Here is a 51,771-nt window from a genome sequence, read left to right as displayed (position 1 = left end):
GGGGCCGAGGCGGTGGCCGTCAGTCGACCGGGTTCCAGATGATCGCGAAGGTGTCGGGATCGTCCTGCCCGGCGGCGCGGCCGAGGTTGGCGTAGAGCTTGCGCGGCCCGAACTCCGGGGCGGCCAGGCTCAGCGAGACGTAGCTGTTGCCCGAGTTCTGGCCCACCCGCTTCCAGGCGGCGCCGAGTTCCACCCGCTCGCGGTCGTCGGTGAAGACCCGATAGTCCGGCTGGTTGTCGGCGTCCTTGTCGCGGTTCGGCAGGAGCACGACGCTGCGCCGGATGCTGAGGGTGTTGATGAAGCCCTTGTAGGAGCCGTCCGACTGGCGGTTGACGTATCCGATGGCTGCCATTGTTCGATCCTCCGTTTGATCGTGCAGGGCGCCCATCGCCCTGCTTACGGCGGACCGTCCATGGCGGGCGCCGAACCGGTGCACCCGGAGGGCCGGAGCGTCAGCGGAGGACCGGTGGAGGCGGCTATTTTGGAGCGCAGCGGGCGCGAGGAAGCCGCGCGCAGCGCAGCGAGCACGGCGGGGAAAATAGTCGCCGGAGCCGGTTTCGCCGGAACGGGGACCGCCATAGGTCCACAAGCCGGAGCAGGCGCGTGGGCGCTTGCAACGACGGCGGATCGGACTGGAGGCGGCGCGGTCTACGTCCGCGGACGACAGCCCTACAGGCTGCTGGAATCAGACACCGGAACCGGCTGCGGCGTAGCCCCCTGCTGACCGAACGAATGACGCCGAGACCGCATCCGGCCTCGCCACTCGATGTCCGTTGCGAGCGAGCTCAGGGTCGGCCCCCAGACGGCGGCAAGACGCGGCGCCGCGTGCTCGCTGGCCGATTGCCTTGGCGCTGGACCGCACGGCTCGCAGTTTGGCCTCGGCGGGCGGATGCGGACAATAGGCGGATCATCCAAACGCGCGAGCACGGCACCGGCCGACGACGCTTGCGCCGCCGCCCACCCCGTCTGACAGGCGCGGGACCGCTCTCTCGGACCATCATCCGGCAGCCGCATCCGATGAGCCTTGTCTCTGCGCATGGCCACGCGGCAAATTGGGACCATGGCCGACGAACCTTCACCAAATCAGCCCGTGCCGCCCTGGGCCGATGCCGATCTCTCGCGATGCCTGCCGACGCTCGCCGCCGGCGGTGAGCGTCAGGATATGGAGTTCAAGGAACGCTTTCCCGGCCAGGCACGCGATCTCGCCAAGGAGATTGCGGCCTTCGCCACCTCCAATTTCGGCACGATCCTGCTCGGCGTCTCCAAGGCGGGCGGGGTGATCGGCCTCGCGGATTGCGAAAGCGCGTCCGAGCGGGAACGCCTGCTCGACCGCGTCGCGGGCATCTGTGCGAACAGCATCAAACCGTCGGTGACGCCGGCGCTCGCGTTCGCCGTGGTCGAAGACCGCACCGTGCTCGCCATCGCCGTGCCGAAGGGCGATGCGCCGCTCTACTACGTCGCCGGAGTGCCGTACCTCCGCCAGATGGCTACCTCGCGGCCGGCTGAGCCGCACGAGGTGATCGACCGGGTTCTCGATTGGGACCGGGCGAGAAACGGCAGCGGCCGGCCGAGCCCGGAATCCGAGTTCTTGAGCCAGACCGCGTCGCTCGTCGTCGATGTCGTCGTATACGCCGACGAACTCGAAGAACGTCGCGTCAAGCCGTGGCTCAACGAGACACGCCACGGACTCGCATGGGCGGCCGAAACGGCGCGCGACCTCGCGGCCCGGACGCCGGGAGACTTCGCGGAGATGGTCGAGCCGTTGGAGGAGATGGCGAGCAATCTCGACCGTGCTGCACACGAACGTCTCTCCATGGGCGGCGGCTGGGACGAGATGGACGCGGCGGCGCGGGCGGCAAGGGAGACGGCACGGAGCATCTGGACACGCTGGATCGAGCCGCACGGCTTCCATGCTGACTCGGTCGCCGGCGTGCGGGAGACGGTCTCGGAAAACGCGCGAAAGCTCGCGAGCCTCGCGGCGCGGCTCCAGGAAATGGACGATCAGGGACGGCTCGACGGCATCCAGTCGTCGGCCGGAGAGATCGGACTGGTGCTGCTCAAGGCCGCAACCTTCGGCGTCGGGCTCGGGGACGATCAGCGGATCGAGGAGTTGACAGCGATCGGCCGCGCCTTGCGCGACGTGGAGACCCGGACGATCTACGCCGACGGCGGCCAGTCAGCCCGGAGAATACTCGACGACGTCCGTGACGCGAGCGCGAGGCTGAACGCTTGGCTCGCCGGCCTTCCGTCTGAAGCGGAAGCGGGAGCATGAACGAGAGCGGGCGGCGGCCCCGCCCGCGACGGATCACGCGGCATCGAACAGGTTGCGGACGCGCGCCCATTCGTCGGCCGTCTTGAGACTGCCGTTCTCAGTGTACGCCCGCACGGGGAACGCTAGCCAGCCGGGCAGCCAGCCCTCGACCTTGGCGCGGCCGTTCGCGCCGTCGAGGCAGTCGCGGATGATCTTCTTCTGCGTCTTCGCTTTCTCCGCGACGTTGGCGTCGGCACACCGCTTGCCCGCGACCTCGGCCAGCATGGCGTTGAGCACGGCCTTGTCGCGGATCATGTCGAAGAACGCGTCATCGGGCTGCCAGTGCTGCCCCGCGTCCACGCCCAAGTGGTTGCCGACCGCCTCGACCACAGCGCTCCCCGCCGCCATCGTTTCGGCCATGACGCAGGCGGCAATACGCAACACGTCGTCATCGAACAGCGCCAGCAGCTTGGCGAATACGACCGCCGTGGGATAAGCGTCGTAGCCCGGCTGGGTCACGCTGTGGTGATAGTCGGGCCGGTCGAGCAAGGCCAGCACTGCCTGCCGCTCGGCGTCGAATGCCTGCTGCGCCGGGCTGTTCGCGACGCTCTCGGCGATGGCGTCACTGCCGGCCTGCTGCGGCTCGGGCTCCCCCTGCCAGTGACCGGAGGACGCGACGGCATGCGCCACCATGAGCCGCAACGCCACGCCCGGGTGGGCTACGAGCGCGAGGCGGACCACGGCGTGACGGTGCAGGTCGAGGTAGTTCTGCATCGCCTTGGTGGCCTCGGGGCGCGCGACGGTGGCAGCCTCGGTCGCGTCGCCGTCCGCGTCCGCCGAGGCGGCTTTCTTGGCCGCACGGCGGACCTCCTTGCGGCTGAGCCAGCCCTCGTGGACCTCGACCTCGCCCCGGTGCGAGACGGCGATGAACACCTTGCCGCCCTTCGTCTTCGGGGTCTTCTCGTGCTCCCAGCTATGGAAGTATTGGCCGGGCTCCAGCACGACGACCTCCGCCCATCCGGCTTCCAGAAGCGCGTCCCGCTTCGCCGCGATGGCCTCGTTCTGCTTCTGCCAGAACAGGTCGGCATCGGCGAAGTAGGCGTCCTCGCCGAACAGGTCGGCGACGATCTGGCCGGGATAGTCCTCCACCGGGAACAACGCGGCGCTGGTAGGGATCGACTGGCCGCCGAACAGCCACTGCTTCAACTGGAAGCCGCGCGGCGCGTATTGCTCTGGGTCGGCGAACAGGGCGAGCCAGTCCTTCTGCTGCGCCTTCGAGGCCAGGGTGAGATGGCGCACGGTCTCGGCGTCGATCTCGCCCTTGCGATAGGCCGTCCTGATCCTCGGCATCAGGTTCCCGAGGGCGAGGCGGCGCTTCACCATGACCTCGGTGATGCCGAAGGTCTCGGCGATCTCGGCCACCGACTTCCCTTCCCTCGTGAGCCGCGCGAAGGTCTCGTACTGGCTCATCTCGTCGGGGTCGAGACGCGCGGCGTTCTCGATCAGCGAGGCTTCGAGCGCGTCCGCGTCGTCGCCCGGCTCCATCACGGCGCAGGGCACGGGCTCGACCTCGCCGCCTTCCTCGGCGACCGCCTTGGCGGCGAAGAAGCGCCGCCGCCCGGCGACGATCTCGAAGCGCTCCGGCTCGCCGTTGGGCCGCACCAGCAACGGCTGCAGGATGCCGCGCGCGCGGACGCTCGGCAGGATGTCAGCGACGTCCGGCTCGCGCTTGGCGTTCCGCATATTGCACGCCGAGACGTCCAGCTTGTCGAGGGGGATGTGTTGCAACTGCATAGTCACTCTCCATGGTCTGAGGTTGGCGGCCCCCTCCCCTCGCAGCGCGCAGGCGGGGGCCGTGCGCCGCCTATCGGCGCGTCGGTCCCGCCCCGTCGGGCGGAAGCTCGGGATTGCGGATGCGGAGCGCGGCGGCGGCCTGCGACAGCATGCGCTCGGACTCGGTGATGCGGCCCGCGATGCGCGCCGCCTCGGCATAGACCGAGAGCGGAAAGCGGGCGGCGAAGTGGAGGTCGCGCTCGATGCCGAGCCTGAGCGGTCCCTTGACGCTCTCAAGCTCGGCGAGGCTGACATAGCCAAGCTCGGGACAGCCGAAGCCGAGGTCGCAGAGCCCGAACAGACTGTCGCCGTCCGGCATCATCTCGGTGATCAGCCACGTGGCCGCGCCGGTCGGGTCGAACAGCTTCACGACGGGGACGTGGTCGGTCTCGCGCTCGGCGGCGCCGTTGGCGAGCAGGCGCTGGCGGATGTCGTCAGGGATCAGGATCATGGCGGGCCTCCGGGTCAGAACAGGTCGAGCTGGTTGCGCGCGTCCTCGTCGAACAGGCCGACGTTCAACGGCTTCTGCGGGACGCGCGGGGTGAGCGGCGCGGCCATGCGCGCCTCGATGCGTTCGCGCTGGCTGACCGGGCGGACGCCGGGAACGAGGGTCTGCTCGCCCTCTTGTGTCGGCTCGCTGGCGAGTGGCACGGGAGCGGGCGCGCTCATGCCGCCGCTCCCGCCGCGCCCGCCGTCTCACGGAAAGCCAACAGATAATCGGCGGCCTTGGAGGCGTGGCTCGCGGCGCGGAAGATGGCGCGGTTGTCCTCGCGCAAGACCTCGAGCCATGAGCCGATGTAGTCGGCATGGCGCACGGTGGGCGCGATGGCGAGGCTGGCGCAGACGAACGCGCTCGCCATCTCGGCGACCAGTTCCTCGCGGGCGTAGGCCTTGCAGCCGAACGAGCCCGACAGGTCGCGGGCGAGCCGGGAGGCGTGCCCGGTCCAGTGGCCGAGCTCGTGAAAGCACGTCCGGTAGTAGTTGATCTGTTCGAAAAAGGCGGGCTGCGGCGGTACCTGTATGAAGTCCGCGCTCGGCACGTAGAAGGCGCGCTCGCCGCCGATGCGGAAATCGGCACCGGTCGCGGCAATCAGCGCCTCGGCGTGCGGGACGGTCTCGCGCTCGGGCAGCGGTGCCGCCCCGCCATGGACACGCTCGGGCAGGTCCTCGCACTGCGCGACGTTGAACACGGTGAAGCGTTTGAGGAAGGGCACCGCCTGCGGCTCGTCGCCCGTCTCCGCCGCGCGCTTCCGCTCGTCCTTGGGGATGAAACGGTCGGCGTAGACGACGGTGGTGCCGCGCTCGCCCTTGCGCACGTGCCCGCCCAAGGCAAGGGCTTGGCGGAAGGTCAGCCAGTGCTGCGCGGCGTATCCCTTCTCGATGACCGCGCCCCACAGGATCAGGATGTTGATCCCGGAATAGCTGCGCTCCGTCGCCGCGTTCCGGGGTAGGCCGACCCCGGCCTTGGCCTTGCCCCAGGGCTGGACCCATGGCACCCGCCCGGCCTCAAGCTCGGCAATGATCCGGTCGGTGACCTCCTGATAGACCGTCTCCCGCTTGCGCTCCGGCATGGCAAACCTCCGCTCGCAAAACCTCGCGCGCCTTTCCCCGGAAGCGGGGTGGGCGGCGAGATGCGACCGGACAGGCCCGCCGAAGAGGCGGACCGCACCCGGAGGGCCGGAACGGAGTGGAGGACCCGGAGCGCAGCGGAGGGTTGCGGGACGCCGCGGCGGGCCTAGAAGGGAGCGCCGCCCACTCCGCGCCACCGGGAAAGGCAACAGAAACAAGTTCGCCGCCCGCAAGGGCGGCGGCCGTCGGGCAGCCCGCAGGGCTGCCTATCGCGCCAGGGATCGAAGCCCGAAGGGCCGAGACGCCGTCAGGCGGCTCGGTTCACGAGAGCCCGGCGAGCGGCCGCGAGGCCGGGCGGGCGCCCTAATCGGAGAACCAAGAGCCGAAATCGATGAACTCGGGGAGCGAGGAACAGCGCCTCAGAGTTGAGGCTCTTTCGCGGATGTGGCGGGCCGGCGCAGGAGATCCGCTGCCTCCACGCCAAGACCCTGGGCGAGCCTGTCCACCACCTCGATGCTGGCGGCGTAAACGCTGCGCTCCAAGGCGCTGATATAGGTGCGGTCGATGTCCGCGCGGTCGGCGAGTTCTTCCTGCGACAGGCCCTGGGCCTGCCGGTATTTTCGCAGATTGAGCGCCAGCACCTCTCGTATTTCCATGGACGAGAGAGCACCGGCTTGTTGAGTATTTCACCACGGAGTATTTTCAACAATCGGCGAGATGTCGGCGTTGCAAGCCTGTTGCGGGCTTTACAGCCGAGACGCGAGCGGCGACGCGGGCAGCAACAATGGCAGAGGAATTCCGCACGATGCCGACGGATAATCAGGCGCCGAAAGCCGCCGACCAAGTCCCTTGGGCGGAGCGGATCACGCCCTACGACGAATCCCATTTCGTGACCTACCTGCGGCTGTTGGATGCCGAGGCGGACGGGGCCGACTGGCGGGAGGTCTCGCGCTTGGTGCTCGGACGGGACCCGGATACCGACGCCGCCGCCCGCCGCTGTTGGGAAGACCACCTCGCGCGGGCGCACTGGATGACGCGATCCGGCTACAGGCAACTACTCGAAGACGCCTGAGCGGCGCCTCAGCGGAGGAGCTTGCGGTATCCGCCGCGCATGAGCTCCCGTCCGCGGCGGACGGCGCGACGCACCTGGTCGCGCAAGTGGTCGCGCGGATCGCGCCAGTCGGCCTCGACGCGCGCCTCGCCGAAGAGCGCCACGGCGATCTCGCGATAGGGTGCGCCGGCGAGCCAGCCGTCCAGCGCCTGCAGCACCACGCGGAGCCGCCGCCCGCGCGGCTCGATCATTCGATAGTCTGGAAATCGGCCGCGCCCAACGATATTGGCGAGGCCTTCGAGCGTAGCGAGACGGGCGCGGAGATGCACGGCCGGGAGAACGGCATCGGTCAGCAGGCGCACCGGCTCGGACAGGCTTGTACCCCGGATGTCGAGTTGAAGCGCGCAGCCGGATTCCGAAAAGAGAAGGTGCTGCCGCCCGTCGGGCATCCGGAGGAGCGCCGCCCGGCACGGGACCTCCGACAAGCTGAAGCGGCCGCTATCGCCCTGCACGGCGGCGGGAAGCGCGCGGATCGGCAGCACGTGCGGACACGCGCGCGAATCCCAGAAGACGACGGCCTCGGTCGCCGTCCGCTCGGGCGCATCGGCGAAAAAACAGGCACCAGTTGGCCAGCTCGGGCAGCTCCGTCCGCGCCGTCATGATTGTCAGGTTCGGCGCGGGCCGTTCGATCGCGACGGCCGCCGAGGCCTCGGACCAGGCGCGCCGGTAGGCCGCGTCGCGGCGCAGGAACTCCCACGCCCACCCCCGCCGCGGCAAGGCGGCGGTGTAGTCGTAGGCCGCGCATCGGCGCCAATCCGCACCGGGGCTGCTGTTCGGCGGCTTGACCATACCGGCAGGCTCCGCGTCGAGCGCGGGAGAAGACCGTCGCCTGCCCCCGATATCCCCCGTTTTCTGCGATCTCCTCCCCAGTGCCTGATTCCGAGCGCCGGGCCGAGCTCACGCGGCGGCGGACGCGACCGGCGCCCAGAGCACCGGGCCCGTAAGGTCGCCGCGCACGTTGGCGAGGCCGGCCGGGGAGACCTCGAGATAGCCGGCGACCGATCGCGTGCCGGCGAACGACCGTGGCGCCGCGATGCGCCGCAGGGGCCAGCCCGCGCGCCGCAGGATCCGTTCCATGGCGACGTCGGTGACGGTGACGATGTCGGAGAGGCCGCGGGACAGCCCGAACTCGATCATGCCCGCGAAGAGCTCGAAGGTCGCCCGGGCGACGCCATGCGCGCCTTCAGGGCCGTCGCGTTCGACGTCGAGCGCGAAGCGGCTGCTCTCCCACACGGCCGGGTCCGACGGCGCCGGCGCCCCGGCCAGCAGCGCGGCGAAGGTCTCCGTCAGCATGGTCGGGCCAATCGTCGGCAACAGCCGCACGCAGCCCTGGACGCGGCCGCCGGCGCCACGCTGCAGGAGATAGACGGGGTGGAGCGCGTCGAAGGTGTCGATCTCCATGTCGCCGCTGACCTCGACGTCCCAGTCGAGCCGCTGCTTGAAGACGCGGTAACGTAGGCGGTACATCTCGGCGAGATCATCGGCGAACGCGCCGTACCGGTCGGACGTGATGAGTTGCATCATGATCGCCTCCTGCGAAGGGGAACTTTCGCGCATTGGAGGCGAACAGCTGGCGCGAGACACCCTGTGCACTTGCACGGGGTGACGAGGTGCCCCCGCTCAGTGCAACGTCGGCTTGGATGCGGACAGGCGTGCCACGGCCTGGCAGACCGTGCGGACGTTGAGCTTCATTTTCGCGTTGTCGAGGTGGAACGCCACCGTGCGGCGGGAGATCCCGAGGATGCGGCCGATTTCCCAGGCGGACTTGCCCTGGGCCGCCCACTCCAGGCACTCGAACTCGCGCGGCGACAGCGCGGCGCCGTCGACGACGCGGTCGGCGGCAAGCTTGCGGCGGGCATGGGCGTGGAAATACAGCGCCATGAGCTGCAGGGCCGTGGCGTGCGCCTCGACGCTGCGGCGGAACGCCGGATGACGCTCGTCGGCGGCGAAGGTCACGGCGGCGACCGGCCCACGCCCGTCGTGGATCGGAATGGTGAAGCCGCAGCGGATGCCGAAGGCGGCCGCCTCGTCGAAGAACTGCTGTTGCCGCTTGGTGAGCTCAGACTGCCCGGCGCCGGGCCCCCATTCGAAGGGATCGGCACCGCGCGTCGCCTGGAGGATGACCGGGTCGACGCGCTCGTAGTGGCTTTCGACGTAGTGGCCGATCCAGGCGGCCGGATAGGTGGAGACCACCAGCGCCTCCGCCCCACGCCGGTGGGGCATGGACAGATAGGCGAAGCAGGTGAGGTCGAGCGCGGCCGCTGCGTCGGCCATGGCCTTGTGCAGGTCGTCGAGGTCGACGCTTTCCGCGAGGCGGTCGATGAAGGTCTGAAAGATGCGATGCATCCGTCTTCCTTCCGATCGACGCGAATGGGGCCTTCCATTTCGGATCGTCTTGCCGTCGCCTGCCCAGGGCCCATACGCGAAATCCGTTGCAGGAATTCTATCGCTGGTGCGCTCGACGAAACAAGCAACGAACCAAAACTTGTGAGGACTGTTATTGGCCATACGCCTCGGAAACAACGGCCGATCTTCGGTTTCCTGCCCTCCTCCGGACGATGTCGGCATCGTCGGCCACCGTCGCCGGCGGTCACCGTGATCGTCGCTTCACGTCACGACGCCAGGGGATCCCCCTTCCGACCATTGCCGGTCAAACGGCTGCCCTTGGCGGAGCGCTTCCGTGAGCGGCGTGAGGAATTCCCTGATGGAGCCGACCACATCGGGGAGCGCCGGTGGCGGAAGAGCCGGGCGTCCCCGGCGTTGGAATGCCTGCCACTGCTGCTGCTTGCCCCGGTCGCCCGCGAACTCGTCGCTCAGCCCCACCGGGGTGACCTCGGGCAGCGCGGTGCCGCGCCGGTCGAAGGTGACGCGGACCGCCGGGGCGAGCGTCTGTCCATCGAACGGGAAGGACGACGCCAGCACCCAGAGATCGTAGAAGTCCTTCATCCGGCTGTTCAGCATGCCGAGCGAGACGATCGCCTCGTACTTTTCGGCGACTACCGTCTCCCGTGGATAGGCGCGGATGCGCGGGGCGGGAAGCGCGAGAAGCGACGGGGACTCGATCTCCTCGGCCTTCGGCGTCACGGCGTCGCCGAAACCGATGTCGACCTGAACCGATAGGCGGGCACTGGCGAGCTGTGCCTCGAGGCGCACGCGGGCGCCGGGGTGCCCTTCCTCGTCCCGCATCGGCTCGACCTGGACGGACTCGGTGATGAACTCAAGGCCGTCGTCTTCCTCCACGGGCGTATCGCAGAGCGCCCGGAAGGTCGTGGTCAGCGCCTCGATGTCCCGTTCGCCGAAGCCGAGAAGGTCGAGGTCGCGCGTGGCGCGATACGGTTCACCGGTCCAGAGGATGAAGAGCAGGGCGCCTTTCAGGATGAAGCGGTCCCAATGACCAGACGTCCCGAGGCGATAGAGAAGCCGTTCCAGGGCGTAGCGGATGAAGACGAGATCGACGTCCTCGCCGCGCTCGCGGGCGCGGTTGGTGAGGCGCTGGCGAACGGACGCCGAGAGGTGGCTCGGCTTGTCTGAACAGTTTCGGGGCTGTCGCTAAGTGGATGTCCGCCTAGGTTAGGCTGCGGCCGGGATTGGCTGCTGCGTCGTGAGATATGCCTGATCGGGGGCCTGCCCGCCAAGCGATGATTGGGGTCTCCGGCCGTTGTAGAACGCCAGGTACCGGCTGATCGAGGCGCGGGCCTCCGGTACGTTGGCATAGGCGCGCAGTTGGCGTCGAACGCCGCCTTGCCTGCTCTTGCGAGGGGCAGAGCCTCGGAACGGTGACGTCAGTCGTCGTGTCGCGCGACAATGGTGCGATGGCTTTCCATCCGACAAAGACAGCACCGGCAGCGACCACGGTGATGACAAAAATGGCGGCCGGACTTGAACGGCGCTGCAGGTCCGTGGCTGAGCGCTTATACTTCTTTTGGTTCATGTCTAATCTCTTCCGATGCGTTGGCATCCAGTCGAGAGTCGTGCGGGCGCCGTCGACAACCGGTCATTCCGACTGGTCTATGGAGCCGATAATGAATTCGGCTCATTGTCGGTCCCCCTCAACGGCCGGGCTGGTGAAAATGTCTTTGAGGCGGGGCATGAACCGGGGCACTCTCTCGGCGTAGCGTCGGTACACGTCACCCAATTCGGCTTCGACTTCCCGCTCTTCGCGCAGGGAAAGACGCCAGTACATGACAAGCAGAACGGGAAACATCGCCAGTGTGAGAATGGTCGGCCACTGGAACAGGAACCCAACCAGAATCAGGACGAAGCCGACATATTGAGGATGGCGAATGCGGGCGTAAGGCCCCGTGGTCGCGAGCGTTCCCGTCCGTTGTGCTTGGTAAAGGACGCGCCAAGCGGCGGAGAGCAGGATGAACCCGCCGCCGATAAAGCCGAAACTCAGAATGTGGAAGGGCCCGAGGTGCGGGTTTGCCTTCCAGCCAAACAGCATTTCCAGGAGATGGCCGGAATCATGGGCAAGCCAGTCGACGCTTGGGTAGTTGGTCTGCAACCAGCCCGATAGGAAATATATGGTGAGCGGGAAGCCGTACATCTCAGTGAAAAGCGCGACCAGAAAGGCGCTGAAAGCACCGAATGAGCGCCAGTCCCGGCCAGTCTTCGGCTTAAAGAAGCTAAAGGCGAACAGGATGAAGATCGCCGAGTTGACCACCACCAAGAACCAGAGGCCGTAGGCTGGAACTTCGTTGCTCATCTGTCGTCCTCCCGCGGTTCGTCGCGGTGCGATCCGTGATCGCCCCCGTGGCTGCCATGCATGAAGAAATGCATGCCCACGCAGAGTCCGAGAATGAGGAGGAGCGGCAGATAGCCCAGAATATGCGCGGCATGCTCTTCCCACAGGAAGTAACCCGCCACTGCCAGGAATCCGAGCAACACCATGCCCGAACGGGAGAAAATGAAGCTCCGAAAGCCGCTGGTTTCATGCTGCGCCATGTCGCGTCCCCTCTTCCGACCCTCGTCGTTTCCGAAATACGGTCGAGGTCATCCGCCCGCGCCCTGAACCATCTGATGGCCTTTGCCGCCGATCTGGATCTCTCCGCGAATCCTGAGATCCCGCTGATCGATCACCCAAATTTTCGGCTCGTCGGCGCTGGAGACGTAGAGCTTGCCCGTCCCGCGAATGACGGCGAGGTGGTACGGGGCGGGAGCCGAGGAAACACTGCGCTGGGCGCCGGTAGCGAGATCGATGGCAACCACCTTGTCGCCACCAAGGACCGCGATGAAGAGCGCGCCGCCGTCATCGGACAGGTCGATCCCGTGGAGGGCCGTTTCGAGGCGAATCGTCTTCACAACCGTCTGGTCGCCGACCTCAACGACGGAGACCGTGCCGTCGTCGACGTTGTTGACGTAGAGAGTGACGCCATCTCTGGACAGAACGATGTGTTCGGGGCTGCCGCCGACAACGGTATTCGACCGGACGATCCACCGTGCCGTGTCGATCTCGCTGACCGTGTCGTTGCCGGCGTTGCTGACGTAAAGACGGTCACCGCCAGGAGCGAAGGCCGCGTAATTGGGCAGGGGCCCGGTGGCGACCGTCGCGACCACCTCATAGGAGCCGAGGTCGATGGCACTGATTGATCCGGCGTTGGGATGGGTGACGACGGCGAACCGGCCATCGTCACTGACCGCGACGTGATGGACGGCGCCGGGTACGTCGATGCGCCGGACCACGGACCCGTCGACCGTTCGAACAACCGAGACCGTGCTGACTTCCGCGACGGCGTTCCTGGCATCGGGGGAGGCGGCACCATGGTGCGCGGCATGCTCGTCTTCGGAAACGCCCGCCGGCTTCGCGACAGCTTCGCCGTCTGATGCGCGCGTCTCGAAGCTTCCGGCAATCAAGAACTGTCCGTCGGGCGTTCCGGCGAGCCCATGAACCGCCGCCGGACCAGTCAACGTATCGACGATTTCGTCCGTCGCGGCATCGACAGCGACGATCTTGTTCTCCCCGCCGAGAGGCACATACACGAGCGGTTCAGCAAGAGCCGTCTGCGCTCCCAACGCCAAGGCCATCAGTCCTGTCCAGGCGGCGGCCCGGGAAAACGATATGACGTTCATAGCTTGTGGTTCCTTTCCGTAAAGCGCATTGCCGCGCCGGGATGAGCCCTTCTAGATCTTCACCGAGCGCAGCCGGAGAGCGTTGCCGACTACCGATACGGACGACAGGCTCATCGCCGCGGCTGCGAATATCGGCGAGATCAAAATCCCGAAGAACGGGAACAGAACCCCTGCCGCCACCGGCACGCCTGCGGCGTTGTAGAACAGGGCGAAGAACAGGTTCTGCTTGATGTTGCGCATCGTCGCGCGCGAGAGCTTCCTGGCCCGGACGATGCCGTTGAGATCACCCTTGACCAAGGTGAAACCCGCGCTCTCGATCGCCACGTCGGCGCCGGTGCCCATGGCGATGCCGACATCGGCCTGGGCCAGTGCAGGCGCGTCGTTGACGCCATCGCCTGCCATCACGACCTTTCGGCCTTCGTCTTGCAGATCCTTGATGATGCGCGCCTTGTCTTCGGGCAACACGTCGGCACGGATCTCGTCGATCCCGAGTTTTCCAGCCACCGCCTTCGCGGTACGCTCGTTGTCGCCAGTCGCCATGACGATGCGGAAGCCTTGTTCGTGCAGCGCCTTCAGCGCGTCCGGCGTCGTCTCCTTGACCGGATCGGCAACCGACACGAGACCGGCGATTTCGGACCCGACGATGACGAACATCACCGTTTCGCCTTCGTCACGTCGAGCATTGGCGGTCTCGGAGAGCTTGCCGCCGTCGAGCCCCAGATCGGCGAGCAGCTTTGCGTTGCCGAGCGCCACTGATTTGCCGTCGACGACGCCTTTTACCCCTTTGCCGGTGACGGCTTCGAATTCATCCGCGTTAGCCAGCGCAACATCGCGTTCTTCGGCCCCGGTGACGATGGCTTCGGCGAGTGGGTGCTCCGAGCCCCGCTCCAGGCTTGCGGCCAAGCGCAGCACCTCGTCCTCCTCATGCCCGGGTTGCGGCAAGACCGCGACGAGCTTCGGCTTGCCGACGGTCAGCGTCCCCGTCTTGTCGACGATCAGCGTGTCGACCTTGGCGAAGCGTTCCAGCGCCTCGGCGTTCTTGATGAGCACGCCGGCTTGCGCGCCTCGGCCCGTCGCCGTCATGATCGACATCGGCGTTGCCAGGCCCAGCGCGCACGGACAGGCGATGATCAAAACGGCGACTGCCGAGACCAGTCCGTATGAGAGGGCCGGGGCAGGCCCCCAAAGAGACCATGCGATGAACGAGAGAATTGCAATGACGATCACGGCCGGTACGAACTTGCCCGCCACAGAGTCGGCAAGTTTCTGGATCGGGGCACGGCTGCGCTGCGCGTTCGCGACCATCTCGACGATCTGGCTCAGCATGGTGTCGGAGCCGACGCGTTCGGCTTCGATCACGAGACTGCCCGTGCCGTTGATTGTGGCGCCGGTGACCTTGTCGCCCTCGACTTTCTCGACCGGAACCGGTTCGCCAGAGATCATCGATTCATCGATCGACGAACGTCCCTCGACCACCACGCCGTCGACGGGGACCTTATCGCCCGGGCGGACGCGCAGCCGATCGCCGACCTTGACGTCCTCGAGCGGGATTTCTTCCTCGCTCCCGTCCTTGCGGATCACCCGGGCGGTCTTGGCGGCCATATCCAAAAGGGCGCGAATCGCCGAGCCCGTTCGCTCGCGCGCGCCAAGCTCCATCACCTGGCCGAGCAGCACCAGCACGACGATCACGGCGCCGGCTTCGAAATAAACCCCGACATGGCCCTCCGCATCGCGAAATCCGTCCGGGAAAATCTCCGGCACGAGCACGGCGACGACACTGAAGAGATAGGCCGCGCCGACGCCCATCCCGATGAGCGTGAACATGTTGAGACTGCGGTTGATCACCGACTTGACGCCACGCACGAAGAATGGCCAACCGGCCCAGAGAATGACCGGTGTCCCCAAAGCGAGTTCGATCCACAGCGTCGCACGCTCGCCGAAGATGTCGCGGACGAAACCGAGCCCAACAAAGGGGCCCATCGTCAGCACAAGAAGCGGAACCGTCAGCACGGCGCCGATCCAAAACCGGCGCTTGAAATCAACAAGCTCGGGATTCGGTCCGTCATCGGGGGCTGGAACCCCCATAGGCTCCAGCGCCATGCCGCAGATCGGACATTCTCCCGGTTCGTCCCGCACGATCTCGGGATGCATCGGGCAGGTATATTTCGTGCCCTTAGGCGCTGTTTCGGCCTTGTGCTCGCCGGCGAGATAATGCTCCGGGTCGGCCGCGAACTTGTCGTGGCACTTTTGAGAACAAAAGTGATAGGTCTCACCCTCGTACTCTTGGCTCGGCTTGTCCTGATCCAACTGCACCGTCATTCCGCAAACCGGATCTCTGGCCGTCATAGCCTTGACGGAACCTGTTGTACCGTCAGAGCGATGGCTGTGATCGTGATCATCGTGCTTATTCATTGGCTTGTTCCGGCTTTCCGGTTCGATTGACGATGGATGTGCGGTCTTCCGCGGCTCTGGCTTTTGTTGGAAGACGGTTTCAGTCGGAGAGCAGACGCTTTCGTTCTTCGAACTCTTCCTTGTCGATCTCGCCGCGGGCAAAGCGTTCGTGAAGGATGTCGAGGGGCCCGTTCGTTCGTGATTGCGATCGGGTTACCCGTCCTGAATCGCCACCCAGCCAGCGGACCGCGAGCACGATCGCGAGGATGATCCCGCCCCAGAAGACAATCATCATGACGGAGCCAAAAATCATGTGTCCCCAGCCCCAGCCATAGTGCCAATAGTCGGATCGATCGGCCGAGGTTTGCGCAAGTGCCGGCATCGAGACCACCGCGGTGGGCAGCGCCAGGGCCAAATTCGTCAATCGTCTTCTCATTTGACGCTCCTTTCGTGGTACATGGCCTGTCCAATCATCTCTTCGATGTGAAATGCGACTTCGGCGTACAAACCGTCACCGCTGTCGGTATTCGCGGAAACGTTCGCAGGATCTCTGTTCTCACATCTATAAGGACGACGAGAGACGCTCAGCGTTACAGTGACGGGGATTCACAGGCAGTGGCCGCCGGGCGGGCGGACTGAGGCGGCAGAGATCGTCTGAAGCCCTTTGGGAGCCTCGCCTGCCGTGCCTGAACAGGCGTAGAGCGAAGGCGGAACAGCGGCACTCGGCCCGAAATCGGCTGCCGATCTTCCATAGATCGGTCGTTCGAAACCCTACAAAATTGCGTCCCGGATACTCGTAAAGGTCCTCTGCAAGGGACGCATCGCTCACGCTTTTACGACGATCCGTTCTTCGTCTGACGTCACAGGTCTGCGGCTACGTATCCTTACCGGCCGATGGCTGCGAGAAATAGGCCAGTGAGGAGGAGTATCGTTCCGGCGCTGTAAGAAAGAGCTTGTGACAGCCCTCCGAGCAGAAAAAATACGCCCAGCCCTCACGCTCCTCGTGAGCGACGGCCTTTTCGGGCGTCAGGCGCATGCCGCATACCGGGTCGGTGACCACTACGTCTTTTTCGGGTTCGAAGCCGGCCATCAGTGAAACACCATCCCTTCGATGTGAAAGCCCGCGTCGACGTAGAGCGTTTCCCCGGTGATGGCGCTCGTATAATCGCTCGCCAGCATAAGCGCCGTACGTCCCACCTCGCAGGCGTCCACCGTGCGCCGCAGCGGTGCCTTGCGGACGGTCTCATTCAATAGTTCGTCGAAATGCTCGATGCCCGAGGCGGCGCGTGTCGCGACCGCCCCGGCCGAAATCGCGTTCACCCGGATCGCCTTGCCACCGTGTTCATGGGCCAGGTAGCGTACAGACGCTTCAAGGGCGGCTTTGACTGGCCCCATGACATTGTAATGATCGACCACTTTTTCTGCGCCGTAGTAGCTGAGCGTCGTCAAGCTGCCACCTTTGTCCATGAGCGGCTCGGCGAGCTTCGCCATACGGATGAAGGAGTGGCACGAGATAAGCATCGATTCAGCGAAGCCTTCTCCCGAACAATCGGTCAACCGGCCATGGAGATCTTCCTTACGGGCCCACCCGATCGCATGAAACAGAAAATCCAATCGGCCCCATTTCTGCTCGATCTCCCCGAAGACGGCCTCCAATTGTCCCGGCTCGGCGACATTGCAGGGCAGGAAAAGTTGCGCGTCCACCTGTTGCGAAAGCGGCTCAACAAAGGGCTTGGCCTTGTCGTTCAGATAGGTGATGGCAAGATCGGCGCCGGCGTTCCGAAAATGCTGGGCCGCCGACCAGGCCAAACTGTGTTCGTTGGCAATTCCCACCACCAACCCCTTCCGGCCTTTCATATCGATGAGTTCCATTTTTTGCGCTTGCTCCTTTCTCCGGCCAGGCGGGCCAGGCGCGATCCGTCTCGCCGCGCACGATATTATTCGGGACCAGACATAGCTGCGGACGACAGGGTCACAGCCTGGGTCAGGGCATCAGCACATAGGTGCCGGGCGCTTCGCCCAGCCGCCGATAGCCCTTGCGCGCCGCCCCCAGGCCAGGGGGCTTAACGGGTTCACCCGAATGGTTGCTAAGCCACCCTAGCCAACAGGGCCACCATGAACCCTCATGGTGGGTGGCCCGCGCCTGCCAGGTGTCAGGGTCCAGGTAGGCCGCGAGATCATCGTGGGTGGCGATCTGGTGACGACGCCGGGTGTTGCCAGGTGGGCTCACAATGCCGGCATTGTGGCCGCCATTGGATAGTACGAAGGTAACATCAGCATTGGTTTGGCTGTGGATCTTGTAAACCGACCGCCACGGCGCGACATGGTCCGAGAGCGTGCTGACCGCAAAAATCGGAATGCGGATGTCATGCAACGACACCGGGCGACCGTCGACGCAATAGCGTTCGTCCGCCAGATCATTATCGAGGAACAGCTGCCGGAGATATTCGGAGTGCATCCTGGCAGGCATGCGCGTGGCGTCAGCATTCCACGCCATCAGGTCGAACATCGGTCGGCGCTGTCCCATGAGATAATTCTGAACCATGGCCGACCAGATGAGGTCGTTGGAGCGAAGCAGCTGGAACGTGCCGGCCATCTGCTTGGTATCGAGACAGCCCTGCTCGGCCATGATGTCCTCAAGAAAGCTGACCTGGGCCGCGTCAATGAACAGCATCAATTCGCCGGCTTCCGTGAAGTCCGTCTGCGCGGCGAAGAGGGTCATGGTTGCCAGCCGGTCGTCGCCATCGCGGACCATGGCCGCCGCAGCAATCGATAAGAGCGTTCCACCGAGGCAGTAGCCGACGCCGTGGACGCGGCTTTCCGGCGCGATAGCTGACACCGCGTCGAGCGCGGCCATGACGCCCAGCCGGCGATAGTCCTCCATACCAAGGTCGCGATCTTCGACCGTCGGATTTTTCCAGGAGATCATGAAGACCGTGTGACCCTTCTCGACCAAGTATTTCACCAGCGAGTTCTCGGGGCTAAGGTCGAGGATATAGTATTTCATGATCCAGGCAGGCACGATCAGGATAGGCTCGGGATGAACCTTATCCGTCGCCGGCATGTATTGGATCAGTTCGATCAATTCGTTACGGAAAATCACTTGGCCCGGTGTAACCGCCAGGTTGTCGCCGACCGCAAACCGTTCCGTGCCGGCAGGTGGCCCCCCACGGACCGCGCGTTGCCAGTCCTCGAAGAAGTTCACCGCGCCGCGTACCAGATTTTGGCCCCCGGTATCGAGGGTCTCCTTCAGGACCTCGGGGTTGCTCGACGGAAAATTCGCAGGCGACATCATATCGAGCAACTGCCGGGCAACGAAGGAAACGACCTCTTCATGGTGCCTGGAGACGCCGGAGATGCCGGTTGTGGCGTTGTGCCACCATTGCTGGGTCAGGAGAAAACCCTGATAGATCGCGTTATATGGCCATGCCTGCCACGGATCACCGGCAAAGCGTTTGTCCTGCGGCAGGGGCTCGATGCAGGCCTCGCAATGAGGATCCGAGCAAGCCCGTGAACAGTATTCCAGATAGCGCGCCCATTTGCGGGCGGCCTTCCGAACTAGTTCTATTTGCTTGTCGGGCGACATGACGAGATGCTGCGCCCAGTCCGTATACGCTTGAGCAAGCGCCACGGGCGACACACCGGCGGTGATCTGCCCGAGTGTCGCGTGGAGAGGTTGATCCAGGGATAAACCCCTTCCCATCGGTTCGTTGCGAGGCGTTGCCAGCGCGGTTTGCTCCGTTCGTATTTTCGTTGGATGGTGCCCCATGGTTCACGCTCCCATCGGACAGCACGCGGCTTCAGGTTGAGCCGCGCAATGAATGGCCGATTCCGATTCTCCTTGTTGCAACTGCTGCGACCGAGGCAGCGCAGGTTGATGCATCAGGACGGCGAGCGCCAGCGCCGCCAACCGGGCGGCCGGCGGATCGGCGCGGGAGCTGAGCACCACCGGCGCGGCGAGGCCCATGACGACGCCCGCCGCCGTGGCGCCGGCCAGATATTCGAGATTCTTGGCCAAGATGTTGCCGGAAACGAGATCGGGGACCAGCAGGATATCGACATCTCCGGCGACCTCCGAGACGATGCCTTTCTCGCGGGCTGCGTCGGCTGAGATGGCGTTGTCAAAAGCCATCGGGCCATCGACGATCGCACCTGCAATCTGGCCCCGTTTGGCCATCAAAGCGAGACAGGCCGCGTCGAGGGTCGATGCAATGGCCGGATTGACCGTCTCGACCGCCGACAACACAGCTGCCTTCGGTGCTTCTATGCCAAGGAGCGTGAAAAGTGCGATGGCGTTCTCAAGAATCTGCGCTTTCGCGTTGAGGTCCGGCATGATGTTGATGGCCGCGTCCGTGATCGCGAGGAGCTTCGGATAGGCTGGAATGTCGACCATGAAGACGTGGCTGACGCGGCGACCTGGGAGTCTGAGGCCCTGGTCCGTGTCTAGCAGGGCCCGCATGAAGGCATCGGTGTGAATGTGACCTTTCATGACCGCGTCGGCATCGCCGTTTCGGACGAGATCGACACCGGCGCGGGCTGTCTCGGCGTCGCTCTTTGCGGATACGATCGCAGCCCGGTCGATCTCCACATTGGAGGAGGCTGCGCAGGCCAGAATCGCGTCGGGATCGCCGACGAGCCGGGGCTCGATCAGGCCAAGCGCCACGGCTTCCTGAACCGTTTCGAGGACAAGGCCTTGATCGGCGGCGACCACGGCGACGCGGATCGGCGTGCGCTCCTTCGCGCGTGCGACGAGATCTTCGAGAGTGGCGGGATGATCAACCATGGGCTCGCACATTCTCCTTTCCGGATGCCCTCAGAATGTTTTGAGTATGGCGCGCGATGGCCAACTCCTCGTCAGTCTTGAAGGCTTCGATGAGCACACCGCTGTCGTCGGTCGAGACAACGCGTTGTTGACCGGCGTTCCGCTCCGCATCAAGCGTGAGACCGAGATAATCGAGCCCCTCGCAGATGCTGGCGCGGATTTCGGGCGAGTTAGCGCCAATACCGCCGGTGAAAATCAACCGATCGAGACCGCCGAGCGCGGCCGTCAGGCCAGCCAGGTGCCGGCGTGCATGGTGGCTGAAGAAGTCGATCGCCTCCGCCGCCTCTGGAACGTCCCGCCGGGCCAGGAGATCGGCCATGTTGCGGCTCAAGCCGGACAGACCGAGCAGGCCCGATTCGGTGTAGAGCACCTGTTGAAGGGCGTCGGGAGTCATTTGCTTTTCGATCAGGAGATGCAGGAGAACGCCGGGATCGAGATCGCCGGGACGCGTCCCCATGGGAAGGCCGGCAAGTGTACTGAAGCCCATGGTGGTCTCGACGCTGTGTCCGTTCCTGATCGCCGCCATCGACGCGCCGTTGCCGAGATGGGCAACAATGATTCGTTCCTCCGCAGCTGCGTCGCCGTCACGCCGGCGTACCTCGCCGATGACATACTCATAAGACAGGCCGTGAAAACCGTAGCGCCGGATACCCTCTTGCTCGAAACGGCGCGGCAAGCCGGTCAAGCGCGCCACACGTGACAAGCCATGGTGAAACGCGGTGTCGAAGCAGGCGACCTGCGGGAGATCGGGCCGTTGTCGTCGGACCGCCGTGATGCCGGCCAGGTTATGGGGCAGATGGAGGGGCGCGAGCGGGACCAGTTGCTTCAGCCGGACCTCAAGCGCGGGCGTGACCACAAGCGAACAATCACAGCCCTCTCCGCCATGTACCAACCGGTGGCCAACGGCAACGGGTGTCGCTTGCGTGTCGCGATCCTCGGCCCAGTTCAGAAGCAGGTCGAGGGCCGCGTCATGGTCGGGAATTGCCCGCATTTCATCGACCAGTGCCGTCCCGTCCGCTGCCCTCACAAGGAAACGTCCTTCGTCGAAGCCAATGCGTTCCAGAGAACCCGACCAGGTTCGCTGGGGCTCGGCGGGAGCCGCGTCGAACAGCGCGAACTTGACGCTGGAGGATCCACTATTGATGACCAGGATCGCGCCATCAACGGCCATCGTTCTTCGCCTCGCCTTCATTCCCTACTGTTCCCGCCGCGGATGTCTCCTGGCCGTAAAGCTGCCCGAACGCCTGTTCGTAGCCGGCGTCGCGCCACTCGCGGACCTGCTCGATCGCCCCGGAAAATTCGGCGAAAAGCTCCCGTTCCCTTTCCAGCAAAGGATGATCCTCGGGCAGCGGTTTCCGCGTCTTGGCAATACCATCTGCCAGAGCCGCGACACCGCGCATCCATGGGTTGAACGACTCGGAAAACAAGTAACGGCTCGTTCGCATCGGATGCAGCCACTTCAACGACTCCGCGGTCCATGGATTGCTCGCCATCTGAACCCACGGACTGACGAAGCTCCGGTAGAACGCCTCGCCCGCCTCGGAAACAGCCCGCACTTGTTCGAATGCCTGGCTTTGCTCCGGAAACTTCAGATCCTCGACCCGCCGCTCGTCAAACCGCACGGTGAATTGCGGCTTGTGGCAGTCGGGGTCGCCGCTCGGGTTGTCGATCTTCATCTCGTAGAGGCCCGGAGCGAGGGCTTCGATCTCATCGAGGTTTTCGAGAATGGCGCGATGTTCAAGGCGGGCGACCTTGGCCGACACGAAGATGCCGAGATGGCCCACATGCGGATTGGTCAGATAGACGATCCGTTGACCCGCCTTCTTCAGATCGGCCGTATCCTCATATACGGTCGGAATCCAGCCCAGAGCCTGATGCGGCGGCGTGATGTTGTCTCCGTAGGAGGCAAAGATGACCAACGGATTGCGGATGCGGCGCAAATCGGCGATGCAGCCGTCGCAGATGCGCATGATGCCCTGTTCCAGCTTGTTGCCGATGAACAGGTTTTCGACGATCGCCAGTATTTCTTCGCGGCTGAGGAAATAGAACCCGTTCCACCAGCGCTCGAACTCGAGGAAGCGCTCGCTCTCGGTATCGACCTTGTGGAACAGACCGGCGTATTTCTCCCAAATAGCCTTTTCCGGCTTCAGGTTCTCGAAATTCAGGGCCAGCCACGCGCCATCGAAGCGGCCGTTGCCGAGATCGGCCGTCAAATGCGTGAGCCAGGCGCCGCCGAGCAGTCCTCCGGTCACCCGCATCGGATTGACGCCGGCCTCGCCTGACCAATAGGACAGCGGCGAGCCGTTCAGCACAGCAGGGCCGACCAGACCCTCACAGTCGGCCGAGAGCAGAGTCATCGCCCAACCGGCCTGACAGTTGCCGTAAAGGACAGGCGGCGTGCCGGAATGGCGTCCGGCGACCTCCTCCACGAAGCGCCTGAGTGCATGTAACACGTCGGCCAGTGTCTGGCCGGGCGATGGCTCCGGGAAAAAGATCACGAAATATGTTGGATGCCCCTCGTGGAGCGCCATGCCGACTTCGGAATCGTGCTTGAACCCGCCGATCCCCGGCCCGTGCCCGGCGCGCGGATCGACCACGATGACCGGCGGCTTGTCGGGATCGACGCAGTCGTCCCAGCAGTCATCGCCGACTTCCGTAATCCGCAGGAGCGCATAGTTCGCGGGAGGCTCGAAGCGCCGTGCGTCGAGGATCGTCTCGTATTTGAAGTCGAGCAACGGCGGCAAACCGGCGCGTTCATGCTCGAGCATATTGTCGGCGCGTTGTCTGAGCGTGTCCCAGAAAAGGATCGTCCGCTGCCAGAGGTCGACCTGGTAGTCGACGAGATCCTGGCCCGGCAGTCGAGCGTCCGAAGCATCCTCCACACGCTTCTGACGCCGGGCATCCGCCTGGCTTACCAGTTTAAGTGCGGGTGCCCGTTTGTCGCCGGCATCGGTCGTGGCTTTTTGCCTCTTTGCCGTCGTCATGGCCGGCCTCCCCGGCCACTGTGCGCGGCAAAGAAATTGTAAAGCGGCGCGAAGACCAGTGCCACATACCAGCCATAGGCGAAGCTCTCGGCCAGGCCGAGGAAAAAGCTCTGCCAGCTCAGCCAAGTGAAGCCAGGAAGGAGCCGGAACCAGCTTTGATACATCGCCTGGCCGGGAAACAAAAGGTCGAAGCCGACGCAAAGAGCGAAGGTGACGGCCAGGAAGAGGCCTAGGCTCAAGCCGAGCGCCATCACGGGTATTCTTGAAGCAGACTGAACCGGCAGGGGCGTCCCCGCGCGCGGCGGCGTCCTCGAAGAGATATTGAGATCAGACATGGCGGTCCTCCAACTGGGGCGTCGGCGTCTCGGTCTTGGCACCGGGTCCGACATATTGCTCGGGCGCAGCCTCAAAGCGCTCCCGGCATTCCCGCGAGCAAAAATAATAAACACTGCCGTCATGGACGCTCGGCTTGGCCTTGTCGGTACTGACGGTCTTGCCACAGACGGGATCGACGTCCTTGGTTGGGGGAATCCACCGCAACTCCTCGGCATTCTTTTGCCGGCTGTGGTTCGCATCGCCGTGCTTGGCCTTGCCGTGCCCATGTCCCATGACATGGGCGCCGCAGCCGAAGCGCATCATCACGAAGATGATCACCGCCCAGATCAGGAAGTAGGAAAGCGCGTTCATGAACCCTGCCCGCGACTACTTTTTCGCTGCGCTTGTCTTCGAGGCTGCGGTGCCGTCGTTCTCCGACCGCTTCACGGCAGCGCTCTCGTCGTCCTGGCCCGCCGCCGCTCGGCTCGCCTCGTGCACCAGCCCGGCGCAGCATTTGGACGTGATCTCGGCAAGCTCCCCAACATGGCTGGCGAGCGCCCCGAAGAGATCGCGATAGGCCTCGGCTTGCCGTTCGAAAAGAGCCTTTGGATCCGAAGCGTTTTCGCCAGGCTCGAACGCCGCGCTCATCTGGCCGACGCGGGTTTCAAGGAATTCGGCCTGGCGCCTAGTGACCGCTTCCGTCGTGTCGAACATGAGATTCGTCATGCTCCGGAGCGCTTCAACATTACGCATTTGCAGGGCCGTGATGGCTTCGAGGTCGAGCCCCCGATACTGCAGAACTGCGGGATTGGTGGGTTTGGATGTGTTTGGCATGGTCGGCTCCTTCGGATGGTCCATCAGATTGAGAACGGGTGACCTGAAGCTGGTGCGCGACGGCGCGCCAATGTATTCGGGCCGTCGTTCAGATAGACGGTCCGGGGAGCAATTCGTTACAGTTCGGAGGGTCCTTCCCCGATCTCCGCACGAACATGGCCGGCGTAGTCGCACTCGCAATCGAGATAGCCATGAATTGGGCAGGTCCGACAGGTCTCTTCCAGCTGCTGCCGCAAGGCCTGGCGGGCCCGGTGCAGACGCACGCGAAAATTGCTCTCCGTGATGCCGAGCGTGCCAGCGATACTTTGGCGGGACTCGCCGATCAAGTCGGCGCGCCACAAGATTTCCGCATACTCCGACTTTAGGGTCGGAAGAAGTTTGTAAAGGCACACACAGACAAAGAGATCGAGATCGCTCTTGGCTTCGCCGGTCAAGAGCACTGACTCCAGATAGTGGTATTCCGCGTCCCTTTGACGCTTCTTGCCTTGGGCGCGGTAATAGTCGACTAACGTCGTCTCCAACACCCGGCGCATCCAGGCGCGCAGCTTTTCCGTGTCGCGAACATCGCCAACCCGGGCAAGCACCTTGACGTAGAAATCGTGCAGAACGTCGGCGGCCTCCTCTTCATTGCCGAGCCGCCGCGCGAGAAAGCGAAAGAAGTCCTGCTGAATTTCCACCATGACTGCATGGACAGCGTCTCGTGGTGAATCACTGTCTTGATCGTCAGTCATGTTCTCTCCCGGCCACGTAGATATGGCGAGAGATCATTTTCACCTGTTGCGATATAAATCTCGAAAATAGCGTGATCGCCGGATGATGAGCGGGGCTTGGCAACTGCTCAGTGACCGCCATGTTTTTCCTCCGCGGTCCAGCGCGACAGAAAGACGCGCTCATAGGCGAACACTGCGGCGATGGCGGCGACCGCGATGACCACGATAAGCGGATCTGATTGCAGCTTTATGGCGCCAAAGACGCCGAGCACGAGCGCGTCGAGCGCGATAGCCATAATCAGTACCCAGCCGCTCGCGTCGATCTCGTGGCGCAGGCGGCGGAACACGCCCCAATGGATCAGGATATCCATCACCAGGTAGAAGAAGGCGCCGAGCGATGCGATGCGGCTGAGATCAAAAAGCACCGTCAGGACTCCCGCAATCACCACGGTGTAAACCAACGTGTGCTCGCGGATCGGACCGGACATGCCGAAATGACTGTGGGGGATCATCTTCATGTCGGTCAGCATCGCCAGCATGCGCGAGACGGCAAAGACACTGGCGAGCAGCCCCGAGGCGGTCGCGACAACAGCAAGCGCGATGGTGAAATAGAAACCGTAAGGACCGAGGGCCGGTTCGGCTGCCTCCGCGAGCGAATAGTCTTTCGCGGCGACGATCTCGTCGAGCGAGAGACTGGAACCGACCGCGAACGCGACCAGCAGATAGACCACCACGCAAATCGCGATTGAAATGATGATCGTGCGGCCGACATTGCGATGCGGATCGACGATCTCGGCGCCACTGTTGGTGATCGTCGTGAAGCCCTTGAATGCGAGGATCGAAAACGCGATCGACGCCGTGAAGCCGGCGATCGGGATGGATTGCGACGACCCTGACGCCGGCTCGAAGGTGAAGCCGCCGGCCACCAGCGCGGCAATGCCGAAGGCGGCGATGCCACCGATTTTCAGGAATGCCATGACGACTGAGAACAGGCCAACGGAGCGATTGCCCGATATGTTAACAAGATAGGCGAAGACGATCAGCCCGACGCCAAGCGCGGGCACGAGAATGCTGCCTGCCTCTAATTCGAATGGCCTGAGAACGTAGGCGCCGAAAGTCCGCGCGACGAGACTCTCGTTGATCACCATGGAGAGCGCCATCAGCAAAGCGGCGGCGGCCGCAATTGCCCCCGGCCCATAGGCCTTCTGCAAGATCATTGCGATTCCGCCAGCGGACGGGAAAGCATTCGACATCTTCACATAGGTATAGGCGCTGAATCCGGTAACGATCCCGCCGGCGATGAAGGAAAGCGGAAACCACGGGCCCGCAAGTTCTGCAATCTGACCGGTAAGCGCGAAGATTCCCGCTCCGATCATGACGCCGGTGCCCATCGAGACACCGCCGGTCAGAGTGATGCTGTTCGCCTGGTAATCAGATTTCATCAGATCCTCTCGCCCACTCTATAGAATATGGGCATTCCTATACTGCACATTGTCTCTGCCGTTCTGCCCACACCAGAAATATTCTATGAGCATTTGGAAGGCTAATTCATACTGTCCGTATTTTGAGGTGGCATCGGGGCCGACTTGAACCTCTTGTCCGCGTTGCCGCGAGTCGGCTCGGTGCAGGATCGCCACGGCCAAAGACGTGCCATCGCGATATATATGAAGGATCCCGACCAAGCGATCAGCAACAGGCCGTTCAAGGCCTCAACGCCGGTGATGAAGCGGAGGTGATCAGAAGGAAACACATCGCCGAGCCCGAGCGAGGTGTAGCTCACGATCGAAAAATAGAGGTAGTCGAGCGGCTCGGCGACGGCCAGGCCGCCGAAACCGCCGAGGGCGAGGACGCCATCACCAAGCGCATAGGCGACCGCATAAATCCCAATCTCGATGAGATGCGCTGCGGTCACCATAAGAACGATGACCAGGATACGCACACCAGCGGTCATCGCGATGCGCGCCATGCCACCGGACAGCCAACGCAGAACCGCATAATGAAATAAGAACGTCAATATGGCGAGTGACAGCGCCAGTATTGTCGCGACAAGCATTTTGGCCCCTATCCTTCGGCATTCTTGTTTTTAAGTATCTTTGTGGCCGCTTGAACGCGGAGAAAACGGCATGAAGCACTATGGTCACGCAGCGACGGTAGGTTTGAACGGCATCTTCAAGCTACCTGCCCGTCACCTGCGGATCCGACAGTCAGCATCAGGACGTCCGCTCCAAGGTGAGTGCGATGCCCTGCCCGCCGCCGATGCAGAGCGTCACCAAGCCCCGCTTGACCCCATTGCGCTCCATTGCATGCAGGAGTCGCGTCGTCAAAACGGCCCCCGTTGCGCCGATCGGATGACCGTGGGCAATAGCGCCGCCTTCGACGTTGACGATGTCTTGTTCGATTCCGATCTCACGCGCGAGCGCAACGGCAATGGCGGCAAAGGCCTCATTGATCTCGACGCGGTCGAGATCGCCAACGCTCCAGCCCGCCCGCTCCAGAGCCTGAAAGACGGCCGGTACCGGTCCGAGGCCGAACATGCCGGGATCGACCGCGCCCACACCGTAGGAAACCAACCTGGCCATGGGTTTAAGACCGTTCTTCTCCGCCCAAGTCGCCTCGGCGATTATCATCGCCGCCGCGCCGCTGTTGAGTCCCGGCGCATTGCCAGCCGTAATCGTACCCTCCTTGCGGAAGGCAGGCCTGAGCTTGCTCAGACTGTCGAGGGTCGTGTCGGGTCGGTTGTGTTCATCGGCGTCGAATGTGGTCGTCTCCTTACGAGTCTTGAGTTCTACCGGAGCGATCTCTTGCTTGAAATTGCCAGCAGCCTGCGCCTCGGAAAAGCGCCGCTGAGAGCGTTCGGCCCAGCGATCCTGATCTTCGCGCGTAATCTGAGCCTTCTTCACCAAGTCTTCCGTGTGCCAGCCGGAGTGCTCGCTGGAAAAGGCGTCGTTCAGGCCGTCACGGAGCATGCTGTCGTGCATCTGGGCATCACCCATGCGATAACCCCAGCGCCCGTTTTGAACGATGTAGGGGGCCTGGTCCATGTTCTCCATGCCGCCGGCGACCGCGCAGTCGATATGTCCGAGCATGATCTCCTGGGCCGCCGAGGCGATCGCCTGAGCCCCAGAGCCGCACACCCGATTGACGGTCATCGCTGGCACGCCAACCGGAATGTCAGCACCGATTGCCGCCTGGCGTGAAGGGTTCATTCTGGCGCCCGCCTGGATCACCTGTCCCATGACCACGGTTTGAACGAGCGAGGGATCGACGCCCGACCGCTCGATCGTCGCGCGGATCGCCGTTGCGCCGAGCTCGGTCGCCGGCAGATCTTTCAAGGATCCTCCATAGGTGCCGATCGCGGTGCGCACGGGGGTACAAAGCATAACCTGCTTGTGAGTCATCGGTGTGCTTTCCTTCTTGTCTCGCTTGAGTGGATTGGTTCCTGATTCCGCTCAGATCAGGTACTGGCCGCCATTGACGGTCAGTGTCGAACCCGTGATGAAACCCGCGTCGTCGCTCGCCAGAAACACCACGGCCCGGGCAATTTCCTCGGGTTGGCCGAGGCGGCCGACCGGGATCTGGGCGACGATGCTATCGAGAACCTTAGGGGGAACGTCGGCGACCATGTCGGTCTCGATATAGCCCGGGGCAATGGCGTTGACGGTGACGCCTTTGGCGGCGCTCTCGAGCGCTAGCGCCTTGGTGAATCCCAGAAGACCGGCTTTCGCCGCCGCATAGTTGGTCTGGCCCAGTTGGCCCTTCTGGCCATTAATCGAGCTGATGTTGATAATGCGGCCGTAACCGCGCTCCCGCATCGGGGAAATGACGGTGCGGCACATAGTGAAACAAGCGGTCAAATCGGTATCGATTACCGCGCGCCAGTGCTCTGACGTTAATTTATGGAGCATAGCGTCGCGGGTGATCCCCGCATTGTTCACGAGAATCTCGACCGGGCCATATGCGGTGGTGATTTTCGCGACGGCGGCGGCGCAGGCCTCGTCATCGGCCACATCCCATTTGAAAACAGGGATGCCCGTTGCCGCCTTGAAGTCTTCGGCCGCCAGATCGTTGCCGTGGTAGCTAGCGGCGACCGTATAGCCCGCATCGCGCAGGGTTCTGGCAATCGCGGAGCCGATTCCGCGCGTGCCGCCGGTCACCAATGCCGTTCGTCCCATGATTTCAACCCCCGTAAGAGATACCAGCCGCTCTGCAACGGCCGTTGCAGCCTTGTGCGAAAACTGCAGATTGCGTTGTGTCGCGTTGGGCAAGGTCTTTGATCACGTTCATTCCTCCTGACGGGCTCAATCCTTCGGGGTCCTCCATGTCTAGAAGACGATGCCCGGCTGGCTCCGTTACACAAGGAGCGCTGATCGCATAGTCGTTCGACGGGAAGGAAAGCTCCGACCCGCTCCGGTGGCCGTGAAGGATTTGTGTAACTTTCGGCGACCCATTCACGTCTTATGTGACGCCAATGAAAATCCGGGTGGGCACACCGTCCCGGTTTTGAGCAGCGGAGGAGCGAGGCCAAGTGATCGAGACGATGGAAGATGGAAACCGCGCCGCTTCAAAAGCCGGCCTGATTGATCCAGATAACGAACAGCTCGTTCATCCAGAAGGGTTTTTAACCCCAAGGTGCCAGCCATGCCGACGCCAGCGCGACAGCCTTGATGGTGGCGTTTTGGCGGCACACAAAGGCCGGAACGGAAATAGCGACGGGGAGGGAGATTCTGGGTGTCCACCGGACTCGGACGGCTCCGACGACACCGAGATGGAGGCAATTCTGCAGGAGTTTATCGAAACGCTTATGCGTCTCTTGGAACCCCGCTACGCCGAGGTGGTGTGGCGCGCGGAAATTCTGAATCATCCGCCCACCAGGATCGCCACAGATCTCGGTCTCAGCGAACAGATAGTCATCAGACGACTTCAGCTAGGCCGCCGGACCCTCCTACACCTCGTCATGTTGACGCTGGAACCCCCTCTTAAGGTTTGATGCCCAAACATTTTGACTGTTCCGTGCTGGGAAATAAAACGGCAATCAAGAATTTACTTGGAATCGACAGTAGCGACAGATAAATTGGCAATAACTCTCGAGTTTCTGCGAATTTACCCCTGTCCCGTCCAATCAAGGGATGAGATAGGGGCTGATCTCGAAGAGGGGAGTGACAGGTGGTCTGATGCGATGCAATGATCCTGGATCCTTTCACGCTGAAGCCGGTGGTAGCCGCGGGAGCGTCTGCCTCGCCGTGGCGCGAAATGAACGCAGAACTTTGTAGTCAAAGAGTACGTGAAGAGAGGATAGAATCAATGAGCCAAGCCCATAGCGGCCATGCCGGCCACATGCCGTCAAGCGGACGGGGAATGGTGATCTCGGCTTGGCTGACCGGCATCTATTTCGTAATCGAGATGGGCATCGGCCTCTGGACGGGCTCGATCGCGGTGATTTCCGACGCCTTCCACACCTTCTCGGCGGTGGGTGGCGTACTAGTCGCGATCGTCGCCGCCAAGCTTGCCCGCCGCCCCGCCGACGAGGATCGCAGTTTCGGCTGGTACCGCGCCGAGATTATCGGAGCGCTCGTCAATGGCGGCTTCCTTCTGGGCATGGCGCTCATCGTGATCGTAATGGGTGCGATGCGGCTGTCCGACCCGATCGAGCTGCCTACCGGGCCGATGCTTTGGGCCGCGGCGGGCGGGCTTTTCACCGAGTTTATTTCGCTCGGCTTGATCTGGAAGCAGAGCCAGAGCGACCTGAACGTGAAAGGCGCACTTTGGCACATCATTCAAACCTTCGTCGGCAGCCTGCTCATTATCGTGACGGCACTCGTGATTCAATTCACCGGGTTCCTGCTGATCGATCCGATCCTTGGTATGGGCTTCGGCTTCGTGCTGCTCTGGGCCAGCTGGGGCATTCTGCGCGACGCTGCTCACCTATTGATGGAAGGCACACCGGCCGACGTCGGCCTGTCCGATGTCACCGGCGCGCTGGAGCAGGTCGAAGGCGTTGCGAATGCCCACCACGTTCATGCCTGGGCTCTGACCAGCGGCCGTTACGTCTTCTCCGGTCATGTGCGCGTCGCCGACGAGACCGATCCCCAAGCGGTCCTGGCGGCAGCGCACGCCATGCTCAAAGAAAAATTCGGATTCTTCTTCGTCACCTTGCAGGTCGAGGACACCTGCCTTGATGAGTCCGGGGCTGAAGCCATCGACGTGACGCGCACGGCAGGGGGCCGCAGCCGGAAATGAAGATCGTTCTCCTGCTCCTGCTGATCACGCTGTCGGAGGCCACAATCGGCGTGTTCGTGAAGCTCACCGACGGACTGATCCCGATCCAGACGCTGAATTTCTACGCTCTGAGCTTCGCGGCCGCCTTTCTGATGGCGGTCATGCCGCTGGCGACCGGCCGGCCCTTGCGCTTTCCGAAAGGCAACCTGAAAGACACCGCGATCATCGGCGTGCTGATCGCCACGCAGATCAGCGTTTTCAACTACGCCATGACGCTGGTGCCCATCGCCAATGCGGTGATCTTCTGGAGCGTCGCGCCCTTCTTCGTGTTCATCTTCTCGGCGCTGTTTCTCGGTGAAAAGGCACGCAAGAGCTACATCCTGATCTTCGCCGTCGCGCTGACCGGTATCGTCCTCGCCAAGCCGCTTGAGGGCGGCCACATGATCGGCAACCTCGTCGCACTCGGCGACGGCGCGATCTACGCCGCCATGGTCACCTACATGCGCTACGAAGGAAAGACCGAGGCCGGCAACGACATCGCCTGGTCGATGCTCGCGGGGGCGCTGATCCTGTCGCCAGCGCTCATCCTCGCCGGCCCCGGCACGCCCGCCGCGACCATCTCCTATGCCGCACTCGGGATGGACCTGCCGGTGATGCTCTGGGCAGCGGGGCTGGGCATCGTCTCGACCGGCTTCGCCTATTTCGGCATCTCCATCGTCCTCAAGACGCTCAACGCCAATGTCTATGCGCTCGTCGATATCATCGTCTCGCCGGTCGTGGCGTCAACGCTGGGCTACCTTATCTTCGCCGAAATCCCGGCGCAGGGCATGATCTATGGTGGCGCATTGCTGCTCGGGGCCGGTTTCTGGTTGACCCGCGAGATGTCGCGCGGCGCGGAAAACCGGGCCGTTCATCCCTGCCAGTGTGCGTGAACCGAACGGATCAACTCGTGTGAATCCAATCAGCAACGACACGAGACTTGGCAGACAAACGCCAGTAGGTCGTGATGGTGGTGTCGCGGGACGGATAGACGATGGGATGAAAGTCGAGTGACCGTTGGAATCATCGCGCAAATCATTCTGGTCATGTTGCTTTGGGCTGCCTGCTTCCCGCTGATAACCGTCGGCATTGAATTTGCCCCTCACCTGACATTCGCCACGCTGCGCGCGTTCCTGGCAGGCGCAGCGTTGATCATCGTCGCGCTTGCATTGCGGCAGCCCCTGCCCAAAAGTCGTCGAATCTGGACAATGTTGGCCATCGTTGGCGCAGGTGCCACCAGCCTGGGCTTCTTGGGGATGTTCCATGCCGCGGAATTCGTTTCCCCGGGCATCGCCACTGTAATCGCCAACACCCAACCGCTGTTGGCGGCGGGCCTGGCGGGTATCATCCTCAAAGAACAGTTGACCGCGCTGGGCAAAGCAGGCCTTGCCTTGGGCTTTATGGGGATACTCGTCATCACTTCGCCCCAGATACTCACCGGCGGGCAAGAAAATTACATTCTAGGAGTAGCCTATATTGTCCTGGCTGCACTCGGCGTCACGGTGAGCAACGTTGTAATTAAACGAATTGCCGGAAACGTCGACGCCCTTATGGCAATGGGCCTCCAGTTGCTCATCGGCAGTGTTCCGCTCGCTATTGTCGCCTGGGCCACGGAGGAGCCAACAACGATCCGATGGTCGTTGCCATTTGTAGGCGCGCTCCTTGTTCTCAGTCTGTTCGGGTCGGCGTTAGTATACTGGCTATGGTTCTCCGTGCTGGAGAAAGCGCCTCTCAACCGCGCGAACGCGTTAAGCTTCCTGATCCCGATTTTCGGCCTTGCAATGGGCGCTTTGTTTTACGGTGAGACCCTTGGCTGGATGCAGATCGTCGGCATTGTCCTTGCGATTCTTGGGGTCGTGTTGGTGACGCGCAGAGGGACTAAGCCGGCCAGAATGGCCGGATAAGGGCAACCGTGTTGGTTTGCTGCTGCCCGGCCTAGGTTCGCGCCCGGCGTCCACCACAGATTTCTCTCGACTTACCTTCGACCACGGCGGTTGCCCTTACTGAACTACTGTACCGTTACTCTTTATGGCTTTGATTTAGATCAATGCCGTTGCTCTCGATTCTCGTATTATGAACCCGAAACTCGACCCCTATGGTGGGTTTTAGCGCAAGGCTAGCGTGGGGTGTTTTTGTGCGTTGACCTAAGGCGCTCAGCCCGAAGATGTTTCCAGATCGCCCGATCTTGCCAACTCGGGCCGAGGTTTTGAGCATGACTGTAGCAACACATAAGACGATTAAAACCGACCCACTTTCCGATGAGCTCGACAACACGTCACGGCCGATGACCCCGGAAATAGAAATGGCACTCACCGACTATTATCACGAATTTCGTCGCTATCTCGTGCGCCGGGTCGGCGATTCGGTCACTGCGGAGGATGTGCTTCAAACTTTCTGCGTGCGAGTCATCAACAGCGGGACAGTACTTAGGAATAGCGAAAGTGTGGTCGCCTGGTTGTATACGGTGTTGCGCTCGGTGCTGACCGATCATTACCGCAGTGAGGCTGCACGGCGGCGCCGAAAAGACAGCTACATGCAAGACCAGATGGTATTGGCCGACGGCCAGGTAGATCTAGCGAACGAGAAAGGCGTTTGCAGCTGTCTTCGAAAGCTTGTGCCGGGGTTGCGCCCGGACTATGCAGAGATTCTTGAACGGATCGATCTGTCGGATGAACCGCGTGAACGAGCCGCAGCTGATCTTGGGATCACACCATCGAATGCGAGAGTGCGCCTGCATCGGGCGCGCCAAGCACTGCGTGTTTCTCTAGCAGCGTTCTGCACCGATTGCTCCGAAGGTAGATTTGACGACTGCACTTGTGAATCAATGCGCGACGGCAAGAGCTGTAGCTTGTAACTATCACAAAGTTCTACAACTGCCCTTCTATCGGCGGGCTGAACCGCGCCGGGTTTGCCGAAGGCTTCAACTCTCAAGAGGATGGAGCGATGAAAGAGAACAAACCCCTACTGACATACTCAGGCTGAAGTGCGCGCGAGGTGATGAGCCCATACGATCTCGAAGCCTTCTAGACTGAGACCGACGCGGGATTCGGCGACGGGATATGAAACTGTTTCCACAGCGTCCTTGTCCACGCTCAGGCCAGAATGCGCCGACTTGATGTCGCGTGTAGAGCTGTTGGGAGATCCGCGGAATCGTGCGGCAGCGCCTCGGCGCCGACTTGAAGAATGTCGCTGTGCGGCTGTATCACGGCTAAGCAGGCACTGGAAAAGCAGCAGCAGGGGATTTGTTTGTGCCTGATCTGCCCGATCCATGGTTTCCTCGACTGCCGCTGTGAAGAGACGGATTGTGCACGGGGCCGGATTGTGCACGGGGCCGGATTGTGCACGGGGCCGGCAGGTGGGCTGAAGCTGTAACGGCGGGCAAGTCGTTCCGTCTGTAAGTCCAGGTGGTTGTGCCTTCGGGTCACCATAGCGATCCGATGTCCGACGCAGCACCGGTTGCGCCGTCTCCACCCCTACAGCGTCTTTCATCCCAACCAAGGAGACCGGAGATGACAGATTCAAGAACGATGATACCTTCCAGCACGATGCGTTTGCCGGGTTTGAAAGCTCTCGCCATAGCCGCGGGCCTCACCGTCCTCACCGCGGCAGGTGCGTTGTCGGCCCAGCATGGAGCAAAGCCACAGCAAGGCCAATCCCAGCAGATGCAGCAGCAGATGCAAGGCGGACCGTCCTTCGAGCGCATGCAGGAGATGATGCAGCAGGCCCGCGAGACAACAGACCCTGCCGAGCGCCGGCAGCTCATGCGCCAGCACATGCAGATGATGGTCGAGAAGATGCAGGCGATGCACGGCATGATGGGGAACATGCCCATGCAGGGCCAGATGGGCGGCCGGATGTCGGGCCATCAGGGATCCGGCAGTCAGGGCATGGGCATGTCCGGGGACATGTCGGACGATATGTCCGAACGGATGCAGCAGATGATGGGGCGCATGCAAGAGCAGCAGGGCATGATGCAGCAGATGATGCAACAGATGCTCGAACAGCAGCGCATGATGATGGAGATGGACGAAGACCGCTAACGTCTGGAAGCATCCTGTATGCGGCAGCCGCCCCCAAGGAGAGAAAGGGACGGTTCTGTAATGCTGGTGCAGTTCGACTTCGTCTGTAACGGTCCCTTCGGCCAGGACGTGGCCGAGGCGATGGACGGGCTGGCGCCCGCCATTGAAAACCTCAACGCCAAGCTGTTCGACGTGCACCGTCCCCTGAGCGAAATCACCAAAGGACCAATGTGAACGAAGGGCAGGACACACGACCCAATCCACCCTGGCCTCGCATCATCGCCGGTCTGGCGGTGTTGGCCGTCTTCCTCGCGACCGTCCTTGTGTTATGGCGCATCGGCATACTGGACCGCCTGCGCGACGGCGCAGCGCTTGAGCAGGCTGTGATGCAATTCGGCCCGCTCGGCCCCTTTTTGATCATCGGCCTGATGACCGTCGCCATTGTCATGAGCCCGATTCCAAGCGCGCCGATCGCGCTCGCCTCCGGCGCGGCCTACGGCCATTACTGGGGCGCGTTCTACGTTGCCATTGGCTCCGAGATCGGCGCCCTAACCGCTTTTGGCGTCGCGCGCCTCTTCGGATACGACGCACTCAAGGCATGGCTCGGCACGCGGCTGTCGATGGGTGTCCTGCACCGCTTCATCACGTCCCAGAACGCCCTCATGGCGGTCGTGTTCGCGACACGGCTCATGCCGTTCCTGTCCTTCGACATCATCAGCTACGCCGCCGGTCTGACGCCGCTCAGGACTTGGCGCTTTGCCGTTGCGACCCTGTTCGGTATCATCCCGGCGAGCTTCCTGCTCGCGCATTTCGGAGATGAGCTCGCCTCCGGTGACTGGCGGCGTGCCGGGTTAACGGTGCTCGCCCTTGGGCTCATAACCCTGCTTCCTCTTGCCTGGAAGACTGCTCCGGCGCGCTACCGACTAGCTCTGAAGCGCTTATTAAAGCTTGGATAAGCGAGGAACCCCGCGTCGCAATAGCAGTTCTGGCGGTATGTCAGCGTGAATCCCAACGTGACTTGCTTGTGCAACCTCGCCAAGCCGCATTAGTCGGCCCGATTTTACAGAACACAACCTTGCCATGCGTAGGCGACATCAACACCTATGGCGCCATCGCGCCATGAGCAAAAGTTCCAGAAATACCGAACACTCCTCCTCCGAGTATGGCTACAGCTTGATTTTTAGTGGTTCCCATATGGTACCCGATCGCATTTCCGGACTATAGCTTGAGAGTCGAAAAGCTCGCTAGCGTGCTGTACTAGCGGGCTTAATTTGGTTGCAGGGGCAGGAAGCCACCGGCAGCCAAACTCGCTAGTCGTGGCCGTATGATGGCAGCAAGCCATCCTCCGTAGGATGAAGGACACCGCTCTAATCGGTGCCACGGTGGACAAGAACCTTCTCATGCGGACAACGCATCCACGATCGGACATTCCGGTACGTCGCCGCCATCGCACTTCGCCGCCATGTCCTTGAGCACGCGCTCCATGCGCCTGAGATCGGCAATCTTGCGGCGGATGTCGGCGATGTGGGCCAGCGTCATCTCCTGTACCTCTCCACAGCTGTAGTCGCCACCATCAACGAGCCGCAGCAGTGCGCGGATCTCGTCGAGCGAGAAGCCCAGTTCTCGGCTCCGGCGGATGAAGGCGAGCCGCTTGAGATGCGCGGTTTCATAAATCCGCTGTCCGCCGGCGGTGCGCGGCGGCTTGGGCATGATGCCGATCCGCTCGTAGTAGCGGATCGTCTCGATGTTGACCCCGGTATGTTTCGAGATCGTTCCGATTCCATAACTGGCGGTCGTCATCTCATTGTCCTGTCTCACCATTTTCTCCCTTGAACCTGTAGCGACTACAGCTCCTATCTTAACATGGCAAGACCGAACTGGTGAGGACCAAGCCAATGGCTCGAGCGGACGAAACGGCGGCCGGCGCAATGGAAATCGGGCAGGAAACGGAAGGCGCTCAACGGCGCACCGGCTGGGCGGCTGCCGGCGGCATTCTCGGTGCTGTCGGTGCGTCGTCCTGCTGCATTCTGCCGCTGGTGCTGTTCAGCCTCGGCGCCGGCGGCGCCTGGATCGGCAACCTGACGGCGCTGGCGCCCTATCAGCCGATCTTCGTCGCCGTCACCCTTGGCTTCCTCGGGTACGGTTTCTACGCCGTCTACTGGAAACCGCGGAAAGCCTGTGCCGAAGGCGCGGCGTGTGCGCGCGCCCTCCCGGGCCGCACCGTCAAGGCCGCCCTTTGGGTCGCGACGGCACTGGTCGCCGCCGCGATCGCTTTTCCCTACGTCGCACCGACACTGCTTGGCGTTTGAATGGAAGGAGGTTCGACGGATGATTCGCGCGCTTTTCGCTGCCTTGGTCCTTACAAGCCTCTTTGTCGGTACCGCGGCCATCGCCGCCCAACGGACGGTGACACTCGCCGTCGACGGCATGACGTGCGCGAGCTGCCCCTACATCGTGAAACAGTCGCTATCCCGCGTGCCGGGCGTCGAGCGGGTCGAGGTCTCGTACGCGGACAAGCGGGCCGTCGTAACCTTCGACGACTCGAGAACGGACGTTGCCGCGCTGACGAAGGCGACCGCCGGCGTCGGCTTTCCTTCCGCGCTCGTGGAATAGAGTGATGGCGCTGGACGATCGCAAGGTTCTCGCCACGGGAGTTGTCGGCTCCGTCGTCGCGGCGATCTGCTGCTTCACGCCGGTGCTCGTCGTGGTACTCGGCGCCGCCGGGCTCGCGGCCTGGCTCGGATGGATCGACTACGTGCTGCTGCCCGCGCTCGCGCTTTTCCTAGGAATTACCGCCTACGGCCTGTATCTGCGCCGCTGCCGCGTGAAAGCCGCGGCCGCCGCAACATCGAACCCGGAGCATTCGACATGACCCTGATGACCGACGACTGCTGCACCACCGGCCAGACCGGACTCCGCCGCACCTATGATCTCGCCGTGATCGGAGCGGGCTCGGCCGGCTTCTCGGCCGCGATCACGGCCGCCGAGCTGGGCGCACGGGTGGCGCTCATCGGCCATGGCACGATCGGCGGAACCTGCGTGAACGTCGGCTGCGTGCCCTCCAAGACGCTGATCCGGGCAGCCGAGACACTGCACCAAGGCCGCGCGGCTGAACGATTCGCCGGCATCGAGGCCCGCGTCGGGCTTACCGACTGGTCCGCTACCGTCTCGCAGAAGGACGAGCTGGTGGGCGCGCTGCGTCAGGCGAAGTACAAGGACCTGCTCGCGGCGTACGAAGGGATCACCTACGTCGAAGGACGGGCGCGGCTCGCCACTGACGGCGTCCTGGTCGAGGGAGAGCCGCTGCGGGCCGGCAAGGTGGTGATCACCACTGGGGCCCGCCCTGCCCTGCCGTCGATCCCCGGCATCGAGGAGGTGTCCTATCTCACCAGCACCACGGTGCTCGAGATCGCAGAGCTGCCGCGATCGCTGCTCATCATCGGCGGCGGTTATATCGGCTGCGAGCTGGCACAGCTCTTCGCGCGCGCCGGCGTCGAGGTGACGATCGCCTGCCGCCGCGGCCTGCTGCCGGCGGCCGAGCCGGAGGTCGGCACCGCCCTCACCGGGTACTTCGAGGATGAAGGCATCCGCGTGCGAAGCGGGCTCAAATACCGCCAGATCCGTGAGACGGAAGACGGCGTGATCCTGAACGCGCTCGCGGAGGGCAACGACGTACGCCTCGAGGCAGAGCGGGTCCTGATCGCCAGCGGCCGACGACCGAACACGGAGGAGATGGGCCTCGCCGAGGCAGGCGTTGTCCTGTTACCGAACGGCGGCATCGAGGTCGACGAACGCCTGCGCACGACGAAGGCCGGCATCTACGCCGCCGGCGACGTCACTGGCCGCGACCAGTTCGTCTACATGGCCGCCTATGCTGCCCGGCTCGCGGCGGAGAACGCGCTCAACGGCGACAGCCGGCGCTACGACAACGCGGCGATGCCGGCGGTCGTGTTCACCGATCCCCAGGTCGCCAGCGTCGGCCTGACCGAGGCCGCGGCGGGCCAGGCCGGCCACCGGGTCAAGACCTCTCTCCTGTCGCTCGACCAGGTGCCTCGCGCGTTGGCAGCGCGCGACACGCGCGGCCTGATCAAGCTCGTGGCGGAGGAGGAGACGGACCGGCTGCTCGGCGCGCACATTCTCGCGCCCGAAGGCGCCGACAGCATCCAGACGGCCGTTCTCGCCATCAAGCACGGACTCACGGTCGCCGAGCTTGCGGAGACGATCTTCCCCTATCTCACAACGGTCGAGGGCCTGAAGCTCGCCGCCCAGACGTTCACGCGCGACGTGGCCAGGCTTTCCTGCTGCGCGGGGTAACGGGGGCCATGGAGACCGGCGACAAGGTCCTGGCGTTGCTCGGTGCGAAGGTGCTCTGCTGCGTCGCGCTGGTTCTCGCCGCCACCGGTGTCCTGGGAGGGTTTGGCGCCTGGCTGATCGACGGTGCCGGAGGGTGGCTCGTTGCCGGCCTGATCGTTGCGGCCATCGTGGCGCTCATGCTCGGACGCCGACAGGAGCGGACGAAGACGCGCCATCCCGGATGAGGCATCCTATATGAGGCGACAGGAACCTGCCGCTACGCGCCCCGTTTTCGACTCAGGACGAGAATAGGATGACCCAACGTTTCGACCTGGTGGTAATCGGCACCGGCACCGCCGCAAGCGGCGTAGCGAGCCGCTGTCGCAATGCTGGCTGGTCGGTGGCCATTGTCGACGAACGCCCCTTTGGCGGGACCTGCGCGTTGCGCGGCTGCGATCCTAAGAAGGTGCTGCGACGCACGGCCGAGGTGGTGGATGCCGCGCGACTCATGAACGGACACGGAATCACTGGTCCCGCCCCCACCGTAGATTGGCCCGCCCTCATGGCCTTCAAGCGGAGCTTCACCGATCCGGTCCCCAATGCGCGGGAAAAGGCCTTCGCGGACAAAGGCATCGCCACCTTCAAGGGTACAGCGCAGTTTATTGGCGAAAACACGATTTCCGTCGGCGAGGACCGGCTCGAAGCCCGATACATCGTGATCACAAGCGGGGCGAAGCCGGTGCCGCTCTCCATGCCCGGTGCCGAGCACGTCATCACCAGCGACGACTTTCTGGAGCTGGAGGCGCTGCCGAAACGTGTGCTTCTGATCGGCGGCGGGTACGTTTCCTTCGAGTTCGCCCATATCGCCGCACGCGCCGGTGCCGAGGTGGTCATGGTCGACCGGGGCGAACGGCCGCTCAAGGCGTTCGATCCCGACCTCGTCGACATGCTGGTCGACCGCACGCGGGCCCTCGGCATCACCTTCCGCGCCAAGGCCGAAGTGACGGCGATCGAGCAGGCGAACGGCGGGCTTGGCGTCATTGCCAGGATCGACGGCGCCGAAGAGCGGTTCGAGGCGGACCTCGTCGTGCACGGCGCCGGCCGGGCCGCGGCGATCAGCGCGCTGGAGCCCGACAAGGCGAACGTCAAGGCGGACGGTACGGGCGTCGAGGTCAACGAGTATCTGCAGAGCCTCACGAACCCGGCGGTCTATGCCGCCGGCGACGCCGCGGCGACAGCGGGGCCGCCGCTCACGCCGGTCGCCAGCCTGGAGGCCAAGGCGGTGGCGGCGAACCTGTTGGAAGGAAACCACGCCACGCCCGACTACACCGGCGTGCCGAGCGCCGTGTTCACCGTTCCCGAATTGGTGCGTGTCGGTCTGAGCGAAGCCGACGCAACGGCGCAGGGCCTCGAATTCGAATGCAAATTCTCAGACATGCGGGGCTGGTTCTCCGTCCGTCGCGTCGGAGAAACCCACGCCGCGGCGAAAGTGCTGGTCGAGCACGGATCGGGACGGATCCTTGGCGCGCACATCCTCGGGCCGGAAGCGAGCGAGACCATCAACCTCTTCGGCCTCGCCATGCGCACCGGGCTAAAGGCGGAAGACCTCAAGGGCCTGGTCAGCGCCTATCCGTCGGCAGGCTCGGATATCGGCTCTCTGATCTGACGCCGCGCTCGTCATGGTCTGAGACAGGCGCAAAGCCTTCCACGGCGCTGGAAGCGCTTCCCAGGTCGATGTAGCGTTCCTGACCGGCTTCCCGACGGAATAACCACCGTCTCTCCTTTCCCGGCACGACTCCGATCCCTTGACTCTGTACCGTGGTACGGAGCGTAGGCTTCAATGAGCGATCGAGGTGAGAGACATGATTGGCATGACCATCAGCAGGGCCGCGCAGGCGGCCGGCGTTGGCGTCGAGACGGTCCGCTTCTACGAGCGCAAGGGCCTGATCGAGCAGCCCCCGAAGCCCGCCGCCTCAGGCTTTCGGAGCTATCCCGACGAGACCATCGAACGCATCCGCTTCATCCGGCAGGCGCAAGAGCTGGGCTTCTCGTTGCGCGAGGTCCGGGAGCTCCTGGAGCTGCGCGCCGATCCCGAGGCGGATGCGGCCGACGTCCGGGCCCGGGCTACGGCGAAGCTCGACGACGTGAACGAGAAGATGCGCCAGCTCCAGCGCATCGGACAGGCCTTGGAGGCACTGATCGCGTCTTGTCCCGGCCACGGCGAGCTCGGCTGCTGCTCGATCATGGAGGCGCTGGAAGGTCACCAAAAGGCGGACGTCGGGGCCACGGAAGCCGTTGATACAAAGCCAAGATCAGGATGACGGAGCTCCTTGCGCAGTTTCAGGCGCTTCCGGCGATCTCCCTCGCGGCCTTCGCGCTGGTGGCGGCCGCCGGCCTGCTCATGGGCTTGGCCCCGAGCTCGGTGCCGCTGGCCTCGGTGGTCGTCGGCTCGGTCGCCGGGCGTGGAACCGGGGAGACCGCACCGACGGCGCGTCGGGGGCTCCTGTTCGCCGGCGGGTTCGTGCTCGGCATCGCCACGGTGGATGCCGCCATCGGCGGGCTGTTCGGATTCGTCGGCGACGCCGTCATCCGCGTGCTCGCCGGCTCCCTGGCGATCACGAACCTCGTGCTTGCGGGCCTGCTGGTGGCCATGGGCCTCGCGCTCCTGAGAGTCATCCATGTGCCGTGGCTGCGGCTACAGGCACGGCCGCGCGAGGTGAGTTCGTTCGGCGGCGCCTACGCGCTGGGCATCCCCTTCGGGCTCTCCACCTGCCCCGCCTGCACGCCGATGGTGCTTCCCGTCCTCGGCGCCGCAGCAGCAACCGGCGAGGCCTGGGTCGGCGCGGCGCTGCTCTTCACCTTCGGCATCGCGCGCGGCGTGCCGCTGCTGATCGCCGGGGCGGCGACCGGGGCAGCGATGCGCCTGCATCGCGCGGCATTCTGGGCGCCCCGCATCGAGCGCGCCGGCGGCGTGCTGCTCCTGTTGGCGGCCCTCTACTTCCTCTACGAGGGCGCGGCGGCCACCGGCGCGGTGCCGCCGCTGGAATTCCTCCTGGCGGACCTGACGTAAAAAGGAAAACCTCCATGAACACGACGACCTTCAGGATCGATGGCATGCACTGCGACGGCTGCGCCGATCGCATCCGGACACTTCTGGGCAAGGAGCCGGGGGTCCGCGAGGCGCGCGTTTCCTTCGCGGAAGGAGCGGCGGCTGTCCGCTTCAACCCCCATTCGGTGAGCGAGGCTCGGCTTCGCGAGGTCATCGAGACGGGCGGTTTCAATGTGGTCGAGATGACGGCGTGACGGAGTTCGAGCTTCTGAACCTGGTGCTGCTGCCGATTGGGCTCGGGCTGCTCGGCTTCGTCGAGCCGTGCTCGATCGGCTCGAGCCTCGTTTTCGTCAAGTACCTGGAGGGCAAGGACAGGCTTGCCAAGCTGTCGCAGCTCACGGTCTTCGCGCTGACGCGCGGCGTCTTCATCGGTTTGCTCGGGGCAGCAGCGGCCGGGATCGGCACGGCCTTCCTCGGTTTCCAGAAAGCCGCCTGGATCGTGCTTGGCACGATCTATACCGCGATCGGCCTGTTCTACTTGGCGGGAAAGGCCGGGTTCCTGATGCGGACGATCGGACCGCGTCTCTCCGCCCTCTCGGGCGGCAGAGGCTCCGCGACCCTCGGCCTGCTGTTCGGACTCAACATCCCGGCCTGCGCGGCACCGCTCATCTTTGCGCTGTTCGGCGCCGCGGCGGGGGGCGGCGCGGCCGGGCGGCCAATCACCAATGGCTTCGTCTCGCTCGGACTGTTCGGCCTGGCGCTGTCGCTGCCGCTGGTGCTGGCCGCCGCGTTTCAGCCGGCGCGCCGGGCGCTCGACTGGCTCGCCGGCCTGTCGCGCCGCATCCCCGTCTGGACCGGCTTGGTGCTGATCGTCCTCGGCGCGTGGTCGATCTGGTTCGGGTTGTTCGTGAACCTGGAGGACTGGACATGATGGCATGCACGCGCGCTTTCCGCGCCACAGTCGCGGTCGCCGCCGGCGTGGTGATCGCCTCGACCGCGGGCGCTCCCTCCATCAGAGCCGCCGACGACGTCCATTACGGACCGGATACCGTCGACATCGCGGCCCATTGGGCGGCGCGCGCGACCCTCGCCAACGCGGTGATGTTCAGCGGCCTGGGAGAGCCGCTCTCGATCTCCATGTCGACGGCCGACGACATCCTGAAGCATGCAGGTTACATTGCCCGGCCCCCGATGCCCGACATGGCCACCGTCGGGGCCGTTTATGCCGCCGGAAGCCCGGCGCTGAAACAGACGCCCGACTTCTCGGATTTGCAGACATTGCGGTGGGGTCCCGCGAGCTTCGACCGGACGCTGGAGCCGGCCGCCCAGGCCTGGGCGCTGATCAAGATCACCAGCCCGGCGTTCCACCTCAACTTCCATGACGACAAGGCGGACAGGCGCGTCGCGCTGATGATGCTGCCGCAAGCCCGGGCGCAGGCCGAGGTCCTGGCGGAGCGGCTTCTCACCGGCCCGGGCCTGTTCGCGGCCCGTTCTTCGGACGGCACCTTCGCCGAACCCCGCGCCCACGACCAGGCCGTGGTGTTGTGGGGTGTGTCCAACCTGATCCTCGCCGCGACGAGCGAGCGCGAGGACTACTGGCACACGGCCTGGCGCGAGCTCGTCGACGCCGGCGATTATCGCGAGCTGTCGGACCGCGCCCTCGCGGCCGTCGAGCAGTTGCCGCCCAACACCCCCCGGGACCAAGCCCTGGCGATCGAGGCGCTGGGCCGCTACGCGCTCGCCACGAACGACGCGCAACGCCGCGAAAAAGCCCTGACGCTGGCACGTCGCCACGCCAACGCGCTGACGCAGGTACGGAATGTCTCGCTGAGCGATGCCGCGCTTGCCGTCTACGGCCTCGTCGAGGCCGGCCGGCTGCTGCGGGATGACGGGTTCGCGAAGGCAGCGGCCACCGCATTCGAGACCGGGCTGCTTCCGAAGTGGGACGACCGGCTCGGCGCGTTCCGCACGGACGAGCCCGTCAGCTATACGCCGTCCATCACGGCCGCCGTCGTGGCAGCGCTGAATGCGATGCGCTGGCACGGCTCGGGCGATCTCGCGAAGGAAGCAAACCGCCTTTATCCGGGGTTTCTCGAAACGGTTCTGGTCGATGCGAGACTGCAGCTCGCGAGCCCGCTGCCGCTGGTCCCGGCCCGCTACCGCGAGGGCTGGCCCGATACGGCCTTCGCGCATCCGGCGCTGCCGACACCGGAGAAAGCCGGCCTCGCACCGGTCTTCGCCGGCGAGGTCGTACACGAGAACGGGACGTGGCGCGTCTCCGATCGCCGCTTTCGCACGGCAGACGCGATGTTCCTCGCCAACATGCTGGTGATGCCGCACGAGGGACAGGCCGACACGTTCCTGCCCGCGAACCGGCTCGAGAGCCTCGACAGATAGGAGAAGGACATGGCCGAAGCCATCGCGCAACAGGCACGGGACCGGGGCATCGAGAGCCTGCAACTCAAGATCGGGGGCATGAGCTGCTCGTTCTGCACGAACGCGATCGAGCGCGGACTCCGCCGCGAGAAGGGCATCGAGGAGGTGCATGTCTCCCTCGCCCACGAGGAGGCCCTGGTGCGGTTCCGGTCGGACGAGACCGACGAGACGCGGATCAAGGACACGTTGCGCGCCCTCGGCTTCATCGTGCGCGACCCGCGCAAGGTCGGCGGCTTCGACGAGCAACTCGACCTCAAGCGCAAGGAGCGCAACGACCTGATCTCGGCGGCGAGCCTCGCCCTTCTCATGTTCTGCGCGATGGCCGCCATGTGGCTCGGCCTCTGGCAGATGCAGGACTGGCACGCCTGGACGGCGTGGGCGTTCGCCACTTACACCTTCGGCTGGAACGGCCGGCGCATCATCCGTATGGCGTGGGGCGCCGCGTGGCGCGGCATCACCAACCAGCACGTGCTGCTCTCGGTCGGCGCCATCGGCGCCTATATCGGCGGCCTCCTCGGCGCCCCGCTACCGTTCCTCGGCTGGTACGGCTTCGTCGGGTTCCCGCCCGTCGACTTCTTCGGCGTGGTGGTGTTCCTGACCACCTATCACTTGCTGTCCGGCTACGTCTCGCTCGTGGTGCGCACGAAGGCGTCGGAGAGCGTGCGCCGGCTCCTGGAGATGCAGCCACCGACGGCCCGGGTTGTTCGCGACGGCCGGGAAGAGGACGTCGCGATCGACGAGGTCGCGATCGACGACCGCGTCCGCGTGCGCCCCGGCGACCGCATCCCGGTGGACGGCACGGTGGAGGACGGCACGTCGGCGGTCGACCAGTCGATCGTCACGGGCGAGCCGATCCCCGAGGAAAAGAAGCAGGGCGACGAGGTGATCGGCGGCAGCGTCAACCAGACCGGCACGCTGCTCATCCGCGTCACCCGCACCGGCGAGGACAGCTTCCTGCGCCAGGTCGCGCGCCACGTCGAAGAGGCGAAGGCGATGAAGCCGGGGATCATCGTCCTGGTCGACCGGGTGCTGCTCTACTACGTCCCGGCGGTGCTCGGGATATCGGCGGCGGCGCTCCTGTTCTGGGGCTTTGCGCCGCTGGCCTGGGGCGGCGCCATGCAGTGGGTCACGGCGATCTATGCCGCGGTCACGGTGCTCGTGATGGGCTATCCCTGCGCACTGGGCATGGCGACGCCGCTGGCGCTGATCCGTGGTGGCGGCATGGCGGCCGAGCGCGGCATCCTGATGCGCTCGGGCGAGGCGTTTCAGATCCTCAAGGACATAACCCATGTCGTGCTCGACAAGACCGGCACGCTCACCGAGGGCAAGCCGCGGCTCGTCGCCGCCGAGGCAGTCGGTGATTTCGGCCGGGACGAGGTCCTGCGCCTGGCTGCGGGCACCGAGTCGGCCTCGGAACATCCGCTTGCCAGCGCCATCGTCGACGGCGCGGTGGAACAGGGGCTCGAGATACCGCAAGCGCGCGACTTCCAGGCAACGGCCGGGCAGGGCGTCGAGGCGACCGTCGCGGGGCGCCGGGTCCTGGTCGGCACGACCCGCTTCCTGCGCGCGAGCGGGGTCGACGTCGCGCCGGCAGAAGAGATGCTCGACCGGCACGAGGCACAGGCGCACACCGCCGTGCTTGTCGCGGTCGACGGGGTGGTCGCCGGGGTGCTCGCGATCGCCGACGCGGTCAAGCCGGACGCGAGGGATGCCATCGCGGAGCTCAAGGGGCGCGGCATCACGCCGGTCATGCTGACCGGCGACAACGAACGCACCGCCAGGGCCGTCGCCGGTCAGGTCGGTATCGAAGAGGTCCATGCCCAGATCGTGCCGCAGGACAAGGCAGCGCGGGTCCGCGCGCTCCAGGAGCAAGGCGCGCAGGTCGCCATGGTCGGCGACGGCATCAACGACGCGCCGGCGCTGATGCAGGCGCATGTCGGCATCGCCATCGGCGCGGGCACCGACATCGCGATCGAGTCCTCCGATGTCGTGCTGATCGGCGAACGCCTCGGCGCCGTGCCGGAGGCGATCACGATCGGCGGCATGAGCTATCGCAAGACGGTGCAGAACCTGTGGCTCGCGTTCTTCTTCAACGGCGTCGGCGTGCCGCTCGCGGCCACCGGGGTCGTGCATCCCTCCTGGGCCATGGCCGCCATGGCCGCCAGCGTCACCCTCGTGCTCGCCAACTCGTTCGGCGGGCAGGTCTTCACGCGCGGCAAGGCGCGGACAGATCACGTGCCGGAACATCCCAGGCAGGCCCCCGAGGAAAGCCGGAATACTCCTGACACCAATGGTTCGGAGCTCAGGCTCTCGGTGCCGAGCATTCACTGCCAGGGCTGCATCGAGACCATCGAAGCCAACCTGCGGCTCGAGCCGGGGATCGGTCGTATCGAGGGGGACGAGAAGTCGAAGACGATCCGGGTCGCCTACGACGCCGCCGACACCTCCCCGGGCACGATCGAGGCCGCCGTCACAAGACTGGGGCACAGGGTGGAAAAGCGGTCCGTCTGAGGGTTGGACGCTTGAACCTCCCCCCACAGGAGGTTTTATACGAGTGGACATGGAACAGCATTCGACCGGCGGACTCTACTCGATCGGCGAGGCGGCCGAGGCTACCGGCCTGTCGGTGAAGGCAATCCGCCATTATGAAGAAGTCGGCCTGATCCCGCGGCCGCGCCGACACGACGGCAACGCCCGGACGGGCGGCAACCGCCTCTATACGGAATCGGAACTCGCCAGGCTCCGGTTCGTCCGGCAGGCCCGGCATCTCGACTTGGGGCTGGACGAGATACGCCGCCTCCTCGAGATCGCCGAGGAGACCTGCCCGAGCCGGCACCCCGATTATCGTCGGATCCTGACCGGCCACCTGGAGACGGTGACCCGCCGCATCGACCAGTTGAGCGACTTGCAGACGAAGCTAACGACGCTGCTGTCGAAGGATGGATCCGGGCGTGTCCGACGCTGCTCCGGCGACGGCTGTGGCTGCCTCGACGCGGATCCCGCCCCTGGCCGAAAGCGCGCTGGTCGTGAGGCGAACGCCGGCGGAACCCGACAGAGAAAGGGCCGGGACCCCGGTTCGCCATGAACCGGTTGATCTGGTCCGCCCTCCGGAGATGGCTTTATCTGCGCCGCGGCCGCATGCCGCCGGCCGATCTCGACGGGCCGGTGTGGTATTTCGCGTTCGGCTCCAACATGAACGAGCGCCTGTTCCGCGAGCGTCGTCACATGACGCCGATCGAGACCCGGATCGCCCGGCTGGACGGCTACCGCCTGCGGTTCGCCGTCGCAGGGCGGCGAAGTCCACGCACGTCGGCCCGTTTCGTGGAGGTTATCCAGGGGATCGACCAGGTCGCCCCGGGCGGACGCAAGCCGGGCGTCTCGGCTCCGGCCGATATCGTGGAAGCGCCTGGCGAACACGTCTGGGGCGTGCTCTATCTGCTTCCGTTCCGCAAGTTCGTCCGGCTCGACGCGAGCGAGGGGCGGCAGTACGCCTATTTGTGGGTCGACGTCGAGGATCAGGATGGCCGGACAGTCCACGCCCTCACATATTGCGTCCCCTATCCCGCTCCGGAAGGGCGCCCCTCGCGCGGTTATCTGGAGCTGATCCGTACCGCCGTACACGAGCGAGGTATGCCCGAAAGCTACGTCGCTTTCCTGGATCGCGTGGAGCCGCGGCCGTGATCGAGCTGGACGAAACCACCCCCGTGGCGACGCGGCGGCCGCGCCGCCGTTGGCTCAACTGGCTGGGCACGGCGATCGGTCTCGGCCTGATCGCCCTTCTCGCCTGGCGGCTCGACTGGCGCCAGTTCGCCGAGGTGCTGCAATCCGCCCGGCCGGAGTTCGTGCTCGCCACCTTCCTGGCGATCACGCTGGAGCAGGTCATCCGGGGCTGGAAGTGGCGCCAGATCCTGACGCCTGTCTGCGACTGCCGGACATCGCACCTGTTCGGCGCGACCATGGCCGGCTATCTCGCCAACCTCCTCGTGCCGCTCGGCCTCAGCCCCTTCGTCCGGTCGTGGCTCGTCGCCCGCAAACAGAAGATTTCGGTGAGCTGCGCGCTGGCCACGGTCGCCATCGACCGCCTGGTCGACGGGCTGGTGTTCGCGGGCATCGTCGTTGTCGTCGTGCCGGCCGCGGTCATCCCCGACCCGAACGGCAATATCGGCCTCGGCCTCCTCCTGGGCGCCGGCGGCAGCGCGGTGGCGATCGTGGTGGCACTCGTCCTGCTCGTGCACCACAAGCGCCGGTCGGCATCCGGCATCGGGATTCTGCTCGTGCTTGTCGACCGCCTGCCGAAGCGAGTCTCGGTCCGCGCGCGGTCGCTCGCGCTCGCCTTCGCCGACGGGATCGTCTGGCCGCGGGAGCGATGGCGGGGCGCCGCCATCGTAATGGCCAGCATCGTCATCAAGCTGATCGCGGCCTCGCATCTTTTCTGGGCGGGCCTCGCCTTCGGCGTGGTGCTGGAGCCGCTCGTCTATCTCGCCTTGCTGGCGATCCTCGGTTTCATCGTCATTCTTGCGCATATGGCCAGGGTACCCGCCGGCTTCGTCGTTGGCGCCGTGTTCTCGCTCGGCCTCTTCGGGGTCGGGGACGCCACCGCTCTTGCCATGGTCACCGTAGTCATGGCGGCGAACATGCTGGCCGTTGCCCTCTTCGGCGGCTGGGGGCTCTGGGCCCACGGGGTCGGTCTCGGCGATCTCGGCCGGCGGAAGGTCGCGGCCGATGGTAGCCCGTGAACGATCCAGCCGCTTCACGCGCATCGCCACCGCCGGTGCCTTCTTCCAGGGCGGCGCCGCCGCGGTCGATACCGGAACGATCATGGCAAGCCTCGTCCACGGTCTCACCGGCAGCTCCGTCGCGGTCGGCGCGACAGCGGCGATCACCCGCTACGGCTGGCTATTCCCGCAGTTGTTCGTCGCCTGGTTCGCTCAAGCCCGGCGACGGCGCATGCCGTTCTACGCCCTGGGCGCGTTCGGCCGGGTCGCCTGCCTGATCGGCGTTGGCGGCATCGTTCTCATGGCCGGTCCCACGCCAGCGTCTTCGCTGGTTATCGGGTTCTTCACATTGTGGACGCTCTATGCCTTCGTCGGGGGCATCCTCGCGGTCCCCTACAACGACATCGTCGCTCGCTCCATTCCATCGGCCCGGCGCAGCCGTCTCCTGGCCCTGCGGTTCTTCGCGGGCGGGCTGCTGGCCCTCGGCGTCGCCGCCGTCGCCGGGCGGGCGATCGACGCGCTGGCGTTCCCCGCCGGACACGCGGTGGTTCTGCTGACCGGGGCCGGGCTGCTGCTGGTCTCGGCGATCTCCTTCGTCTCCGCCGGCGAGCCATTGGCGCCTGAGCCGAAGCAAGCGACCGGCTTCGGGCAGTTCCTCCGGGAGGGGTTGGACGTGTTCCGGCAGGATCGGCGCTTTCGCCTTTTCGTGGGCGTGCGCTGGCTCGACGGCACCGTCATGATGGCGCTGCCCTTCTACGTGGTGGCGGCGACGCAGGCCGGTGTCACTGCGGCGGAGGTCGCGATGCTGCTCGGCGCGCAGACGGCAGGTGCGCTCCTGTCCAACCCGCTCTGGGGCTGGTGGGGCGACCGGCTCGGCAAGCGGCGACTGCTCGGCGTCACGGCAGCGCTCGCGATCGCGGCGCCGTTGCTCACGGTCCTCTGGATGGGCGTCGTGCCTCCGGGCGGAACCGCCGCCCTTCCCGCCTTCGCGGCGATCTTTCTGGTCCTGGGCGCAGTGAACAACGGCGGCAACATTGCCCATCTGGGATATCTCTGGGAGATCTCGCCGGACGACCGACGGCCCGCCTACAGCGGCTACTTCAATGCGCTCGTTGCGCCGGCGGCGCTGTCGCCGATCATCGGTGCGGCAGTGGTCGAGGCGCTCGGTCTGTCTGCGGTCTTCGTGGCGGGCGCCGTGGCCGCCGTCGGCCAGGTCATCGCCGTCCAGCGCCTGCGCCATATCGAAGAGGAAATGGTGGCGCCATGTTCTTGATCCTGAAACGCGCGCTCCGACGCGGCATCGCCCGGTCGTGGTGGCTGTCCAAGCTCTGGTATCGCCGCTCCGGCCTCCGCGTAGAGGGACAGCCCGCGGATCAGGTGTGGTACTTCGCCTTCGGCGCCAACATGCACGACAGCGCGTTTCGCGAGCGCCGCCGCATGCGGCCTCTCGAGTGGCGGCCCGGACGGATCAGGGACTATCGCCTGCGCTTCAACCTCGAGGGGCGTCCGAAGGGGAAGGCCGCGCCCGCGAATATCGAGCCGTGCCCCGGCGGCGAGGTCTGGGGCGTGCTCTACCGGATCACCCGGCGCGACCTGATCTGGCTGGACAGCACCGAAGGGGTCCCCGGCCCGCGCTACCGTCAACTCTGGGCCGAGGCGGAGGACAGGGAAGGAAACCGCATGCGCTGCGTCACCTATATCGCAGAGGGGAAGGAAACGGATGGTAATCCGTCCCTGCGCTACATCACCCTGCTTCGCGAAGGGGCCCGTGCTCATGACCTGCCGGAGCACTGGGTGCGGTTCCTCAATAATGTGAAGCACGCTGAGTGATGATCAATCAAAAAAACAAAGACCCCACAAGCGGTTAAGCTTGCGGGGCCTCGGTCAGATTTGGATTTCGAGCGAGTTATAACAAAAGTGGTTGCGGGGGCAGGATTTGAACCTGCGACCTTCAGGTTATGAGCCTGACGAGCTACCGGGCTGCTCCACCCCGCGTCAGGGTGATATATCTGTTTTTAAACAGATAACGCCGCTCAAGTTTGAAGCGGCGTTGGATGTTTGGTGTGTGTTGATAGGGAATATGATGCTGTATTTGGAAGGCCCGGCGGTGACCTA

General features: G+C 64.4%; 58 protein-coding genes, 1 tRNA gene and 1 pseudogene. 27 read left to right on the top strand and 33 right to left on the bottom strand.

What is annotated here, in order from left to right:
• Positions 1-19: 19 nt before the first annotated feature.
• Complete coding sequence (locus TH2_RS20135) at positions 20-352, bottom strand: DUF736 domain-containing protein (RefSeq protein ID WP_008892301.1); 333 nt, start codon at positions 350-352, stop codon at positions 20-22.
• 708 nt (positions 353-1,060) lie between these two features.
• On the opposite strand from TH2_RS20135, the gene TH2_RS20125 reads away from it, so the two are divergent.
• The gene (locus TH2_RS20125) at positions 1,061-2,272 is read left to right on the top strand and encodes an AlbA family DNA-binding domain-containing protein (protein WP_157194280.1); all 1,212 of its coding nucleotides are present in this window, start codon (positions 1,061-1,063) and stop codon (positions 2,270-2,272) included.
• A 33-nt stretch (positions 2,273-2,305) separates the two neighbouring features.
• On the opposite strand, the gene TH2_RS20120 is transcribed toward TH2_RS20125, so the two are convergent.
• The 5 genes from TH2_RS20120 to TH2_RS20100 form a co-directional block, all read right to left on the bottom strand.
• Positions 2,306-4,045, bottom strand: coding sequence for a ParB/RepB/Spo0J family partition protein (locus tag TH2_RS20120; RefSeq protein WP_008892298.1), 1,740 nt, complete (start codon positions 4,043-4,045; stop codon positions 2,306-2,308).
• A 70-nt stretch (positions 4,046-4,115) separates the two neighbouring features.
• Positions 4,116-4,535 (bottom strand): DUF2958 domain-containing protein, encoded by a 420-nt coding sequence (locus TH2_RS20115; RefSeq protein WP_008892297.1) that lies wholly within the window; start codon positions 4,533-4,535, stop codon positions 4,116-4,118.
• 14 nt (positions 4,536-4,549) lie between these two features.
• Complete coding sequence (locus TH2_RS20110) at positions 4,550-4,753, bottom strand: hypothetical protein (protein WP_008892296.1); 204 nt, start codon at positions 4,751-4,753, stop codon at positions 4,550-4,552.
• Positions 4,750-5,655: an ArdC family protein gene (locus TH2_RS20105; RefSeq protein WP_008892295.1), complete on the bottom strand. Its 906-nt coding sequence runs from the start codon at positions 5,653-5,655 to the stop codon at positions 4,750-4,752. The genes TH2_RS20110 and TH2_RS20105 overlap by 4 nt, the downstream gene beginning before the upstream one ends.
• Before the next feature lie 417 nt (positions 5,656-6,072).
• Positions 6,073-6,309 (bottom strand): helix-turn-helix domain-containing protein, encoded by a 237-nt coding sequence (locus TH2_RS20100; RefSeq protein ID WP_008892293.1) that lies wholly within the window; start codon positions 6,307-6,309, stop codon positions 6,073-6,075.
• A gap of 128 nt (positions 6,310-6,437) precedes the next feature.
• On the opposite strand from TH2_RS20100, the gene TH2_RS20095 reads away from it, so the two are divergent.
• Positions 6,438-6,725, top strand: a complete 288-nt coding sequence (locus TH2_RS20095; protein ID WP_462933922.1) for a DNA -binding domain-containing protein — start codon at positions 6,438-6,440, stop codon at positions 6,723-6,725.
• An 8-nt stretch (positions 6,726-6,733) separates the two neighbouring features.
• Here TH2_RS20095 and TH2_RS20090 read toward each other — a convergent pair whose 3' ends face one another.
• From TH2_RS20090 to phbB, 25 genes and pseudogenes are all read right to left on the bottom strand, one after another.
• Positions 6,734-7,246, bottom strand: a complete 513-nt coding sequence (locus tag TH2_RS20090) for a DUF2285 domain-containing protein (RefSeq protein WP_238538738.1) — start codon at positions 7,244-7,246, stop codon at positions 6,734-6,736.
• The gene (locus TH2_RS20085) at positions 7,203-7,553 is read right to left on the bottom strand and encodes a transcriptional regulator domain-containing protein (protein ID WP_008892290.1); all 351 of its coding nucleotides are present in this window, start codon (positions 7,551-7,553) and stop codon (positions 7,203-7,205) included. Before TH2_RS20085 ends, TH2_RS20090 begins: the two co-directional genes overlap by 44 nt.
• Positions 7,554-7,661: 108 nt before the next feature.
• Positions 7,662-8,288 carry an acyl-homoserine-lactone synthase gene (locus TH2_RS20080; protein WP_008892289.1) on the bottom strand — a complete coding sequence of 209 codons (627 nt, stop codon included), beginning with the start codon at positions 8,286-8,288 and terminating at the stop codon, positions 7,662-7,664.
• 96 nt (positions 8,289-8,384) lie between these two features.
• On the bottom strand, positions 8,385-9,110 hold the full coding sequence (locus TH2_RS20075) for a helix-turn-helix transcriptional regulator (protein ID WP_008892288.1): 726 nt from the start codon (positions 9,108-9,110) through the stop codon (positions 8,385-8,387).
• Between the two features lie 261 nt (positions 9,111-9,371).
• A complete protein-coding gene (locus TH2_RS20070) occupies positions 9,372-10,127 on the bottom strand; it encodes a nucleotidyl transferase AbiEii/AbiGii toxin family protein (protein WP_051007686.1) in 756 nt (251 codons plus the stop codon).
• 207 nt (positions 10,128-10,334) lie between these two features.
• Positions 10,335-10,487: pseudogene (locus TH2_RS20845) on the bottom strand (IS3 family transposase); the annotation flags it as partial.
• Positions 10,488-10,797: 310 nt separating this feature from the next.
• Positions 10,798-11,469: a methyltransferase family protein gene (locus TH2_RS20065; protein WP_008892284.1), complete on the bottom strand. Its 672-nt coding sequence runs from the start codon at positions 11,467-11,469 to the stop codon at positions 10,798-10,800.
• Positions 11,466-11,708: a DUF2933 domain-containing protein gene (locus tag TH2_RS20060; protein ID WP_008892283.1), complete on the bottom strand. Its 243-nt coding sequence runs from the start codon at positions 11,706-11,708 to the stop codon at positions 11,466-11,468. Before TH2_RS20060 ends, TH2_RS20065 begins: the two co-directional genes overlap by 4 nt.
• Before the next feature lie 48 nt (positions 11,709-11,756).
• On the bottom strand, positions 11,757-12,833 hold the full coding sequence (locus TH2_RS20055; RefSeq protein ID WP_008892282.1) for a YncE family protein: 1,077 nt from the start codon (positions 12,831-12,833) through the stop codon (positions 11,757-11,759).
• Positions 12,834-12,884: 51 nt separating this feature from the next.
• Positions 12,885-15,245 (bottom strand): heavy metal translocating P-type ATPase, encoded by a 2,361-nt coding sequence (locus TH2_RS20050; protein WP_081579331.1) that lies wholly within the window; start codon positions 15,243-15,245, stop codon positions 12,885-12,887.
• A 79-nt stretch (positions 15,246-15,324) separates the two neighbouring features.
• The gene (locus TH2_RS20045; protein WP_199679524.1) at positions 15,325-15,660 is read right to left on the bottom strand and encodes an SHOCT domain-containing protein; all 336 of its coding nucleotides are present in this window, start codon (positions 15,658-15,660) and stop codon (positions 15,325-15,327) included.
• A gap of 438 nt (positions 15,661-16,098) precedes the next feature.
• Positions 16,099-16,314, bottom strand: coding sequence for a YHS domain-containing protein (locus TH2_RS20040; RefSeq protein ID WP_008892279.1), 216 nt, complete (start codon positions 16,312-16,314; stop codon positions 16,099-16,101).
• A complete protein-coding gene (gene fabI, locus TH2_RS20035) occupies positions 16,314-17,096 on the bottom strand; it encodes an enoyl-ACP reductase FabI (protein ID WP_008892278.1) in 783 nt (260 codons plus the stop codon). Before fabI ends, TH2_RS20040 begins: the two co-directional genes overlap by 1 nt.
• Before the next feature lie 112 nt (positions 17,097-17,208).
• The gene (locus tag TH2_RS20030; RefSeq protein WP_040824812.1) at positions 17,209-18,993 is read right to left on the bottom strand and encodes a PHA/PHB synthase family protein; all 1,785 of its coding nucleotides are present in this window, start codon (positions 18,991-18,993) and stop codon (positions 17,209-17,211) included.
• Between the two features lie 3 nt (positions 18,994-18,996).
• Positions 18,997-20,007, bottom strand: a complete 1,011-nt coding sequence (locus tag TH2_RS20025) for a bifunctional enoyl-CoA hydratase/phosphate acetyltransferase (RefSeq protein WP_008892276.1) — start codon at positions 20,005-20,007, stop codon at positions 18,997-18,999.
• Entirely contained in the window at positions 20,000-21,217 is a 1,218-nt protein-coding gene (locus tag TH2_RS20020) for an acetate/propionate family kinase (protein ID WP_008892275.1), read from the bottom strand. Before TH2_RS20020 ends, TH2_RS20025 begins: the two co-directional genes overlap by 8 nt.
• Positions 21,207-23,030 carry a DUF3141 domain-containing protein gene (locus TH2_RS20015; protein ID WP_008892274.1) on the bottom strand — a complete coding sequence of 608 codons (1,824 nt, stop codon included), beginning with the start codon at positions 23,028-23,030 and terminating at the stop codon, positions 21,207-21,209. The genes TH2_RS20020 and TH2_RS20015 overlap by 11 nt, the downstream gene beginning before the upstream one ends.
• The gene (locus tag TH2_RS20010; protein WP_199679526.1) at positions 23,027-23,365 is read right to left on the bottom strand and encodes a DUF5676 family membrane protein; all 339 of its coding nucleotides are present in this window, start codon (positions 23,363-23,365) and stop codon (positions 23,027-23,029) included. Before TH2_RS20010 ends, TH2_RS20015 begins: the two co-directional genes overlap by 4 nt.
• Positions 23,358-23,717 carry a YHS domain-containing protein gene (locus tag TH2_RS20005; RefSeq protein ID WP_008892272.1) on the bottom strand — a complete coding sequence of 120 codons (360 nt, stop codon included), beginning with the start codon at positions 23,715-23,717 and terminating at the stop codon, positions 23,358-23,360. The genes TH2_RS20010 and TH2_RS20005 overlap by 8 nt, the downstream gene beginning before the upstream one ends.
• Before the next feature lie 15 nt (positions 23,718-23,732).
• The gene (locus TH2_RS20640) at positions 23,733-24,179 is read right to left on the bottom strand and encodes a phasin family protein (protein ID WP_008892271.1); all 447 of its coding nucleotides are present in this window, start codon (positions 24,177-24,179) and stop codon (positions 23,733-23,735) included.
• 116 nt (positions 24,180-24,295) lie between these two features.
• A complete protein-coding gene (locus TH2_RS19995) occupies positions 24,296-24,910 on the bottom strand; it encodes an RNA polymerase sigma factor (RefSeq protein ID WP_008892270.1) in 615 nt (204 codons plus the stop codon).
• Positions 24,911-25,017: 107 nt separating this feature from the next.
• Complete coding sequence (locus TH2_RS19990) at positions 25,018-26,331, bottom strand: APC family permease (RefSeq protein WP_008892269.1); 1,314 nt, start codon at positions 26,329-26,331, stop codon at positions 25,018-25,020.
• Between the two features lie 101 nt (positions 26,332-26,432).
• Complete coding sequence (locus TH2_RS19985; RefSeq protein ID WP_008892268.1) at positions 26,433-26,942, bottom strand: potassium channel family protein; 510 nt, start codon at positions 26,940-26,942, stop codon at positions 26,433-26,435.
• Positions 26,943-27,099: 157 nt separating this feature from the next.
• Positions 27,100-28,287, bottom strand: a complete 1,188-nt coding sequence (locus TH2_RS19980; RefSeq protein WP_008892267.1) for a thiolase family protein — start codon at positions 28,285-28,287, stop codon at positions 27,100-27,102.
• 51 nt (positions 28,288-28,338) lie between these two features.
• Positions 28,339-29,061, bottom strand: coding sequence for an acetoacetyl-CoA reductase (gene phbB / locus TH2_RS19975; RefSeq protein ID WP_008892266.1), 723 nt, complete (start codon positions 29,059-29,061; stop codon positions 28,339-28,341).
• Positions 29,062-29,414: 353 nt separating this feature from the next.
• On the opposite strand from phbB, the gene TH2_RS19970 reads away from it, so the two are divergent.
• From TH2_RS19970 to TH2_RS19935, 8 genes are all read left to right on the top strand, one after another.
• Positions 29,415-29,876: a sigma-70 RNA polymerase sigma factor region 4 domain-containing protein gene (locus TH2_RS19970; protein ID WP_008892265.1), complete on the top strand. Its 462-nt coding sequence runs from the start codon at positions 29,415-29,417 to the stop codon at positions 29,874-29,876.
• 314 nt (positions 29,877-30,190) lie between these two features.
• On the top strand, positions 30,191-31,126 hold the full coding sequence (locus tag TH2_RS19965) for a cation diffusion facilitator family transporter (RefSeq protein ID WP_008892264.1): 936 nt from the start codon (positions 30,191-30,193) through the stop codon (positions 31,124-31,126).
• The gene (locus tag TH2_RS19960) at positions 31,123-32,037 is read left to right on the top strand and encodes a DMT family transporter (RefSeq protein ID WP_008892263.1); all 915 of its coding nucleotides are present in this window, start codon (positions 31,123-31,125) and stop codon (positions 32,035-32,037) included. The genes TH2_RS19965 and TH2_RS19960 overlap by 4 nt, the downstream gene beginning before the upstream one ends.
• Before the next feature lie 117 nt (positions 32,038-32,154).
• The gene (locus tag TH2_RS19955) at positions 32,155-33,048 is read left to right on the top strand and encodes a DMT family transporter (protein WP_008892262.1); all 894 of its coding nucleotides are present in this window, start codon (positions 32,155-32,157) and stop codon (positions 33,046-33,048) included.
• Between the two features lie 308 nt (positions 33,049-33,356).
• Entirely contained in the window at positions 33,357-33,998 is a 642-nt protein-coding gene (locus tag TH2_RS19945) for an RNA polymerase sigma factor (RefSeq protein WP_051007684.1), read from the top strand.
• A gap of 655 nt (positions 33,999-34,653) precedes the next feature.
• Entirely contained in the window at positions 34,654-35,184 is a 531-nt protein-coding gene (locus TH2_RS19940) for a hypothetical protein (RefSeq protein WP_008892260.1), read from the top strand.
• Positions 35,185-35,244: 60 nt separating this feature from the next.
• Positions 35,245-35,397 carry a hypothetical protein gene (locus TH2_RS21360; protein ID WP_008892259.1) on the top strand — a complete coding sequence of 51 codons (153 nt, stop codon included), beginning with the start codon at positions 35,245-35,247 and terminating at the stop codon, positions 35,395-35,397.
• Positions 35,394-36,119 (top strand): TVP38/TMEM64 family protein, encoded by a 726-nt coding sequence (locus TH2_RS19935; RefSeq protein WP_008892258.1) that lies wholly within the window; start codon positions 35,394-35,396, stop codon positions 36,117-36,119. The genes TH2_RS21360 and TH2_RS19935 overlap by 4 nt, the downstream gene beginning before the upstream one ends.
• A 442-nt stretch (positions 36,120-36,561) precedes the next feature.
• Here the strand turns inward: TH2_RS19935 and TH2_RS19930 are convergent, their stop codons facing one another.
• Positions 36,562-36,963 carry a MerR family transcriptional regulator gene (locus TH2_RS19930; protein ID WP_008892257.1) on the bottom strand — a complete coding sequence of 134 codons (402 nt, stop codon included), beginning with the start codon at positions 36,961-36,963 and terminating at the stop codon, positions 36,562-36,564.
• A gap of 95 nt (positions 36,964-37,058) precedes the next feature.
• Between TH2_RS19930 and TH2_RS19925 the strand changes: the two genes are divergently transcribed.
• From TH2_RS19925 to TH2_RS19845, 17 genes are all read left to right on the top strand, one after another.
• Positions 37,059-37,472 carry a mercuric transporter MerT family protein gene (locus TH2_RS19925; RefSeq protein WP_008892256.1) on the top strand — a complete coding sequence of 138 codons (414 nt, stop codon included), beginning with the start codon at positions 37,059-37,061 and terminating at the stop codon, positions 37,470-37,472.
• 19 nt (positions 37,473-37,491) lie between these two features.
• Positions 37,492-37,776: a mercury resistance system periplasmic binding protein MerP gene (gene merP / locus TH2_RS19920; RefSeq protein ID WP_008892255.1), complete on the top strand. Its 285-nt coding sequence runs from the start codon at positions 37,492-37,494 to the stop codon at positions 37,774-37,776.
• Positions 37,777-37,780: 4 nt separating this feature from the next.
• Positions 37,781-38,035: a mercury resistance system transport protein MerF gene (merF, locus tag TH2_RS19915; protein ID WP_008892254.1), complete on the top strand. Its 255-nt coding sequence runs from the start codon at positions 37,781-37,783 to the stop codon at positions 38,033-38,035.
• Positions 38,032-39,477 (top strand): mercury(II) reductase, encoded by a 1,446-nt coding sequence (merA, locus tag TH2_RS19910; RefSeq protein WP_008892253.1) that lies wholly within the window; start codon positions 38,032-38,034, stop codon positions 39,475-39,477. The genes merF and merA overlap by 4 nt, the downstream gene beginning before the upstream one ends.
• 8 nt (positions 39,478-39,485) lie before the next feature.
• Positions 39,486-39,701, top strand: coding sequence for a hypothetical protein (locus TH2_RS19905; RefSeq protein WP_008892252.1), 216 nt, complete (start codon positions 39,486-39,488; stop codon positions 39,699-39,701).
• A gap of 68 nt (positions 39,702-39,769) precedes the next feature.
• A complete protein-coding gene (locus TH2_RS19900) occupies positions 39,770-41,122 on the top strand; it encodes a dihydrolipoyl dehydrogenase family protein (RefSeq protein WP_008892251.1) in 1,353 nt (450 codons plus the stop codon).
• Positions 41,123-41,318: 196 nt separating this feature from the next.
• A complete protein-coding gene (locus TH2_RS19895) occupies positions 41,319-41,777 on the top strand; it encodes a MerR family DNA-binding protein (protein WP_008892250.1) in 459 nt (152 codons plus the stop codon).
• Positions 41,774-42,526, top strand: a complete 753-nt coding sequence (locus TH2_RS19890; RefSeq protein ID WP_008892249.1) for a cytochrome c biogenesis CcdA family protein — start codon at positions 41,774-41,776, stop codon at positions 42,524-42,526. Before TH2_RS19895 ends, TH2_RS19890 begins: the two co-directional genes overlap by 4 nt.
• A gap of 14 nt (positions 42,527-42,540) precedes the next feature.
• Positions 42,541-42,759, top strand: coding sequence for a heavy-metal-associated domain-containing protein (locus tag TH2_RS19885; RefSeq protein ID WP_008892248.1), 219 nt, complete (start codon positions 42,541-42,543; stop codon positions 42,757-42,759).
• Complete coding sequence (locus TH2_RS19880; RefSeq protein WP_008892247.1) at positions 42,756-43,436, top strand: cytochrome c biogenesis protein CcdA; 681 nt, start codon at positions 42,756-42,758, stop codon at positions 43,434-43,436. The genes TH2_RS19885 and TH2_RS19880 overlap by 4 nt, the downstream gene beginning before the upstream one ends.
• A complete protein-coding gene (locus TH2_RS19875) occupies positions 43,433-44,902 on the top strand; it encodes a hypothetical protein (protein WP_008892246.1) in 1,470 nt (489 codons plus the stop codon). The genes TH2_RS19880 and TH2_RS19875 overlap by 4 nt, the downstream gene beginning before the upstream one ends.
• Before the next feature lie 9 nt (positions 44,903-44,911).
• Positions 44,912-47,452: a heavy metal translocating P-type ATPase gene (locus tag TH2_RS19870; protein ID WP_008892245.1), complete on the top strand. Its 2,541-nt coding sequence runs from the start codon at positions 44,912-44,914 to the stop codon at positions 47,450-47,452.
• 49 nt (positions 47,453-47,501) lie between these two features.
• Entirely contained in the window at positions 47,502-48,026 is a 525-nt protein-coding gene (locus TH2_RS19865) for a MerR family transcriptional regulator (RefSeq protein ID WP_008892244.1), read from the top strand.
• Positions 48,023-48,622 carry a gamma-glutamylcyclotransferase gene (locus TH2_RS19860; RefSeq protein ID WP_008892243.1) on the top strand — a complete coding sequence of 200 codons (600 nt, stop codon included), beginning with the start codon at positions 48,023-48,025 and terminating at the stop codon, positions 48,620-48,622. The genes TH2_RS19865 and TH2_RS19860 overlap by 4 nt, the downstream gene beginning before the upstream one ends.
• Entirely contained in the window at positions 48,619-49,677 is a 1,059-nt protein-coding gene (locus TH2_RS19855) for a lysylphosphatidylglycerol synthase transmembrane domain-containing protein (RefSeq protein WP_008892242.1), read from the top strand. The genes TH2_RS19860 and TH2_RS19855 overlap by 4 nt, the downstream gene beginning before the upstream one ends.
• On the top strand, positions 49,664-50,929 hold the full coding sequence (locus TH2_RS19850; protein WP_008892241.1) for an MFS transporter: 1,266 nt from the start codon (positions 49,664-49,666) through the stop codon (positions 50,927-50,929). Before TH2_RS19855 ends, TH2_RS19850 begins: the two co-directional genes overlap by 14 nt.
• Entirely contained in the window at positions 50,920-51,486 is a 567-nt protein-coding gene (locus TH2_RS19845) for a gamma-glutamylcyclotransferase family protein (protein WP_008892240.1), read from the top strand. The genes TH2_RS19850 and TH2_RS19845 overlap by 10 nt, the downstream gene beginning before the upstream one ends.
• Positions 51,487-51,574: 88 nt before the next feature.
• Here TH2_RS19845 and TH2_RS19840 read toward each other — a convergent pair.
• A tRNA-Met gene (locus TH2_RS19840) sits at positions 51,575-51,651 on the bottom strand.
• Between the last annotated feature and the right edge of the window lie 120 nt (positions 51,652-51,771).

It is taken from the genome of Thalassospira profundimaris WP0211 (assembly GCF_000300275.1).
GTDB classification, from domain to species: domain Bacteria; phylum Pseudomonadota; class Alphaproteobacteria; order Rhodospirillales; family Thalassospiraceae; genus Thalassospira; species Thalassospira profundimaris.
This window is presented reverse-complemented; position numbering and strand designations above follow the sequence as displayed.

Excerpts from the sequence above, each read along its gene's own strand:
- TH2_RS20135 (WP_008892301.1), bottom strand. The coding sequence starts at position 352 with ATGGCAGCCATCGGATACGTCAACCGCCAGTCGGACGGCTCCTACAAG.
- TH2_RS20125 (WP_157194280.1), top strand. The coding sequence starts at position 1,061 with ATGGCCGACGAACCTTCACCAAATCAGCCCGTGCCGCCCTGGGCCGAT.
- TH2_RS20120 (WP_008892298.1), bottom strand. The coding sequence starts at position 4,045 with ATGCAGTTGCAACACATCCCCCTCGACAAGCTGGACGTCTCGGCGTGC.
- TH2_RS20115 (WP_008892297.1), bottom strand. The coding sequence starts at position 4,535 with ATGATCCTGATCCCTGACGACATCCGCCAGCGCCTGCTCGCCAACGGC.
- TH2_RS20110 (WP_008892296.1), bottom strand. The coding sequence starts at position 4,753 with ATGAGCGCGCCCGCTCCCGTGCCACTCGCCAGCGAGCCGACACAAGAG.
- TH2_RS20105 (WP_008892295.1), bottom strand. The coding sequence starts at position 5,655 with ATGCCGGAGCGCAAGCGGGAGACGGTCTATCAGGAGGTCACCGACCGG.
- TH2_RS20100 (WP_008892293.1), bottom strand. The coding sequence starts at position 6,309 with ATGGAAATACGAGAGGTGCTGGCGCTCAATCTGCGAAAATACCGGCAG.
- TH2_RS20095 (WP_462933922.1), top strand. The coding sequence starts at position 6,438 with ATGGCAGAGGAATTCCGCACGATGCCGACGGATAATCAGGCGCCGAAA.
- TH2_RS20085 (WP_008892290.1), bottom strand. The coding sequence starts at position 7,553 with ATGGTCAAGCCGCCGAACAGCAGCCCCGGTGCGGATTGGCGCCGATGC.
- TH2_RS20080 (WP_008892289.1), bottom strand. The coding sequence starts at position 8,288 with ATGATGCAACTCATCACGTCCGACCGGTACGGCGCGTTCGCCGATGAT.
- TH2_RS20075 (WP_008892288.1), bottom strand. The coding sequence starts at position 9,110 with ATGCATCGCATCTTTCAGACCTTCATCGACCGCCTCGCGGAAAGCGTC.
- TH2_RS20065 (WP_008892284.1), bottom strand. The coding sequence starts at position 11,469 with ATGAGCAACGAAGTTCCAGCCTACGGCCTCTGGTTCTTGGTGGTGGTC.
- TH2_RS20060 (WP_008892283.1), bottom strand. The coding sequence starts at position 11,708 with ATGGCGCAGCATGAAACCAGCGGCTTTCGGAGCTTCATTTTCTCCCGT.
- TH2_RS20055 (WP_008892282.1), bottom strand. The coding sequence starts at position 12,833 with ATGAACGTCATATCGTTTTCCCGGGCCGCCGCCTGGACAGGACTGATG.
- TH2_RS20050 (WP_081579331.1), bottom strand. The coding sequence starts at position 15,245 with ATGAATAAGCACGATGATCACGATCACAGCCATCGCTCTGACGGTACA.
- TH2_RS20045 (WP_199679524.1), bottom strand. The coding sequence starts at position 15,660 with ATGAGAAGACGATTGACGAATTTGGCCCTGGCGCTGCCCACCGCGGTG.
- TH2_RS20040 (WP_008892279.1), bottom strand. The coding sequence starts at position 16,314 with ATGGCCGGCTTCGAACCCGAAAAAGACGTAGTGGTCACCGACCCGGTA.
- fabI (WP_008892278.1), bottom strand. The coding sequence starts at position 17,096 with ATGGAACTCATCGATATGAAAGGCCGGAAGGGGTTGGTGGTGGGAATT.
- TH2_RS20030 (WP_040824812.1), bottom strand. The coding sequence starts at position 18,993 with ATGGGGCACCATCCAACGAAAATACGAACGGAGCAAACCGCGCTGGCA.
- TH2_RS20025 (WP_008892276.1), bottom strand. The coding sequence starts at position 20,007 with ATGGTTGATCATCCCGCCACTCTCGAAGATCTCGTCGCACGCGCGAAG.
- TH2_RS20020 (WP_008892275.1), bottom strand. The coding sequence starts at position 21,217 with ATGGCCGTTGATGGCGCGATCCTGGTCATCAATAGTGGATCCTCCAGC.
- TH2_RS20015 (WP_008892274.1), bottom strand. The coding sequence starts at position 23,030 with ATGACGACGGCAAAGAGGCAAAAAGCCACGACCGATGCCGGCGACAAA.
- TH2_RS20010 (WP_199679526.1), bottom strand. The coding sequence starts at position 23,365 with ATGTCTGATCTCAATATCTCTTCGAGGACGCCGCCGCGCGCGGGGACG.
- TH2_RS20005 (WP_008892272.1), bottom strand. The coding sequence starts at position 23,717 with ATGAACGCGCTTTCCTACTTCCTGATCTGGGCGGTGATCATCTTCGTG.
- TH2_RS20640 (WP_008892271.1), bottom strand. The coding sequence starts at position 24,179 with ATGCCAAACACATCCAAACCCACCAATCCCGCAGTTCTGCAGTATCGG.
- TH2_RS19995 (WP_008892270.1), bottom strand. The coding sequence starts at position 24,910 with ATGACTGACGATCAAGACAGTGATTCACCACGAGACGCTGTCCATGCA.
- TH2_RS19990 (WP_008892269.1), bottom strand. The coding sequence starts at position 26,331 with ATGAAATCTGATTACCAGGCGAACAGCATCACTCTGACCGGCGGTGTC.
- TH2_RS19985 (WP_008892268.1), bottom strand. The coding sequence starts at position 26,942 with ATGCTTGTCGCGACAATACTGGCGCTGTCACTCGCCATATTGACGTTC.
- TH2_RS19980 (WP_008892267.1), bottom strand. The coding sequence starts at position 28,287 with ATGACTCACAAGCAGGTTATGCTTTGTACCCCCGTGCGCACCGCGATC.
- phbB (WP_008892266.1), bottom strand. The coding sequence starts at position 29,061 with ATGGGACGAACGGCATTGGTGACCGGCGGCACGCGCGGAATCGGCTCC.
- TH2_RS19965 (WP_008892264.1), top strand. The coding sequence starts at position 30,191 with ATGAGCCAAGCCCATAGCGGCCATGCCGGCCACATGCCGTCAAGCGGA.
- TH2_RS19960 (WP_008892263.1), top strand. The coding sequence starts at position 31,123 with ATGAAGATCGTTCTCCTGCTCCTGCTGATCACGCTGTCGGAGGCCACA.
- TH2_RS19945 (WP_051007684.1), top strand. The coding sequence starts at position 33,357 with ATGACTGTAGCAACACATAAGACGATTAAAACCGACCCACTTTCCGAT.
- TH2_RS19940 (WP_008892260.1), top strand. The coding sequence starts at position 34,654 with ATGACAGATTCAAGAACGATGATACCTTCCAGCACGATGCGTTTGCCG.
- TH2_RS21360 (WP_008892259.1), top strand. The coding sequence starts at position 35,245 with ATGCTGGTGCAGTTCGACTTCGTCTGTAACGGTCCCTTCGGCCAGGAC.
- TH2_RS19930 (WP_008892257.1), bottom strand. The coding sequence starts at position 36,963 with ATGACGACCGCCAGTTATGGAATCGGAACGATCTCGAAACATACCGGG.
- TH2_RS19925 (WP_008892256.1), top strand. The coding sequence starts at position 37,059 with ATGGCTCGAGCGGACGAAACGGCGGCCGGCGCAATGGAAATCGGGCAG.
- merP (WP_008892255.1), top strand. The coding sequence starts at position 37,492 with ATGATTCGCGCGCTTTTCGCTGCCTTGGTCCTTACAAGCCTCTTTGTC.
- merF (WP_008892254.1), top strand. The coding sequence starts at position 37,781 with ATGGCGCTGGACGATCGCAAGGTTCTCGCCACGGGAGTTGTCGGCTCC.
- merA (WP_008892253.1), top strand. The coding sequence starts at position 38,032 with ATGACCCTGATGACCGACGACTGCTGCACCACCGGCCAGACCGGACTC.
- TH2_RS19905 (WP_008892252.1), top strand. The coding sequence starts at position 39,486 with ATGGAGACCGGCGACAAGGTCCTGGCGTTGCTCGGTGCGAAGGTGCTC.
- TH2_RS19900 (WP_008892251.1), top strand. The coding sequence starts at position 39,770 with ATGACCCAACGTTTCGACCTGGTGGTAATCGGCACCGGCACCGCCGCA.
- TH2_RS19895 (WP_008892250.1), top strand. The coding sequence starts at position 41,319 with ATGATTGGCATGACCATCAGCAGGGCCGCGCAGGCGGCCGGCGTTGGC.
- TH2_RS19890 (WP_008892249.1), top strand. The coding sequence starts at position 41,774 with ATGACGGAGCTCCTTGCGCAGTTTCAGGCGCTTCCGGCGATCTCCCTC.
- TH2_RS19885 (WP_008892248.1), top strand. The coding sequence starts at position 42,541 with ATGAACACGACGACCTTCAGGATCGATGGCATGCACTGCGACGGCTGC.
- TH2_RS19875 (WP_008892246.1), top strand. The coding sequence starts at position 43,433 with ATGATGGCATGCACGCGCGCTTTCCGCGCCACAGTCGCGGTCGCCGCC.
- TH2_RS19870 (WP_008892245.1), top strand. The coding sequence starts at position 44,912 with ATGGCCGAAGCCATCGCGCAACAGGCACGGGACCGGGGCATCGAGAGC.
- TH2_RS19865 (WP_008892244.1), top strand. The coding sequence starts at position 47,502 with ATGGAACAGCATTCGACCGGCGGACTCTACTCGATCGGCGAGGCGGCC.
- TH2_RS19860 (WP_008892243.1), top strand. The coding sequence starts at position 48,023 with ATGAACCGGTTGATCTGGTCCGCCCTCCGGAGATGGCTTTATCTGCGC.
- TH2_RS19850 (WP_008892241.1), top strand. The coding sequence starts at position 49,664 with ATGGTAGCCCGTGAACGATCCAGCCGCTTCACGCGCATCGCCACCGCC.
- TH2_RS19845 (WP_008892240.1), top strand. The coding sequence starts at position 50,920 with ATGTTCTTGATCCTGAAACGCGCGCTCCGACGCGGCATCGCCCGGTCG.